Below are 57267 nucleotides of genomic sequence, written 5' to 3' on the forward strand. Positions count from 1 at the left end.
GGTTACATTTCGAACCCGGAAGCTAAGCCTTACAGCGCCGATGGTACTGCAGGGGGGACCCTGTGGGAGAGTAGGACGCCGCCGAACAATTATTGAAAGGGCTGGTCCAGGAACTTCGGTTCCTGGACCAGCCCTTTTTTGTTTTCCGTCACTTCGAGTTCACGTTGCGCCCCGACCATCCCACATATGGGTACTGCAGCAATGCTCAGGGCCGCCGGCGTGGGCGTCGGCGACGAGGTCGTCGTACCTGCCTTCGGGAACGTGGAAGTCGCCGAAGCCGTGGCCCTGGTGGGCGCGTTGCCGGTCTTCGCCGACATAGATCCGGCGACGTACTGTCTGGACGCCTCTGTGGTGGAGGCCGCGCTGACGCCTCGGACCGCCGCCGTCGTCGTCGTGCATCGGTTCGGGCGGCCGGCGGACATGGGCTCTCTGCACCGGATCGGGCAGCGGCACGGGCTGCTCGTGCTGGAGCAGGGCGAGTCCGAGGTGCCGTACGAGGAGATAGCGCGGCGCAGACAGCGGGCGGCCTATCTCGACGGGAAGTTGAGGGGTGTTCGGACCCCCGACGGAGGTGACGGGCACACCTATCAGCAGTATGTGGTGCGGGTGCCGGGGAACGGGCGGCCGGACCGTGACGCGTTCGCCCGCGCCGTGCGGGGCAGGGGAGTCGAGTGCCGGGTGCCGGTGAAGACGCCCGTGCACCGGATGCCCGGATTCCGGCGGTGTGTGTCCCTGCCGGAGACGGAGCGGGCCGTCGACGAGACCCTTGCACTGCCGGTTGAAGCGGCGTTGACCAAGCGGGACATGCAGCGCATCGTGTCCGCCTGCAATGCCCTCGGTGGGCTGCTGCAACCCGCCTACTGAGAGAAGGTCCTTGGTTGGGAGCAGCGGCTTGTTCGGGGTATGATCTATTCCGTTGCCGCGGGGGAAACCTCGAAAAGCGACAGGCCCCTATAGCTCAGTCGGTAGAGCGTCTCCATGGTAAGGAGAAGGTCAACGGTTCGATTCCGTTTGGGGGCTCCAGCACGAAGGCCCCGCCCGAATGGGCGGGGCCTTTCGCATGTCCGGGGCCGGACGCCGGGCCAAGTCCCGGGGCCCGCAGGCTAGTCCGCCTGGGGCTCCGGGACACGCATCGCGAGAATCGCCATGTCGTCGGACGGGGCGTCGGACGCGAAGCGCTCCACCGCGCGCATGATGCGGGCCGCTACCGCGCCGGCCGTCAGGCCCGTGCAGGTCGTGAGGACGTCGGCGAGGCCGTCGTCGCCCAGCATGCGGGTGCCCTCACGGCGTTCGGTGACGCCGTCGGTGACGCAGAGCAGGACGTCGCCCGGGTCGAGGGTGACCGTCTGCTCGTACAGCTCCAGGTCCTCGATGACGCCGAGGAGGGGCTGCGGTTCGGCGGCCGGCTCCACCGTGCCGTCCTGGCGCAGGCGGAGCGGGAGCGGGTGGCCGGCGCAGACCACCTTCAGCTCCGCGCTGCCGTCCTCCTGCGGGCGCATCTCGCCGTACAGCAGGGTGAGGAAGCGGCTGCGGGCGCCCTCGTCGAGGATGGCGGAGTTGAGGCGCTCCAGGACCGCCGGGCCGCTCAGGCCCTCGCGGGCGAGCAGGCGCAGGGCGTGCCGGGCGAGACCCGTGACCGCGGCCGCGTTGGGGCCCGTACCGCAGACGTCGCCGATGGCGAAGCCGTACGCGTCGTCGCTGATGGGGAAGAGGTCGTAGAAGTCGCCGCCGACCTCGTTGCCCTCGCCGGCCGCGCGGTAGATGACCTCGACCTCGACGCCGTCGATGACGGGCAGCTCCGGGGGCAGGAGGCTGCGCTGGAGGGACTGGCTGATGGCCGTGCGCTCCGAGTACAGCCGGGCGTTGTCCAGGGCCAGGGCGGCCCGGCGGGACAGGTCCTCGGCGAGTTCGAGGATCTCCTGGCGGAAGTGGTCGTCGGTGGGCTTGCCCAGGGTGAGCATGCCGATGACGCGGTTGCGGGCGACCAGCGGCAGGACGACGGTCTCGCCGCCGACCGCGGAAGCCGTGGCGAGGGTCGGGCCGATGCCGGTGCTCATCGGCTGGGAGGCGCCGCCGCTGAGGCCGAGGTCGCGCATGGAGGAGCGCAGCGCCGCCTGGTGGGCCATCTCGGCGGGGGCCGTCCACACCCGGGCACCCGGGGTGGGGACCGGGTCGGGCGGGGCGATCTTCGACAGCAGGGACTTGATGCCGTCGATGAGCTCCTCGTCCTCGTGCAGGACGTACGAGAGGTACGGGTCCGAGGCCTGGTCGGCGATCGTGTAGACGGCGCACCAGGTGGCCAGCGTGGGGACCGTCATCTGGGCCATCAGGGCCAGCGTCTGGTCGCGGTCCAGGGTGCCGGCGAGGAGGTCGGAGGCCTCGACGAGGAAGCTGAGCGAGCCGCGGCGCAGCCGCTCCAGCTCGCCGAGGCGCGCCGACTCCACGGCCAGCGCGATGCGGTCGGCCGCGAACTGGAGTCGCAGTGCCTCCTCGTTGGAGTACCGGCCGGGAGCCTCGGCGGCGACGCCGAGGGAGCCGGTGAGGCGGCCCTCGACCTTGAGGGGGACGGTGACGACCGAGCGCATGCCCGTGCTGTTGAGCAGCGGGACCGCGCCGGGGACGGACTCGAGGTCGTCGTGGACGGCGGGCATGCGCGCCGAGCCGTAGCGGCCGGGACCGGCCTCGACGGGGACGCGGGCGAAACGCTGGCGGGCGGAGGGCAGTCCGGTGGAGGCGCGGACCTCCAGCTCCGTCTCGTCGTCGGTCGCCAGGAGCAGGAAGGCGGCGTCGGCGTCGAGCATGTCGCGGGCGCGTTCGACCGTGCGCTGGAGGAGCCCGTCGAGGTCGTCCGGGGCGGGGGAGCCGATGAACACCTCGAAGGGGTCCGCGCTCTGGCCCTCGGAGGACGCGGAGTCGGAGGCCGGCAGGCGCAACGGGGTCTGCAGCACCGCGCGTTCGTGGTCGCGGACGAGGAGGCAGACCGTGGAGGGCTCGCCGTCGGCGTCGCGGACGCGCAGGTGGGAGGCGTAGACGGGGGTGACCCGGCCGTTGGCGCCCCGCATGCCGTAGCTGCCCTCCCAGCGGGAGAGCTGGAGTGCCTCGGCGATACCGGTGCTGGTGCCGGGGGTGTGCGGCCAGGCGGCGAGGTCGGTCAGGGGCTTGCCGGTGACCTGGTCGGCGGCGTAGCCGAAGAGCTCCTCCGCGTCCTCGTTCCACGAGGTGACCGCGCCGGTGCGGTCGATCTGGACGACGGCGACGCGGACCCGGCCGTCGGCGAGCGGCAGGAGGGCGGCCGGGAGGGACGGGCCGGCCGCGCGGGTGCCGACCTGGCGCTCGGGCAGATGGAGGTGGAACCAGACGTTCTTCAGTGTGGGCGTGTACTCCACGCCCCAGCGGTCGGCCAGGGCCGCGCACAGCTGGAGGCCGCGTCCGCCCTCGCGGTCCGGGCTGCCCATGTCGGCGGGGGAGCCCTGGAGGGGGACCTCGCGTTCCGGATAGTGGTCGGCGACCTCGATGCGTACGCCGTCGTCGCTGCGCAGGCACAGGACGTCGGCGGTGGTGCCGGCGTGGACCACGGCATTGGTCACCAGTTCGCTGGTGAGCACCACGGCGTCGTCGACGATGTCGGCATGGCCCCAGCCCTGGAGCGTGTCGCGGACGAAGGACCGGGCGCTCGCCACGGATCGTCCGACGGGCTCGAAGCTGGCGGCCGCGCGCGCGGTGATCACAGAACTCCTCGACCCTCTCTCCCCGTGCACGGCCGCATGGCCGACCGGCTCGTGCCGCTGCTGCGGCAGTCCACCCGTCGGCCCGGAATCCGGGGGCTGCTCCCCCGGGATCAGTCCGGTGGTCATTCCGGCCGCCCCTCCGATGCCCGCTCGTCTCCGTGCCACCGCCCAGACCGGACGGACCGGTTTGGCTGGACAGCCGTATGCAAGGTTACTTACCTTCGCCGTCCATCCGGATGCCGGTCTGCAGTGTTTCGCCCAGAGGGTGTGCGGACGATGTGCGAAGCTGCCGAACTGTTATGGCCTGGTTCGGCCGGGGTGAAACACTGGGCAAGCTGCTTGTGAAGGTCCGGGCAGGTGAATGCGCGCCGAGCCGGATGGGCAGCAGCCCTGGAAGCGGTCCGGCGCGCCGGGTCGGACCGCCGGGCAGTACGGGAAACAAGCGGCAGAAACCGGTCCGCCGAGTGTGGGCGGCCGGGCACAGCGGTATCGGTCGACCCCTGCGGGAGGGACACAGTGGAGTCTGGCGCAGCGACGCGGGCCACGAAGACGCGCGCGAAAGGCGGACAGTCCCTGAGTAACCAGGGCAAATCGCGGGGTGGCGGCGCGCGGAGCGGCAGTACGACGGTGGACACGGCCGCGCTGAACCGGCTGCTCGCGGCGCTGGTGTCCATGCGCGAGGGGAATTTCCGCCGGCGGCTCACGGTGTCCGGCGACGGCGTGATGTCGGAGATCGCGGCGGTCTTCAACGAGGTGGCCGACCGCAATCTGCACCTCACGGGTGAGCTGGCGCGGGTGCGGCGCGTGGTCGGACGTGAGGGAAAACTCACGGAACGGCTGGAGACCGGGGCCTGCGAGGGGTCCTGGGCGGCCGCGATCGACCACTCGAACGCGCTGGTGGACGATCTCGTACGGCCCGTGTCCGAGGTCAGCCGGGTGCTGTCGGCGGTGGCGGACGGTGATCTGTCGCCGCGCATGGAGCTGCGCACGCAGAACGACGAGGGCACCGGGCAGCCGCTGCGCGGTGAGTTCCTGAAGGTCGGCCGGACCGTGAACAACCTGGTCGACCAGTTGTCGACGTTCACGGACGAGGTCACGCGGGTGGCCAGCGAGGTCGGCACCGAGGGCAAGCTGGGCGGTCAGGCCCGGGTGCGGGGCATGTCCGGGTCCTGGAAGGACCTGACGGACTCCGTCAACACGATGGCGTACCGGCTCACCGCCCAGGTGCGGGACATCGCGCTGGTCACGACGGCGGTGGCCAAGGGCGACCTGTCCCGGAAGGTCACGGTGCACGTGGCCGGGGAGATGCTGGAGCTGAAGAACACCGTCAACACGATGGTGGACCAGCTCTCCGCGTTTTCGTCCGAGGTGACGCGCGTCGCCCGCGAGGTGGGCACCGAGGGCGCCCTGGGCGGGCAGGCGCAGGTGCCCGGCGTGGCCGGGGTGTGGAAGGAGCTGACCGACTCCGTCAACACCATGGCCGGGAACCTGACGGCCCAGGTGCGGGAGATCTCCCACGTGACGACGGCGGTGGCCAACGGCGACCTGTCGAAGAAGGTGACGGTCCCGGCCCGGGGCGAGGTCGCGCAGCTCGCCGAGACGATCAACCAGATGACCGAGACGCTGCGGATCTTCGCGGACGAGGTCACGCGCGTGGCCAACGAGACCGGTGGCGAGGGGCAGCTGGGCGGCCAGGCGAACGTGCCGGGCGCGGCCGGTATCTGGAAGGACCTGACGGACTCCGTCAACACCGTCTTCCGGAACCTGACCACCCAGGTGCGGGACATCGCCGCGGTGACGACCGCCGTGGCCAGCGGCGACCTGTCGCAGAAGGTCACGGTGGACGTGGCCGGGGAGATGCTGGAGCTGAAGAACACCGTCAACACGATGGTGGACCAGCTCTCCGCCTTCGGTGCCGAGGTCACGCGGGTGGCCCGTGAGGTCGGCGTCGAGGGCGAGCTGGGCGGGCAGGCGCAGGTGCCGGGGGCGGCGGGGACGTGGAAGGACCTGACGGACTCCGTCAACACCGCGTTCCGCAACCTCACCGGTCAGGTGAGGAACATCGCCCAGGTGACGACGGCGGTGGCCAACGGCGACCTGTCGCAGAAGGTCACCGTGGACGTCTCCGGGGAGATGCTCCAGCTGAAGAACACCGTGAACACCATGGTGGACCAGCTCTCCAGCTTCGCCGACCAGGTCACGCGGATGGCCCGGGACGTGGGCACGGAGGGCCGCCTCGGCGGTCAGGCCCGGGTCGACGGTGTGTCGGGCACCTGGAAGGAGCTGACGGACTCCGTCAACTCCATGGCCGGCAATCTCACCTCCCAGGTGCGCAACATCGCGCAGGTGACGACGGCGGTGGCGCGCGGTGACCTGTCCCAGAAGATCGACGTCGACGCGCGCGGCGAGATCCTGGAGCTGAAGAACACCATCAACACGATGGTCGACCAGCTCTCCAGCTTCGCCGAGCAGGTCACCCGGGTCGCCCGTGAGGTGGGTACGGAGGGCCGCCTCGGCGGTCAGGCGCAGGTGCCCGGCGTCGCCGGTGTGTGGCGTGACCTGACCGACTCGGTGAACGGCATGGCCGGCAACCTCACCGCGCAGGTGCGCAACATCGCGCAGGTCGCGACGGCGGTGGCGCGCGGTGACCTGTCCCAGAAGATCACCGTGGACGCGCGCGGGGAGATTCTGGAGCTGAAGAACACCCTGAACACGATGGTGGACCAGCTGTCGTCGTTCGCCCAGGAGGTCACGCGCGTCGCGCGCGAGGTGGGCACCGAGGGCATCCTCGGCGGTCAGGCCGAGGTGCAGGGCGTCTCCGGCACCTGGAAGGACCTCACGCAGTCCGTGAACGGCATGGCCAACAACCTGACCATGCAGGTCCGCAACATCGCCGAGGTCACGACGGCCGTCGCCAAGGGCGACCTGTCGAAGAAGATCACCGTCGACGCCAAGGGCGAGATCCTCGAGCTGGTCACCACCGTCAACACGATGGTCGACCAGCTGTCGTCCTTCGCCGAGCAGGTCACCCGGGTGGCCCGTGAGGTGGGCACGGAGGGCATCCTGGGCGGCCAGGCGAGCGTGCCCGGTGTCGTGGGCATCTGGAAGGACCTCAACGACAACGTCAACCTGATGGCCAAGAACCTCACCGTTCAGGTGCGGAACATCTCCCAGGTGGCCGCGGCCGTCGCCAACGGTGACCTGACGCGGACGGTGACGATCGAGGCCCGCGGCGAGGTCGCGCAGCTCGCCGACACCTTCAACACCATGGTGCGGACGCTGCGGTCCTTCGCCGACCAGGTGACCAAGGTGGCCCGCGAGGTGGGCACCGACGGCATCCTCGGCGGCCAGGCGCAGGTTCCGGGGGTGGCCGGCACCTGGAAGGACCTCACCGAGTCGGTGAACCAGATGGCCTCCAACCTGACCGGTCAGGTGCGCAACATCGCCATGGTCACCACGGCCATCGCCAAGGGCGACCTGACCAAGAAGATCGACATCGACGCGCGCGGCGAGATCCTGGAGCTGAAGACGACCATCAACACGATGGTCGACCAGCTGTCGTCCTTCGCCGAGGAGGTCACCCGCGTGGCCCGCGAGGTGGGCACCGAGGGCCAGCTCGGCGGTCAGGCACGCGTGCGTGACGTCGACGGCACCTGGCGGGACCTGACCGAGTCCGTGAACGAGATGGCCGGGAACCTCACCCGGCAGGTGCGTGCCATCGCGCGCGTGGCGACCGCGGTGACGCGCGGCGACCTGAACCTGAAGATCGACGTGGACGCCTCGGGCGAGATCTCCGAGCTGCAGGACTACATCAACAAGATGATCGCCAACCTGCGCGACACCACGATCGCCAACAAGGAGCAGGACTGGCTCAAGGGCAACCTGGCCCGGATCTCCGCGCTGATGCAGGGGCGCCGGGACCTCCAGGACGTGGCCTCGCTGATCATGAGCGAGCTGACCCCCGTCGTCTCCGCCCAGCACGGGGCGTTCTTCCTCGCGATGCCCCTGGTCGACGGCCAGGAGCAGGCGGGTGCCGAGGGCGACGCGTACGAGCTGCGCATGCTCGGGTCGTACGGCTACTCGATGGGCTCCATGCCCACCTCGTTCCGGCCGGGGGAGGCGCTGGTCGGCACGGCCGCCGAGGAGAAGCGCACGATCCTGGTGGAGAACGCGCCGAGCGGCTACCTGAAGATCTCCTCCGGGCTCGGGGAGGCCCCGCCCGCGCAGGTGATCGTCCTGCCGGTGCTGTTCGAGGGGCAGGTGCTCGGCGTCATCGAGCTGGCGTCCTTCACCCCGTTCACGCAGATCCAGAAGGACTTCCTCAACCAGATCGCCGAGATGATCGCGACGAGCGTCAACACCATCTCCGTCAACACCAAGACGGAGGTGCTGCTGAGCCAGTCGCAGGAGCTGACCGAGCAACTGCGTGAACGGTCGGAGGAGTTGGAGCAGCGGCAGAAGGCGCTCCAGTCGTCCAACGCCGAACTGGAGGAGAAGGCCGAGCTGCTGGCGCAGCAGAACCGCGACATCGAGGTGAAGAACACCGAGATCGAGGAGGCCCGGCAGGTCCTGGAGGAGCGCGCCGAGCAGCTCGCGGTCTCGATGCGCTACAAGAGCGAGTTCCTGGCCAACATGTCGCACGAGCTGCGTACGCCGCTCAACTCGCTGCTGATCCTGGCCAAGCTGCTCGCCGACAACGCCGACGCGAACCTCACCCCGAAGCAGGTCGAGTTCGCCGAGACGATCCACGGTGCGGGCTCCGACCTGCTCCAGCTGATCAACGACATCCTCGACCTGTCGAAGGTGGAGGCGGGCAAGATGGACGTCTCCCCGACGCGCATCGCGCTCGTCCAGCTCGTCGACTACGTGGAGGCCACCTTCCGGCCGTTGACCGCGGAGAAGGGCCTGGACCTGTCGGTGCGGGTGTCGCCCGAGCTGCCCGCCACGCTGCACACCGACGAGCAGCGGCTGCTCCAGGTGCTGCGCAACCTGCTGTCCAACGCCGTGAAGTTCACCGACTCGGGCGCCGTCGAGCTGGTCATCCGGCCGGCCCGGGACGACATTCCGCAGGCCATCCGGGAGCAGTTGCTGGAAGCCGGTGCGATGTCCGACCCGGACGCGGAGCTGATCGCGTTCTCCGTGAGCGACACCGGCATCGGGATCGCGGCGAGCAAGATGCGGGTGATCTTCGAGGCGTTCAAGCAGGCCGACGGCACCACCAGCCGCAAGTACGGCGGTACGGGCCTCGGGCTGTCGATCTCGAGGGAGATCGCGCAGCTGCTCGGCGGTGAGATCCACGCGCAGAGCGAGCCGGGCCGCGGGTCGACGTTCACGCTCTACCTGCCGCTGCACCCGAGCGAGCTGCCCCCGCACGGCTACCAGCAGCCGCTGCCCTCCGTGGAGGCCGGTGAGCTGTCGGCGTCCTCGGGTGGTGCGGGCGAGCTGTCGGACGCGGAGTTCGAGGCCCCGGCCGAGACGACGTCGTACCAGGACTCGCAGAACGGCCGGGCGGCGCTGTTCCGGCGCCGGCACAAGTCGGCCGCGAAGACCGAGGACCGGCCCGAGCCGCGGGAGCGGCAGCAGGGAGCCGGGCAGGAGCCGGCACCGCATGCGAGCCGGGGCATCCGGTTCGGCGGGCAGAAGGTGCTGATCGTCGACGACGACATCCGCAACGTCTTCGCCCTCACCAGCGTCCTGGAGCAGCACGGCCTGTCCGTGCTGTACGCCGAGAACGGGCGCGAGGGCATCGAGGTCCTGGAGCAGCACGAGGACGTGGCGGTCGTCCTGATGGACATCATGATGCCGGAGATGGACGGATACGCGACGACCACGGCGATCCGTCGGATGCCCCAGTTCGCCGGTCTGCCGATCATCGCGCTGACCGCGAAGGCGATGAAGGGCGACCGGGAGAAGGCGATCGAGTCCGGCGCGTCCGACTACGTGACGAAGCCGGTCGACCCCGACCACCTGCTGACGGTGATGCGGCAGTGGATGCGCGATGAGTGAGCGCGGGAAGCGGCCGGTACGTTCGGACACCGGGCCCGTAGTACGTTCGGGCACGGTGTCCTCGTACGTACGGGCACCTTCCGTGCGGTCCGCTCGGGCGGTGTGCGAACGTGGGGTGTGTGTAAACGGCGGGAACCTTCGGAGTTCACGCGGGGTCGCTGACTCAGCGTGCCCGAAGCCGTGTAGGAGTACGGGATTCGGGGAACCTTCTGGTCCCCCGCCGCGTTTCTGCTACGAGCACAGTGACATCACGGTGACAGGGTGTGGCGACAGGCGGGGTGCGGCTACGATGACCGGCACAAGGACGGACGGCGCAAGGGAGCCGTCCCCCGGGGCGGCACCCGCCGGTGCCGTGCCAAGTCCTGTGGACAGGGGAGGCCCCACGCCGGGGCGAGGAGGGCGGGCCATGGTGCAGAAGGCCAAGATCCTCCTGGTCGATGACCGGCCGGAGAATCTGCTTGCGCTGGAGGCGATCCTCTCGGCGCTCGATCAGACGCTGGTGCGGGCATCGTCCGGGGAGGAAGCGCTCAAAGCACTGCTCACGGACGACTTCGCGGTCATTCTGCTGGACGTCCAGATGCCGGGCATGGACGGTTTCGAGACCGCCGCGCACATCAAGCGACGGGAGCGGACCCGGGACATCCCGATCATCTTCCTCACCGCGATCAACCACGGCCCGCACCACACCTTCCGCGGGTACGCGGCGGGCGCGGTGGACTACATCTCCAAGCCGTTCGACCCCTGGGTGCTGCGCGCCAAGGTCTCGGTCTTCGTCGAGCTGTACATGAAGAACTGCCAGCTGCGCGAGCAGGCGGCGCTGCTGCGGCTCCAGTTGGAGGGCAACGGCAAGGCCGAGGCCGGCGAGACCAAGGAGCCGGCGGGACTGCTCGCCGAGCTGTCGGCACGGCTGGCGGCCGTGGAGGAGCAGGCGGAGGCGCTGTCCAAGCAGCTCGGCGACGAGTCGACGGACGCGGCGGCGGTGGCGACGGCCGCCCACCTGGAGCGCAAGCTCACCGGGCTGCGGCGGGCGCTGGACGCCCTGGAACCGGGCTCGTCCGGAGGCCAGGCCGCCGTCAACTGACGCCGCGCGTGCGCCCAGTGCCGGGCGTCTCGCCGGGGCGGTCCGCGTGGCCGTCCGTGACGCGGCCTGTGAGACGGTCTGTGAGGACTTGTCAGGGACTGTAGTGGAACGGTCAGTTCCGCCCGTGCGCCTGGGCGACACGAACGGGTGAAGCGGTAGGCACACGTGTCGACCGCCGTCTCCCCCGGTAACCTCACACCCATGGCCTCACGTCCCTCCGCAGCCAAGAAGCAGCCCGCGAAGAAGGCGGCCGCTCCCGCGAAGGGTCCCGCCAAGAAGGCCGCCGCGAAGAAGGCCCCCGCGAAAAGGGCCCCCGCCAAGAAGGCCGTGGCGAAGAAGCCCGCGCCCAAACCGGCTCCGAGTCCCACCGGAGGCGTCTACCGACTGGTGCGCGCGCTCTGGCTGGGCCTCGCGCACGGAGTGGGCGCCGTCTTCCGCGGCATAGGGCAGGGCGCCAAGAACCTCGACCCGGCCCACCGCAAGGACGGCGTCGCCCTGCTGCTGCTCGGCGTCGCGCTGATCGTCGCCGCGGGCACCTGGGCCGACCTCAAGGGCCCCGTCGGCGACCTCGTCGAGATCCTCGTGACCGGCGCCTTCGGCCGCCTCGACCTGCTGGTGCCGATCCTGCTCGGCGCCATCGCCGTACGCCTGATCCGGCACCCCGAGAAGCCCGAGGCCAACGGACGGATCGTGATCGGCCTGTCCGCGCTCGTCATCGGCGTGCTCGGCCAGGTGCACATCGCCTGCGGCTCACCGGCCCGCAGCGAGGGCATGCAGGCCATAAGGGACGCCGGCGGCCTCATCGGCTGGGGCGCGGCGACCCCGCTGTCGTACACGATGACCGACGTGCTGGCCGTGCCGCTGCTCGTGCTGCTCACCGTCTTCGGGCTGCTCGTCGTCACGGCCACCCCGGTCAACGCGATCCCGCAGCGGCTGCGGCAGCTCGGGGTGCGGCTCGGCGTGGTCGACGACCCGCAGGCGGACGCGTTCACGGACGACGAACGCTACGACGAGCAGTGGCGCGAGGCGCTGCCCGCCCGGCCCCGCAAGCGCGGGGCACCGGCCGCCGCCGAGCCCTACGACCCCGACGCGGCCGAGCAGGAGGCGCTCGGCCGGCGCCGCGGCAGGCCCCGGCGGTCCGCCGTGCCCCAGCCCGAGATGAACCGTCCGATGGACGCCGTGGACGTCGCCGCGGCCGCCGCCGCCGCGCTCGACGGCGCCGTACTGCACGGGATGCCGCCCTCGCCGCTGGTCGCCGACCTCACCCAGGGCGTGAGCACGGGGGACCGCGAGTCCACGACCCCGACGCCCACGCCCGTGCCCGCCGCGCGGCCGCAGCCGGGGAAGCTCAAGAAGGACGCCGCCGAGGCGCCCGGACGGGAACCGGCGGGCGGCGCGGTCCCCGACCTCACCAAGACGCCGCTGCCCAAGGAACGGGACCTGCCGCCGCGCGCCGAGCAGCTCCAGCTCTCCGGCGACATCACCTACGCGCTGCCCGCCCTCGACCTCCTCACGCGCGGCGGCCCCGGCAAGTCGCGCAGCGCCGCCAACGACGCCATAGTGGCCTCGCTGACCACCGTCTTCACCGAGTTCAAGGTCGACGCCGCCGTCACCGGCTTCACCCGCGGCCCGACGGTCACGCGGTACGAGGTCGAGCTGGGCCCCGCCGTGAAGGTCGAGCGGATCACCGCGCTGACCAAGAACATCGCGTACGCCGTCGCCAGCCCCGACGTGCGGATCATCAGCCCGATCCCCGGCAAGTCCGCGGTCGGCATCGAGATCCCCAACACCGACCGGGAGATGGTCAACCTCGGCGACGTGCTGCGCCTCGCCGAGTCCGCCGAGGACGACGACCCGATGCTGGTGGCCTTCGGCAAGGACGTCGAGGGCGGCTACGTCATGCACTCGCTGGCGAAGATGCCGCACATGCTGGTCGCCGGCGCCACCGGCTCCGGCAAGTCGTCCTGCATCAACTGCCTGATCACCTCGATCATGATGCGGGCGACCCCGGAGGACGTCCGGATGATCCTGGTCGACCCCAAGCGCGTCGAGCTGACCGCGTACGAGGGCATCCCGCACCTGATCACGCCGATCATCACCAACCCCAAGCGGGCCGCCGAGGCGCTCCAGTGGGTCGTGCGCGAGATGGACCTGCGCTACGACGACCTCGCCGCCTACGGCTACCGGCACATCGACGACTTCAACCGCGCGGTGCGCGAGGGCAAGGTCAAGCCGCCCGAGGGCAGCGAGCGCGAACTCCAGCCGTACCCGTACCTGCTGGTGATCGTGGACGAGCTGGCCGACCTGATGATGGTCGCGCCGCGCGACGTCGAGGACGCGATCGTGCGGATCACGCAGCTCGCGCGCGCGGCCGGCATCCACCTGGTGCTCGCCACCCAGCGGCCGTCCGTGGACGTCGTCACCGGTCTGATCAAGGCCAACGTGCCCTCGCGGCTCGCCTTCGCCACCTCCTCGCTCGCCGACTCCCGGGTCATCCTCGACCAGCCCGGCGCCGAGAAGCTGATCGGCAAGGGCGACGGTCTCTTCCTGCCGATGGGCGCGAACAAGCCGACCCGTATGCAGGGCGCGTTCGTGACCGAGGAGGAGGTCGCCGTCGTCGTCCAGCACTGCAAGGACCAGATGGCGCCGGTCTTCCGGGACGACGTCACCGTCGGGACCAAGCAGAAGAAGGAGATCGACGAGGACATCGGCGACGACCTCGACCTGCTGTGCCAGGCGGCCGAGCTGGTCGTCTCCACGCAGTTCGGGTCGACGTCGATGCTCCAGCGCAAGCTGCGCGTCGGCTTCGCCAAGGCCGGGCGGCTGATGGACCTGATGGAGTCGCGGAGCATCGTCGGGCCGAGCGAAGGCTCGAAGGCTCGTGACGTTCTTGTGAAGCCTGACGAGCTGGACGGCGTGCTCGCGCTGATCCGGGGGGAGTCTGAAGGGTAGGGCCGGGTAAGCGAAGGGTTACGCCCGACGGAGGTCACGACGGCCGGGCGGCCGATCGTGACTCACCCGTTAGGGATCATTGAGCAACCGTTTCCCCAGGCCCTACGTCAAGTTGAGGGAAGTGACAAACAGGTAGTCCACCATCGGGGTGCCGGGCCATTCCGATGGCGTAAAGGTCGTACCGCCCGGTTGCCCCACCCGTTTGCACCCCCCCTAGACTGAACGCCCAGCACAGGCGGCTAAACGCTCGAAAGGCGCCCCCGTGTCCAACGGCAACTCCCCCGAAGACGAGCGTCCGATCGAAGACATGTCCCGCGACGCCCCTGCAGACGTTCCCGAGGAAGCCCGCCCCTCGGTGGGCCGCGCCCTGCAGCAGGCCCGGATCGCCGCCGGGCTGACCGTCGACGACATCACCACCGCCACCCGGGTCCGCATCGCCATCGTGCACGCCATCGAGGCGGACGACTTCGCGCCCTGCGGCGGCGACGTCTACGCGCGCGGTCACATCCGCACCCTGGCCAAGGCCGTCGGCCTCGACCCGGCCGAACTGCTCGAGCGGTTCGACGCCGAGCACGGCGGGCGCCCGGAGCCGACCCCCGCCGCGCCCCTGTTCGAGGCGGAACGCATCCGTCCGGAGCGGCGCGGACCCAACTGGACGGCCGCCATGGTCGCCGCGATCGTCGCGGTGATCGGTTTCGTGGGCTTCACCTTCGTCAAGGGCGGTGACGACGGCGGCAACGAGGCGAGCGTCGCCGAGGGGGCCCAGCCGTCGTCCGGCGAGTCCGCCTCGTCGAGCGGCAAGCCCGACAAGCCCGACCCCAAGCCGGAACCGAGCGACAGCGCCATCGCCGCCGCGCCCGCGGACAAGGTGACCGTCAAGGTCAGCGCCACCGAGGGCCGCAGCTGGATCTCCGCCCAGGACCACAACGGCCGGCTGCTCTTCGACGGACTGCTGAAGCAGGGCGACTCCAAGACCTTCCAGGACAACGAGAAGGTCAAGCTCGTCCTCGGTGACGCCGGAGCCATCCAGCTCTACGTCAACGGCAAGAAGATCGAGGACGACTTCCGGCCCGGCGCCGTCGAGCGCCTCACGTACACGAAGGGCGACCCGCAGGTCGGATAGGGGACGCGGGGAACGAGTCGGGACGGGGTTGGCCGGGATCGGCCAACCCCGTCGACATGGGCTGTCGGCGGGACGAAGTAGTCTTGAGCCCATGCCTGAAAGCCGTACCGTCGCACTCGTCACCCTTGGCTGCGCCCGTAACGAGGTGGACTCGGAGGAGCTCGCAGGCCGTCTGGAGGCGGACGGCTGGAAGCTCGTCGACGACGCCGAGGAAGCGGACGTCGCCGTCGTGAACACGTGCGGCTTCGTCGAGGCCGCCAAGAAGGACTCCGTGGACGCCCTCCTGGAGGCCAACGACCTCAAGGGCCACGGAAGAACGCAGGCCGTCGTGGCGGTGGGCTGCATGGCCGAGCGGTACGGCAAGGAACTGGCCGACGCCCTCCCGGAGGCCGACGGCGTCCTCGGCTTCGACGACTACGCCGACATCTCCGACCGCCTGCAGACCATCCTGAACGGCGGCATCCACGCCGCCCACACCCCGCGCGACCGGCGCAAGCTGCTGCCGATCAGCCCCGCCGAGCGGCAGGAGGCCGGGGCCGCGGTCGCCCTGCCGGGACACGGCCCGACCGACCTGCCCGAGGGCGTCGCCCCCGCCTCCGGGCCGCGCGCGCCCCTGCGCCGCCGGCTGGACGGCTCCCCGGTCGCCTCCGTGAAGCTGGCCTCCGGCTGCGACCGGCGCTGCTCCTTCTGCGCCATCCCGTCCTTCCGCGGCTCCTTCATCTCGCGCCGCCCCAGCGACGTGCTGAACGAGACGCGGTGGCTGGCCGAGCAGGGCGTCAAGGAGATCATGCTGGTCTCCGAGAACAACACCTCCTACGGCAAGGACCTCGGCGACATCCGGCTCCTGGAGTCGCTGCTGCCGAACCTCGCCGACGTCGACGGCATCGAGCGGGTGCGGGTCAGCTACCTCCAGCCGGCCGAGATGCGCCCCGGTCTGATCGACGTGCTGACCTCCACCGAGAAGGTCGTGCCCTACTTCGACCTCTCCTTCCAGCACTCCGCGCCGAACGTGCTGCGCGCGATGCGCCGCTTCGGCGACACCGACCGCTTCCTGGAGCTCCTGGACACCATCCGGAGCAAGGCGCCCGAGGCGGGCGTCCGCTCCAACTTCATCGTCGGTTTCCCCGGCGAGTCCGAGGCCGACCTCGCCGAGCTGGAGCGGTTCCTGAACCACGCCCGGCTGGACGCCATCGGCGTCTTCGGGTACTCCGACGAGGAGGGCACCGAGGCGGCCACCTACGGCGACAAGCTGGACGAGGACGTCGTCGCCGAGCGGCTGGCACGTGTCTCCCGCCTGGCGGAGGAACTGGTCTCGCAGCGGGCCGACGAGCGCGTCGGCGCGACCGTGCGGGTACTCGTCGAGTCCGTGGCGTCCGCCGACGACGGGGACGGTGTCCGCGGCCGCGCGGAGCACCAGGCCCCGGAGACCGACGGCCAGGTGCTGCTCACGAGCGGCGAAGGCCTGCGTGTCGGTCGTATGGTCGACGCGAAGGTGGTCGGTACGGAGGGTGTCGACCTGGTGGCCGAACCGCTGCTGGGCTCGCCCGAGTGGAGTGAGGAGGCCGGCAGATGACCGGAGTCCCGGCGTCCGCGGCGGGCGGCTCCTCCAGTGCGCGCAGGACCGGCCCGCGCGGCGCCTCGGGCGCGGCGCAGGAGCCGGGCGAGTGTACGGGCCTGGGGAGCGTCGTGGACCGGGGCACGGCGGAACGGGGCGCGACCGAGGGCGGTGCGGCCGGGCGCGGTGGCAAGATCGCGGCCGCGGCCGTCAACCAGGCGAGCGTCTGGAACGTCGCCAACCTGCTGACGATGCTCCGGCTGCTCCTCGTGCCGGCCTTCGTCGCGCTGATGCTCGGCAACGGCGGGTACGACCCGGCCTGGCGCTCCTTCGCCTGGGCCGCTTTCGCCGTCGCCATGATCACCGACCTCTTCGACGGGCATCTGGCGCGCACCTACAACCTGGTCACCGACTTCGGGAAGATCGCCGACCCCATCGCCGACAAGGCGATCATGGGCGCGGCGCTCATCTGCCTGTCCGCGCTGGGCGACCTGCCGTGGTGGGTGACGGCCGTCATCCTCGGCCGGGAAGTCGGTGTCACCGTCCTGCGTTTCGTGGTCATCCGGTACGGCGTCATCCCCGCGAGCCGGGGCGGCAAGCTCAAGACGCTCACCCAGGGCATCGCCGTCGGCATGTACGTCCTGGCGCTGACGGGGCCCCTGGCCACCCTGAGGTTCTGGGTGATGGCCGCGGCGGTCGTCCTGACGGTGGCGACCGGACTGGACTATGTGAAGCAGGCCATTGTGCTGCGCCGCCGGGGAATCGCCGAACGCAGAGCGGCGTTGAAGGGGACGGAAGCTTGAGTTCCACGGCCGCCGACGTGGTGCGACTACTCACGGTCAGGGGCGAGACCCTCGCGGTCGCCGAGTCGCTGACCGGTGGAATGGTCGCTGCCGCGCTCACGGCGGTCCCGGGAGCGTCCAAGGCCTTCCGGGGCTCCGTCACCGCCTATGCGACGGAACTGAAGCAGGAGCTGCTCGGCGTCGACGGCGGGCTCCTCGCGGCGCGCGGAGCCGTGGACCCGCAGGTCGCCGCCCAGATGGCGGCAGGCGTACGCACGGCGCTGGGTGCCGACTGGGGCATCGCGACGACGGGCGTCGCCGGCCCGGACCCACAGGACGGGCAACCTGTGGGGACTGTCTTCGTGGCCGTGGACGGGCCTTCCGGGGCCGGGCAGGGTTGCACCGATGGCGGAAAAGTGGAGGCGCTGCGGTTGAACGGCGACCGCGCGGAAATTCGTATGGAGAGTGTACGGAGCGTACTCGCGCTTCTTCTGAGGGAGCTTGCGAGCGAACAGACCGGGAATGAGCGGGCACAGGATACGGAACGGAACGGGGGGTTTTGATGTTTGCAGCCCTGAGTGAACACGACATCGCTCCCCGCACGGCCGCGGCGCGAGGCGGTACGGTGGGGCGTGAAGGATGCGGTTACACGGTCCGAGGAGGGAGCCACCGATGATTCTGCTCCGTCGCCTGCTGGGTGACGTGCTGCGTCGGCAGCGCCAACGCCAGGGCCGTACTCTGCGCGAAGTCTCCTCGTCCGCCCGAGTGTCACTCGGCTATCTCTCCGAGGTGGAGCGGGGGCAGAAGGAGGCTTCTTCCGAGCTGCTCTCCGCCATCTGCGACGCGCTGGACGTACGGATGTCCGAGCTCATGCGGGAAGTGAGCGACGAACTCGCCCTCGCCGAGCTGGCCCGGTCCGCTGCGGCGACACCCAGCGAGACCGTACCGGCACCGGTGCGCCCGATGCTGGGTTCCGTCTCGGTGACCGGCGTGCCACCGGAGCGGGTGACCATCAAGGCGCCCGCCGAGGCAGTGGACGTCGTCGCCGCCTGAGCGCCCGAGAACGTGTGCGTGTGAGGCCCCGGCCGGGGTCGCTCCGGGAGACCGGAGGGACGCGGCCGGGGTTTTCGCATGCCCCGGCGCGTCCCCGGGTGCGGGGGCGTCCGCAGGAGCGTGGGCGCCGCCGGCGGGGCGGGCGCCCCGTTTGCCGGTCCGTGGGGGTGCGGTCATCGTGGAAGGAGATGGCCGGGGGGCGAACCGACGGAGGCGTGGATGTACGTCGTGAAGAGCCCGTTGTCCGACGCGGACCTCAAGACCGTCTCGGAGGCGTTGCAGGGCGCCCTCGTCGACCTGGTCGACCTGGCCCTGGTGGCGAAGCAGATCCACTGGAACGTGGTCGGCCCACGCTTCCGCTCCGTACACCTCCAGCTGGACGAACTGGTCGGCACCGCCCGTACCCACTCGGACACCGTGGCGGAACGTGCCTCGGCGCTCGGCGTCTCACCCGACGGGCGGGCCGCGACGGTCGCCGTCGGCAGCGGCATCGACGTGACCCCCGAGGGCTGGGTGGACGACACCACCGCCGTACAGACCATCGTGGACGCGCTGGGCGCGGTGATCGGGCGGATGCGCGAGCGGATCGCGGCGAGCGGTGACCCGGACCCCGTGAGCCAGGACATCTTCATCCAGATCACGGCCGATCTCGAGAAGCAGCACTGGATGTTCCAGGCCGAAAACGGATGACGCGGGATGGCCTCGGCGCGGACGGCTCGCCGGGCGGCCGCGCTGGGCCTCGGCGTGTTGTGGTGGTGGGCCGTGCTGCGCCTGGCGCTGGAGCCCGGTGCCGGGGTGCTCGAAGGGGCGGTCGCGGTCGGCGGCTGGGGGCTGAGCGTGCTGCCGGTGCACTGTGTGCCGCGACGCCGGGCCGCGGGTGCCCTGGGCGCGGGGCGGTGGCGCCGGGCACTGCGTGGGCGTGGGGTGGCGGGGCGAGGACCGGCCCCGAGCCGCCCGGACCGGCGCTGACCTTTCCGCGGGGGTGTGGGTGATGTCCTGCGGCGCTGTGTGCGAGGCGACCTGCCGGTGTCACGGGGGAGCGCTGGCGGGGGCCGCCGGCATGGAGGAGGACCTGCGCGAGGCGGTCGGCCGGATGGACGCTCCGCCCGCCGCCGGCTGAACCGGCCCCCGGCTTCCTCGGCGCTTTCGTCGGCGGCTTCCTCAGCGCGGTGTCCGGGTCCCCGCGACGCCGCCCGGACGCGGTGCGGGCCCGCGCTGGCAGACCGGGCACCAGTACGTGGGGCGCTCGCGGGAGCCGTCGCCCTGGTCGGCCACCCGGACCGATGTGCCGCAGCGCAGACAGGGGCGGGGGGCCCGGCCGTACACGAACAGGTCCTGGCCGCGCAGACCCGTGGTGCGGCGGACCGGGCGGTCGCGGTTGGCGTCCAGGAGCCGCTTCGCGAGCGTGGGCAGCAGCGAGGCCCGGTCGGTGGGCAGCTCGCCGACCGGCAGCCAGGGCGTGACGCCGAGCAGGAAGCACAGCTCGCTCTTGTAGACGTTGCCGATACCGGCGAGATTGCGCTGGTCCAGCAGGGCCTCACCGAGCGGACGGGCCGGGTCCGCGCACAGGTTGTCCAGCGCCCTGGCCGGGTCCCAGTCGGGGCCGAGCAGGTCGGGGCCGAGATGGCCGACGGCGCGCTGCTCGTCGGCGGTGCGCAGGATGTCCAGCACCGGGAGACGGTAGCCGACGGCCGTGCGGTCGGCGGTGCCGAGAATCACCCTGATCTGGTGCGCCGGGCCGCCGCTCCAGCGCTGGCCGGGCGTGAACACCTTCCAGGAACCGTCCATCCGCAGGTGCGAGTGCACCGTCAGGCCGCCCTCGACCCGGGTGAGCAGGTGCTTGCCGCGCGGGGTGACGTCCAGGACGGTGCGGCCGGTGAGGTCGACCGTGGCGTACCGGGGGACGCGGAAGTCGCTGCGGGTCAGCACCTTGCCCGCGAGGGCGTCGTGCAGCCGTCGCGCCGCCTGCCAGACCGTGTCTCCTTCGGGCATGGCTCAAGGGTGACAGGGTCACGCCCTGATGCGCAGACCGCGCGGGGTGGCGATGAACCCCGCTCCCTCCAGGAGGGGGCCGAAGGGGGAGGTCAGGGCCGCCGTGCCGTTGACGCGCTCCACCGTGACCGTGCCGAGGGAACCGGCGCGGGCCGCCTCCGCGAGCGCCTCGGCGGCGGCTCGCAGACGCGGGTCCTCGGTGGGCAGCCGGTCGGGGTCGGAGGGCCACAGCAGGAGGGTCTTGCCGCCGCGCTCCATGTAGAGCGCCGGTTCGCCCTCGACGAGCACCACCAGGGAGCCCGCCTTGCGGCCGGGCTTGTGCGTGGCACCGGCGGGCGGCTCGGGCCAGCCGAGGGCCGCACCGTACGCGTTCGCCGGGTCGGCGGCGGCCAGTACGACCGCCCGCGGACCGGCGGCGCCGTGGCCGCGACGACCGGGGAATCCGGCGTCGTACGGGCCGCGCGGGCCTTGGAAGCCCCCGCGTGCGCCACCTCCGCGCGGGCCGCCGGCACCGGGCTCGGCATAGTCGCGCGGTGAGATGTAGTCCCCTCGGGAGGGGGAACGGCCCAGGCAGTCGGGGTCGGCGAAGACGTCGTCGAAGGGCGCCGGGCCTGCGGGGTCTCCAGGGCTGCCGGGGGCGAAGTCGGCGAAGGGGTCCGGGGCGTCGTCGGGCGCCACGGGGCCGCTGGACGCGGGGGCGCCGAAGGGGTCCAGGGGACCGAGCGGGCCGAGGGTGTCGAGGGAGAAGTCGCCGGGCGCTTCGGCGGAGCCGCCGGGTGCGGGGCGGTCCGCGGAGGCGCCGCGGGTGAACTCTTCCGGTCCCGCCCGGCCGTCCCCGCGCTCGCGGGCGTTCGCCACCGCGCGCAACCGGTCCACGGCGCCCTCCATGGCGAACTGCGCCGCCCCGAGCCCCTCCACCACATAGCCGCGCCGGGCCTGGCCGCTCTCCTCGAACGCGGCCAGGATTCGGTACACCGCGGAGAAGCCGCCCTCGACGCCCTCCGCGGCGACGGCGCCGCGCGTCACCACGCCGTGCCGGTCGAGGAGCGTGCGGGCCAGGGCGTGGGCCCGCACCGTGCCGTCGGCCTCGCGGGCCGGGAGCAGCGACCAGCGGCCCGCGACCGTCGGCGGGCCGGTGCGGGACGCCGGGCGGGCGGCGGCCGTCAGCGATCCGTACCGGCCGCGGGGCACCGCGCGCTTGGCACGGTGGGCCGTGGAGCCCGCGGTGCGCCCGGAGCCCAGCAGGGAGCGCAGGGGCGCCAGCGTGTCGTTCGTCAGCCGTCCGGACCAGGCCAGGTCCCACAGGGCGTCGGCCAGCTGCGGATCGGTGGCCTCCGGGTGGGTGGTGGCGCGGACCTGGTCGGCGATCTGGCGGAAGAACAGGCCGTACCCGCCCGAGAGAGTGCTCAGGACGGACTCGTGCAGGGCGGTCGTCTCCAGGGGATGCGGGGGCGGCAGGAGCAGCGGGGCCGCGTCCGCGAGGTAGAGGGAGACCCAGCCGTCCTTGCCGGGCAGTGAACCCGCTCCGGCCCACACCACCTCACCGGCGGCCGTCAGCTCGTCCAGCATCGCCGGGTTGTAGTTCGCCACGCGGGAGGGGAGGACCAGCTTCTCCAGGGCGGAGGCGGGCACGGAGGCGCCCTGCAACTGCTCGACGGCGCGGACCAGCCCGTCGATCCCGCGCAGCGTGTGTCCCTTGCCGATGTGCTGCCACTGGGGGAGGAACTGGCCGAGCGCGGCCGGCGCCACCGGCTCCAGCTCGTGCCGGAGCGCGGCCAGGGAACGGCGGCGCAGCCTGCGCAGGACGGTCGCGTCGCACCACTCCTGGCCGATGCCGGCGGGATGGAACTCGCCCTGGACGACCCGCCCCGTCCCCGCGAGTCGTTGCAGGGCGCCCTCGGTGACCGCCACGCCCAGACCGAAGCGGCCCGCCGCGGTGACCGAGGTGAAGGGGCCGTGGGTGCGGGCGTGCCGGGCGAGGAGGTCGCCGAGCGGGTCCTTGACCGGCTCGGTGAAGGCCTCCGGCACACCGACGGGCAGCGCCGTGCCCAGCGCGTCGCGCAGCCGGCCCGCGTCCTCGATCGCCGCCCAGTGGTCGGCGCCGGCGATCCGCACCCTGATCGCGCGGCGGGCCGCGGCCAGCTCGGGCGCCCACTGCGGCTCCGCGCCCCGCTCGGCCAGCTCCGCGTCCGTCAGCGGGCCGAGCACCCGCAGCAGGTCGGCGACGCCCTCGGCGTCCTTGATGCGGCGGTCCTCGGTGAGCCACTGCAGCTCGCGCTCCAGCTCGGTGAGCACCTCCGCGTCGAGCAGCTCGCGCAGCTCCGCCTGGCCGAGCAGCTCGGCCAGCAGCCGCGAGTCCAGGGACAGGGCGGCGGCCCGGCGCTCGGCGAGCGGTGAGTCGCCCTCGTACAGGAACTGGGCGACGTAGCCGAAGAGCAGGGAGCGGGCGAACGGGGACGGCTCCGGGGTGGTGACCTCGACCAGGCGGACCTTGCGGGCCTCCAGGTCGCCCATCAGCTCGACCAGTCCGGGCACGTCGAAGACGTCCTGGAGGCACTCGCGGACGGCTTCCAGGACGATCGGGAACGAGCCGTACTCGCTCGCCACCTCCAGCAGCTGCGCGGCGCGCTGGCGCTGCTGCCACAGCGGGGTGCGCTTGCCCGGGCTGCGGCGCGGCAGCAGCAGCGCGCGGGCGGCGCACTCACGGAACCGGGACGCGAACAGCGCCGAGCCGCCCACCTGGTCGGTGACGACCCGGTCGACCTCGCCCTTGTCGAAGACGACGTCCGCCGCGCCCACCGGCGCCTTCTCGGCGTCGTACTCGAGGCCCGGCTTCGCGGGGTCCTGGTCGAGGAAGTCCAGGCCCATCAGGTCGGCGTCCGGCAGCCGCAGCACGATGCCGTCGTCGGCGTGCATGACCTGGGCGTCCATGCCGTACCGCTCCGACAGGCGGGCGCCGAGGGCGAGGGCCCAGGGGGCGTGGACCTGGGCGCCGAAGGGGGAGTGGACCACCACCCGCCAGTCGCCCAGCTCGTCCCGGAAACGCTCGACCACGATGGTGCGGTCGTCGGGGACGTGGCCGCAGGCCTCGCGCTGCTCGTCGAGGTACGACAGCACGTTGTCCGCGGCCCAGGCGTCCAGGCCCGCGGTGACCAGGCGCAGCCGGGCGTCCTCCTTGGACAGGGAGCCGACCTCGCGCAGGAAGGCGCCCAGCGCGCGGCCCAGCTCCAGGGGGCGGCCCAGCTGGTCGCCCTTCCAGAACGGCAGCCTGCCCGGCACGCCCGGCGCCGGGGAGACCAGGACCCGGTCGCGCGTGATGTCCTCGATCCGCCAGGAGCTGGTGCCGAGCGTGAAGACGTCCCCCACGCGGGACTCGTACACCATCTCCTCGTCCAGCTCGCCGACCCGGCCGCCGCCCTTCTTCGGGTCGGCACCCGCCAGGAACACCCCGAAGAGCCCGCGGTCGGGGATCGTGCCCCCGGACGTCACCGCGAGCCGCTGGGCCCCCGGCCGGCCGGTGACCGTACCGGCGATCCGGTCCCACACCACGCGCGGGCGCAGCTCGGCGAAGGCGTCGGAGGGATAGCGGCCCGCGAGCATGTCCAGGACGGCGGTGAAGGCCGACTCCGGCAGCGAGGCGAAGGGCGCGGCGCGGCGGACGGTGGCGAGGAGGTCGTCGACCTGCCAGGTGTCCAGCGCGGTCATCGCCACCAGCTGCTGGGCCAGCACGTCCAGCGGGTTGGCGGGGATCCTCAGGGCCTCGATGGCGCCGCTGCGCATCCGCTCCGTGACCACGGCCGACTGCACCAGGTCGCCGCGGTACTTCGGGAAGACCACGCCCGTGGAGACCGCGCCGACCTGGTGCCCCGCGCGGCCGACGCGTTGGAGGCCGGAGGCCACGGAGGGCGGCGACTCGACCTGGACCACGAGGTCGACGGCGCCCATGTCGATGCCCAGCTCCAGGCTTGAGGTGGCCACCACCGCGGGCAGCCGGCCCGCCTTGAGGTCCTCCTCGACGAGGGCGCGCTGCTCCTTGGAGACCGAGCCGTGGTGGGCGCGGGCGATCACCGGCGGGGCGCCCTGGGCGGCACCCGAGCCGCCCATCAGCTCCGCGGGGGAGTGGTGCTCGTCCAGGGGTTCGCCGGTGGCCCGCTCGTACGCGATCTCGTTGAGCCGGTTGCACAGGCGCTCCGCCAGCCGCCGGGAGTTGGCGAAGACGATCGTGGAGCGGTGCGACTGGACCAGATCGGTGATCCGCTCCTCGACGTGCGGCCAGATGGACGGGCGCTCCGCGCCCTCGTTGCCGTCCGCGACCGGGGAGCCGCCCAGCTCGCCGAGGTCCTCGACCGGGACGACGACGGACAGGTCGAACTCCTTGCCCGACTCCGGCTGGACGATCTCGACCTTGCCGCGCGGGGCGAGGAACCGGGCGACCTCGTCCACGGGACGGACCGTCGCCGACAGGCCGATACGGCGGGCAGGCTTCGGCAGCAGCTCGTCCAGCCGCTCCAGCGTGAGCGCGAGATGAGCGCCGCGCTTGGTGCCCGCGACCGCGTGCACCTCGTCCAGGATCACCGTCTCGATGCCGGTCAGCGCGTCGCGCGTGGCCGACGTCAGCATGAGGAACAGGGACTCCGGGGTGGTGATCAGGATGTCCGGCGGCCGCGTGGACAAGGCGCGGCGCTCGGCGGGCGGGGTGTCGCCGGAGCGGATGCCGACCTTGACCTCGGGCTCGGGCAGGCCGAGGCGGACGGACTCCTGCCGGATGCCGGTCAGCGGGCTGCGGAGGTTGCGCTCGACGTCGACGGCCAGGGCCTTGAGCGGGGAGACGTACAGGACCCGGCAGCGCTTCTTGGGGTCGGCGGGCGGAGGCGTCGAGGTCAGCTGGTCCAGCGCGGCGAGGAAGGCGGCCAGCGTCTTGCCCGAGCCGGTGGGGGCGACCACCAGCACGTCCGAACCCTGCGAGATGGCCTGCCACGCGCCCGCCTGGGCGGAGGTGGGCGCGGAGAAGGCCCCCGTGAACCAGCCGCGGGTCGCGGGTGAGAAGCCGTCCAGGGCTCGGTGTGCGGAGCTGACCATGGATCCATCGTGCACCCGACCACTGACAATCGGCCCGAGCCGAGCGGACCGGCCGGCCCTCGTCGGTGCCGGGCATCGACCGGCCGGACGTAGGACTGCTCGTGCGAACCGGGCGTGCGCGGGTGTCCGAGCCGAGTCGAGCCGAGCCGGGAGCCGGACAGCCAAGGACGGTGGTCGGCAGGTCGTCCGGTGCGGTCGCCGAGCCGTCCGGGCTGCCGCCGGAGGCCGGTACCGGCGCTGTCCGAACCGGGGGCGGGGCGCACGCCTCCCGCGCTCCCCCATGCCCCTGGCTCCCCAAGCCCCGCGGGCGACGGGCGGTGCGGGTGACGCGTGCCGCATGGGCGTACGCCGTGGGCGTGCGCCGGGCGTCCCGAGCCCGGTGGCCGGAGCCGGGCATCCGTGGGCGGCGGTCGCGCCGGTCGTCCGGACCGGTCGGCCCGGTCGGCAGTCCGGGCCGGTCGTCGTGGGGTGTCCGGGCCGGTCGTCGAGCCCGCCCGCCCGGATGGCCGACCCACCCGGGCCGTCGCCGGGGGGCGAGGTGGGGTGGTGCCAGGGTGGCGGAGAATGGGGGCATGGCGGGATCGGGCGAGCGGGCGCGGCACTGGCGGTACGCGGAGCTGCCCGACGTCGATCTGCTCCGCGCCCAGTACATACGGAAGACCTTCGTGCGCCACACGCACGAGCACTTCGTCATCGCCGCCATCGCCGACGGCGTGGAGGTGTTCCACCACGGCGGGAGCGACCAGTATGCCGGGGCCGGCTCGCTCGCCCTGGTCAACCCCGACACCCCGCACACGGGGCGGGCCGGAGTGCCGGAGGGATGGCGGTACGGCGCCGTCTACCCGGCGCCCGAGCTGGTGGCCGGGATCGCGGCGGAGACGACGACGCTGCGCGGGACGCCCGGGTTCGTCCGGCCGGTACTCGACGACCCGTACACCGTCGAGCTGGTGCACCGCGTGCTGCGGGCCGCCGACGACGGGAACGCGCTCGCCGCCGACACCCTGCTGCGGGTGGCCGTGACCCGGCTGCTGCGGCTGAACGGCGGCCCGCTGCCCCGGCGCCAGGTACGTACGGCCGGGGCCAGGACGGCGGCACGCGCGCGTGCCGTGCTGGAGGAGCGGATGACCGACCCGCCGAGCCTTCAGCGGCTCGCCGGGGAGCTGGGGAGCAGCCCGTTCGCGCTGTTGCGGGCCTTCCGCGACGCCTACGGCATGCCGCCCCACACCTGGCTGACGGACGCCCGGGTGCGTCGGGCGAGGCGACTGCTGGACACCGGGACCTCCCCGGCCGAGGCCGCCGTCGCCGTCGGGTTCACCGACCAGCCGCACCTGAACCGGCACTTCGCGCGGATCGTCGGCGTGCCGCCCGGTGCCTACCAGCGCGAGCGCAAGAACGTACAAGACGCGCGGCGAGGGCTGCTCCTACCGTTCGAGGCGTGACAGAACAGACAGCCCTGCCCGATGCTCCCGGCACGGAGGCCGACGCCAAGCCGGACGCCGCCGTCGTACGGGACGCCCTCGGGGTCGGAGTCGCCGTCGGACTGTCCGGGTTCGCCTTCGGGGTGACCTCGGCCGGCGGCGGACTCACCCTGGCCCAGACCTGCGCCCTCAGCCTCCTGGTGTTCACCGGGGCGTCCCAGTTCGCGCTCGTCGGCGCCCTCGCGGCCGGCGGCAACCCGCTCACCGCGGCGGCCGGCGCCTTCTTCCTGGGCGTGCGCAACGCCTTCTACGGGCTGCGCCTGTCGCAGTTGCTGGCCCTCCCGCGCGCGGTACGGCCGTTCGCCGCGCAGTGGGTCATCGACGAGACGACGGCAGTGGCGCTCGCACAGCCCACGCGGCGCGCCGTCCGGATCGGGTTCACCGTCACCGGGCTCACCCTGTACGTCCTGTGGAACCTCACCACGCTGCTCGGCGCACTGGGCGCGGAGGCCATCGGGGACACCGACGCGTGGGGTCTGGACGCGGCAGGTCCGGCGGTCTTCCTCGCGCTGCTCGCGCCGATGCTCAAGAACACCACCGAGCGCGCGGTCGCCGCCCTGGCCGTCCTCCTGGGGCTCGGCCTGCTGCCCGTGCTGCCCGCGGGCGTGCCCGTCCTGGTGGCCGCGCTGGCGGCGCCGCTCGTCCTGTGGGCGCGCGGTCGCCGTGCGGGCGGTGCCGAGGACGGTGCGGTCCGTGGGGCCGCCGAGGGGGAGGGCGAGCGATGAGTGTGTGGATCGCGATCGGCGTGACCGCGGTGGGCTGCTACGCGGTCAAGCTCCTCGGGCTGCTGGTACCCGCGGGCGCCCTGGAACGGCCGCTGGTCCGGCGGCTCGCCGCGCTGCTGCCCGTCGCCCTCCTCGCGGCGCTCACCGCCCAGCAGACCTTCGCCGACGGGCAGACGCTCGTGCTGGACGCGCGGGCCGCCGGGGTCGCCGCGGCCGCCGTCGCGCTGCTGCTGCGCGCGCCGTTCCTGCTCGTCGTCGCGGCGGCCGTGGTGGTCACCGCGGGCGTCCGGGCCGTGGGCGGCTGAGGCGGCAGGTCAGCCGCACGCGCGGTCAGCCGAGGGGACGGCCGTACGCCCGGAGGGTGCACAGCGCCTCCAGCGTCACCCGGGCGCGGACCTCCAGCGCCGGGACGGGTGCCCGCCGGCGTCGGCGCGACGGCCAGCCGCCGTCGTCCTCCTGCCCGGCCGCGAGGAAGTCGAGGGAGCGGGCCATCTCGTCGTCCGTGAACCACGCGCGCGCGAGCGAACGCGGCTCCCTCGCGTAGTCGTGCGGGAAGCGCTGCTCGTCCGGGGCGTGTCCCGGAGGGGCCGGATTCGGGCCGAGATCGCCCGGGTCCAGCACGGCGAGGCGCTGTTCGCGCACCAGACGACCCAGCCGGTCGGCCGCGGCCTCCGCGCGCGGACGGTCCGGAGCGCTGTCCAGGAAGGCCACGGCGGCCTCGACCTCGTACGGGTGCGGGGACGCCAGCGACTCGGCCGCCTGCCAGCAGAAGTCCGTGGCCCGGAACAGCCAGGCGTGCCAGACCTCGTTGCGGTGCAGCAGTCCGACCACCGGGCCGGTGACGAGCAGCTCGCCGGGAGGGTCGGCCGCGACCGGCACCGAGGGCGCGGCCGGGTGCCCGTCCCGGCTCGCACGGGTCACCGGCAGGGCCCCGTCGGGCGTGGACACGGAGGTCAGATAGCGGCAGATCCGCTCGGCCCGCTGCCCGCCGCAGCGGCCGACGGCGTCCAGGACGCGCAGGGCACACGCGGTGTGCAGCGGCTGACTGGCCGGGCCGCGCAGATCGGGCTCCAGCGCGTGGCCGTACCCGCCGTCCTCGTTGCGGTAGGCCTCCAGCGCGGTCTCCACCGGGCCGGGGTCTCCACCGCGGAAGTGGTACGCGAACAACCGCTGCTCCAGTACGCGCGCGGTGAGCCAGACGAAGTGCTCCGCGCGCGCGAGCGGTGCACGCGAGTCCGGGGTGCGCGGAGGCGCGGGCGGAGGGATCGCGGGAAGTGGGGACGCTCCGGTTTCGGCCATGGGAGAGACCGTAGGCCGGAAAGCGGTTCCGGCAGGTGGTCCCGGCTCAGGGCCCACTCTCAGGGACGGGATACTGGAGGCATGCGGTTGACGGTCTTCTGGGAGCGGATGACGGATCACTTCGGTCCGGGGTACGCCGACACCTTCGCGCGCGATCACGTGATGACGGAGCTGGGCGGGCGCACGGTGCACGAGGCGCTGGACGCCGGCTGGGACGCCAAGGACGTGTGGCGGGTGGTCTGCACCGTCATGAACGTGCCGCGGGAACAGCGGTGACGGTTCACCGAGATCGCCGTACCGTGCTCCTCCGTCCGTGGCGTGGGCGAGACTTGATCCGTGGCATCCACTGACGAGACCGGGCAGGCCGCCCGGCACGCATCCCAGGCCGGCACCACGCCGCCCACCGGCCCCCCGGCCGACGCGGCCGTCGCCGGGCCGGGCGCCCGCATGCCGCGCTGGCTGCCGCGCGCCATGGTGCTGGCCCTCGCGCTCATCGCCGCCTTCCAGCTGGGCAGCTGGGCCTTCCACCAGCTCACCGGGCTGCTGATCAACGTCCTCATCGCCTTCTTCCTGGCCCTGGCCATCGAACCCGCGGTGAGCTGGATGGCCGGGCGCGGCATGCGCCGGGGGTTCGCCACCTTCCTCGTCTTCCTCGGTGTCCTGATCGCCGCCGCGGGGTTCGTCACGCTGCTCGGCTCCATGCTCGCCGGGCAGATCGTCAAGATGGTCGAGGACTTCCCGGACTACCTCGACTCCGTCATCAACTGGGTCAACGGCCACTTCCACACCGAACTGCGGCGGGTCGACATCCAGGAGGGCCTGCTCCGCTCCGACTGGCTGCGCAACTACGTGCAGAACAGCGCGACGGGCGTCCTGGACGTGTCGGCCCAGGTCCTGGGCGGCCTCTTCCAGCTGCTGACGGTCGTGCTGTTCTCGTTCTACTTCGCCGCCGACGGCCCCCGGCTGCGGCGCGGACTCTGCTCCGTCCTGCCGCCCGCCCGCCAGGCCGAGGTCCTGCGCGCGTGGGAGATCGCCGTGGACAAGACCGGCGGCTACCTGTACTCACGCGGGCTGATGGCGCTGATCTCCGGCATCGCGCACTACATCCTCCTGGAGATCCTCGAGGTGCCCTACGCGCCCGCGCTCGCCGTGTGGGTGGGCCTGGTGTCGCAGTTCATCCCGACCATCGGCACCTATCTCGCGGGCGCCCTGCCCATGCTGATCGCGTTCACGGTCAACCCCTGGTACGCGCTGTGGGTGCTGGTCTTCGTGGTGATCTACCAGCAGTTCGAGAACTACGTGCTGCAGCCCAAGCTGACGTCCAAGACCGTGGACATCCATCCCGCGGTCGCCTTCGGCTCCGTCATCGCGGGCACCGCCCTGCTCGGCGCCGTCGGCGCGCTGATCGCCATTCCGGCGGTCGCCACGCTGCAGGCGTTCCTCGGGGCGTACGTGAAGCGCTACGCCGTCACGGACGATCCGCGCGTCCACGGGCGCCGGGACCGCCGGGGGGTGTCCGGAACGTCCACGCGCCTACGCAGGCTGTGGACCCGGCGCCCGGAGCAGGGGCGCCCGGAGGGAGAGGGCTCGGAGGGCCCCGGGGACGGCGCCTCCTCCTGAGGCACGGGCGCGCCCTCCCTTACACCGGCGGGAGCAGGGTCAGAGCGAGCCGACACCGGCCGGCACCATCACTTCCATCTGGCTCGCCGGGCCGGGGACGTACGCTCGGAAGTGCCGCGTGGTGCGCTTGACACGAAAATCGAACATCCATTCTTATGGAGGCTCCGGCGGGGCTCGTGACGGGTGATTCGAGTGGGTTCGGGGGGAGATGCACCCGAGTTATCCACAGGCCGGACCCGCATCGGGGCCCATTGTCAGTGGCAGGCATTAGCGTCTTTGACGTGAAGCGATCGAATCAAGCAAACCGGGTGGAACCCATGGCAGGAACCGACCGCGAGAAGGCCCTGGACGCCGCGCTCGCACAGATTGAACGGCAGTTCGGCAAGGGCGCGGTCATGCGCATGGGCGAGCGGCCGAACGAGCCCATCGAGGTCATCCCGACCGGGTCGACCGCGCTCGACGTGGCCCTCGGCGTCGGCGGCCTCCCGCGCGGCCGTGTCGTGGAGGTCTACGGCCCCGAGTCCTCGGGCAAGACGACCCTGACCCTGCACGCGGTGGCGAACGCCCAGAAGGCCGGCGGCCAGGTCGCGTTCGTGGACGCCGAGCACGCCCTCGACCCCGAGTACGCCAAGAAGCTCGGCGTCGACATCGACAACCTGATCCTCTCCCAGCCGGACAACGGCGAGCAGGCCCTGGAGATCGTGGACATGCTGGTCCGCTCCGGCGCCCTCGACCTCATCGTCATCGACTCCGTCGCCGCGCTCGTCCCGCGCGCGGAGATCGAGGGCGAGATGGGCGACAGCCACGTCGGTCTGCAGGCCCGGCTGATGAGCCAGGCCCTGCGGAAGATCACCAGCGCGCTCAACCAGTCCAAGACCACCGCGATCTTCATCAACCAGCTCCGCGAGAAGATCGGCGTGATGTTCGGCTCCCCGGAGACCACGACCGGTGGCCGGGCGCTGAAGTTCTACGCCTCCGTGCGCATCGACATCCGCCGCATCGAGACGCTGAAGGACGGCACGGACGCGGTCGGCAACCGCACCCGCTGCAAGGTCGTCAAGAACAAGGTCGCGCCGCCCTTCAAGCAGGCCGAGTTCGACATCCTGTACGGCCACGGCATCAGCCGCGAGGGCGGTCTGATCGACATGGGCGTGGAGCACGGCTTCGTCCGCAAGGCCGGCGCCTGGTACACGTACGAGGGTGACCAGCTCGGCCAGGGCAAGGAGAACGCGCGCAACTTCCTGAAGGACAACCCGGACCTGGCCAACGAGATCGAGAAGAAGATCAAGGAGAAGCTCGGCGTCGGCGTGCGTCCCGAGGAGCCGGTCACCGAGCCCGTCGCGGACGCCGCCTCCGCCGCCACGGCCGACGCCGCACCGGCGGTGCCCGCACCCACGACCGCCAAGGCCACCAAGTCCAAGGCCGCGGCAGCCAAGAGCTGACCCGTGACCCGACGAACCGACTGGGCCGAGTACACGAGCGGCTCCGCCGGGCCGGGCGACGACGCGTACGGGGCGGCTGCGGCCCCGTACGAGACGGACCCCTCCGCCGTGGGTACCCCCGAGGACGGCACGGCGCGCCACGGTGACGGCGAGGCGCGCCGCGGCGGCGGGCGGGGCCGCGGAGCGGGTGGCACGCGCGGGCGCCGGAGGCGCGAGCGCGCGGAGCCGTCCGCCGGGGACGGAGGTGCCACTTCCTCGTCGAGGGCCGAGAAGGGGGAGCCTCCGCGGGACCCGGTCGAGCAGGCACGGGCGATCTGCCTGCGCCTGCTCACCGGGACCCCGCGCACCCGCAGGCAACTGGCCGATGCCCTGCGCAAGCGGGAGATCCCGGACGAGGCCGCGGAAGAGGTGCTGTCCAGGTTCGAGGAGGTCGGCCTCATCAACGACGGCGCCTTCGCGGAGGCCTGGGTGGAGTCACGGCACCACGGCCGCGGGCTGGCCAGGCGCGCCCTCGCCAGAGAGCTGCGCACCAAGGGCGTCGACGCCACGCTCATCGACGCGGCGGTGTCCCGACTGGACACCGAGCAGGAGGAGGAGACCGCGCGCGACCTGGTCGCCCGCAAGCTGCGCGCCACCCGGGGCCTGGACCGCGACAAGAGGCTGCGCCGCCTCGCGGGCATGCTGGCCCGCAAGGGCTACCCCGAGGGCATGGCCCTGCGGGTGGTCCGCCAGGCGCTGGAGGAGGAGGGCGAGGACACGGAGTACCTCGGCGACGAGGGGTTCTGAGCCGGTGCCCGGCCCGAGGGCACTCGGGGACCGGCCCAGCAGGCGGGCGGACGAGGACCGAGCAGGATCACCGCCGACAAGGCCTTCGACGCGGCCGGGGCCGACCGTCACGATCGTGACGGTCAACGGCACCGACGAGACCCTCGTCGCGCTGAAGGACGGACGTCTTCTCCGCGACGGTGACACGGCCCCCGTGGACCGCCCCGCCGACTACTGGGACCGGGCGGCGGCCACCGGCAGGCCCGCCGCGCGCCAGGCCTGGAAGCCGCCGATCAGATCGGTGGCCCGGTGCAGACCCAGACGGTGCAGGGACTCCGCCGCCAGACTGGAGGCGTAGCCCTCGTCGCACACCACGACCACCCGCACGTCGTGGTCCACCGCTTCGGGGAGGCGGTGGCTGCCCTGCGGGTCCAGACGCCATTCCAGTTCGTTGCGCTCGACCACCAGGGCGCCCGGAATCACACCGTCCCGCTCGCGCAGAGCGGCGTACCGGATGTCGACCAGCAGCGCCGTGCCTGCCTCGGCGGCGTCGTACGCCTCCTCCGGTGCGGTCCGCCGGTATCCGGCGCGTACGCGCTCCAGCAGGGCGTCGATGCCCGTGGGCCCGCTCACTGCCAGTCCTGCGGGCGCTCGACCTGTTCCAGGCGCAGGGTCTGTCCGCTGCGGCTGTAGCGGCGGATCTGCGGCAGGGGCGGGTAGTAGGCGTGCACGGACACGGCGTGGCGGTCGGTCGACTCGTTGAGGACCTCGTGCACGTGGTACCGGCCGAAGGCGCGCCCCTTGCCGACGGTCAGCCGGCGCTCCCGGTCCGCGTCGTCGCTGAGTTCGAGGGTCTTCCAGCCGTCGGTGGGCAGGCGGGCGGCGAGCGCGTTCTCCTTGAGCTCGCCCGCGGCCGTGACGAAGGCGCCCACGGAGTCGGCGTGGTCGTGCCAGCCGGTGCCCGTACCGGGCGGCCAGCCGATCAGCCAGGCCTCGCTGCCGCCCGGCCCGGCCAGCCGCACCCAGGTGCGGCCCTCGGGGTCGAGCGGCAGCGAGGCGATCAGTTCGGCGTCGGCCGCGGCACGCCGTACGAAGTCGAGGAGCTCGGCCTGCGTCGGGGCGGCCGTGGAAGCGGGGGCGGCGGAGGCCGCAGAAAGGGAGGGGAGGGACACGGGTACCGTCCTGGGAGTTCGCGAGGGAGCGCGCGGCGGCACGTCCGAGCGGCGGCGCGCGCGAAGAAGAGGGAAGGCGAGTTCAGCAGGACGGACGACACACGCAGCCCGCATAGCGGACGAGGTCCATATGGACCCTCCGCCACAGGCGCACATAGGTGTCGGTCACGATCCGGAGTAGACCATGACGGTGCCGACCGGTCAACTCAGCGTCACCATGCGGACAGTGCACGTCCCTCCCCCCGGCGACCGGAGGCGGGAGAGGAGGAACCGACGGCGGTCGGTCGGGCGGCGCGGCGGCCCGTTCAACGCGGCCCGGCCGCTGCTCCCGCCCCCTCCTCGGCCTCGCTCGCCGCCCCGGCCGTCGCCCCGCCCAGCGCGCTCTCCGCGGCCGCGTAGAGGTCGGCCGGGCGTACCCCGTTCAGCGCCGTGACCAGGTGGCCGTCGGGCCGCACCAGCAGCACCGTGTGCGCCGCGGCACCGGGATAGCTCTCGGTGACCAGCAACTCGGCACGGTGGGGCAGCGCCGTCACGGCGGCCGCCAGCCGGGGCATGATCCCGGCCGTCACCCAGTGCTTGCGCTCCCACACCCCGGTACCCGGCGCGATCAGCACCACCAGCAGCGCCCCGCACCCCAGCCGGTCGCGCAGCCGTACGAAGGTGCCGTCCTCCGCCGTGACCCGCACATCGGTGACCGGCGTCCCGGGCGGTGTGCCCACGGGCACCTCACCGGCGAGGTTCTCGGGCGCGAGGGGCGAGTCGGCGTACGTCCCCGGCGCGCCCAGCGTCCCTCGTCCGAGGTGACCGTCCGTCAGCAGCGCGTCGTTGCCGCGGGCCGCGCCGGGGACGTAGGACCGCAGTCCGCCGCCGCCGCGCAGCAGCGGGAGCACTTGGTCGGCGGCGCGCAGCCGAGCGGCGATCGCGGACCGCCGCTCCTCCTGGTAGCTGTCCAGCAGCGCCTCGCGCGGCCCGTGGTGGTAGGCCAGGGCCAGTTTCCAGGCGAGGTTGTCGGCGTCGAGCAGCCCCTCCTCGAGGCCCTGCGTGCCCAACGAGCCCAGCAGGTGCGCCGCGTCCCCGGCGAGCAGCACGCGGCCCACCCGCCAGCGGCGGGCGAGGCGGTGGTGGACCGTGTGGACGCCGGTGTCGAGGAGCTCGTACGCCGGGGTCGAGCCCTCGGCCCATCCGGTGAGGGTCTCGCGGACCCGGTTCACCAGCAGTTCGGGCGTGACCAGGTCCTTGCCGGGCGGCAGCAGCCAGTCCAGGCGCCACACGCCGTCCGGCAGGGGGCGGCCGACCACCTCACCGGCCCACGGACCGGTCGTCCGCCACGGCGGCATGCGGTGGAGCAGCGCCTCGTCGGCCCACGGGAGTTCGGTGCGCAGGGCGGCGACGGCGTATCGTTCCACCGCCGTACGGCCGGGGAAGCGGATGTCCTGGAGTTTGCGGACGGTGGAGCGGGGGCCGTCGCAGCCGACCAGGTAACTGCCGCGCCACCAGGTGCCGGCCGGGCCGCGGGTGTGGGCCGTGACGCCGGACTTCTCCTGCTCGATGCCGTCCAGCCGGCTGTCCACGGCGATCCTGACCAGCCGTTCACGCGTGAGCGCCGTGCGCAGGGCGCCGGTCAGCTCGTGCTGGGCGATGTGCAGGGGCGCCGGATCGGCGTCGCCGAACACGACCTCGCGCGTCACCTGCTTGCGCCGCACCGACCGCCATCCGGCCCAACGCGAACCCAGCCCCGTCAGCGGTGTGCCGGTCAGCCGCTCGACGAGCGCGACGGCCTCCTCGCGCAGGACGACGGTGCGCGCGGGTCGCGGTTCGTCCTTGCCCGGCCCCTCGTCGAGGACGACACAGGGCACCTCCTGCCGCGCCAGCGCCAGGGCGAGCGTGAGCCCGACGGGCCCCGCTCCGGTGATGATCACCGGGTCCACGGTGCGGCGCCCCCTGCCCGTGGCGGTGTCCCGGGGGACGTGGGTGAACAGGACATTGGAGCAGGGTGCACGGTCACAGAACGTATGCAACCTATTGCCGCTGCTTGCGTCAAGCGACGGAGGCCGTGGCGATCACGCCACGGCCTCCGTCGATGGTCATACGAGATGACTGTGTGTCAGATGTGTTAGATCTTGCCGACCGTTCCGGCGTCGGCGGTCTCGACGTCGTCCGCACGGAGCACCGCACCGGTCGACTTCTTCCCCCGCCGCAGCCGGCGCTCCAGCCAGCTCGCGAAGCTCGTGAGGGCGAAGTTGAGCGCGATGTAGATCACGGCGACCACGGTGTAGCTGGCGATCACGTTGGCGCCGTAGTAGCCGCTCATCGTGTTGGCCGACGCGAGCAGTTCGGGGAAGGTGAGGATGGCGCCGCCGAGCGCGGTGTCCTTGAGGATCACGACGAGCTGGCTGACGATGGCCGGCAGCATCGCCGTGACTGCCTGCGGCAGCAGGATCAGCCGCATGACCTGGCCCTTGCGCAGCCCGATCGCCATCGCGCCCTCCGCCTGCCCCCTGGGGAGGGCCAGGATGCCGGACCGGACGATCTCGGCGAGGACGGAGGCGTTGTACAGCACCAGGCCGGTGACGACGGCGTAGAGCGGACGGTCGTCCGAGCTGACGTTCGTGTACTCCGCGAACAGCGCGAGACCGAAGATCATCAGGACCAGCACGGGGATGGACCGGAAGAACTCGACCACGACCGCGGCCGGTATCCGGACCCACTTGTGGTCGGAGAGCCGGGCGATGCCCAGTGCCGCGCCGAGCGGCAGGGCGATGACCACCGCGAGGACCGCGGCCTTCAGCGTGTTCTGCAGACCCGGCCAGATGTACGTCGACCACGCTTCGGTGCCGGTGAAGAAGGGCTTCCACAGCGCCCACTCCAGCTGACCCTTGTCGTCGAGGGTGCTGAACACCCACCACAGCACGGCGGCGAGGACGACCAGGAAGACGACCGTGAAGAGGATGTTCCGACGCTTGGCGCGGGGGCCCTGGGCGTCGTAGAGGATCGAGCTCATCGCTTCACCGCAACCTTCTTGCCCACCCAGCCGAGGATCAGGCCGGTCGGCAGCGTCAACACCACGAACACGAGAGCGATGACCGCGGAGATGAGCAGCAGCTGAGCCTCGTTCTCGATCATCTCCTTCATCAGCAGCGCCGTTTCCGCCACACCGATGGCGGCGGCGACCGTGGTGTTCTTGATCAGCGCGATCAGCACGTTCGCCAGCGGAACGACGGACGAGCGGAACGCCTGCGGCAGAACCACCAGCCGGAGCACCTGGCCGAAGCTCAGGCCGAGGGCCCGGGCCGCTTCCGCCTGGCCGACCGGCACCGTGTTGATGCCGGAGCGCAGCGCCTCACACACGAATGACGACGTGTAGAGGATCAGGCCCAGGACGGCGAGCCGGAAGTTGATCGTCTCGAAGTCGTTCCCCCCGCCGAGGGTGACCCCCAAGGTCTGGTTCAGTCCCAGCGACGCGAACAGAATGATCACGGTCAGCGGGATGTTCCGCACGATGTTCACGTACGCGGTTCCGAAAGCGCGCATCAACGGAACCGGGCCGACCCGCATGGCGGCCAGCATGGTGCCCCAGATCAGGGAACCGATGGCCGAGAGCACAGCAAGCTGCACTGTCGTCCAGACGGCACCCGCCAGGTCGTAATCCTGAAGAAAGTCGAACACGATCTCCCGCGCTTCCGCGTGTAGGGATGCCCGCCCCGGCGCGCCGCCCCTGCCGTGGGGCGGCGCACCTCGTCAGGCCCGGCCTCAGCTCTTGATGTCGCCGATCTTCGGCGCCGGCTCGTTCTTGTAGTTGGCCGGGCCGAAGTTGTCCTTGACGGCCTTGTCCCACGTCTTGTCCGCGACCATCTCCTCAAGGGCCTTGTTGATCTTGTCCTTGAGGTCGCTGCCCTTCTTGACGCCGATGCCGTAGTTCTCGTTCGTCAGCTTGAAGCCGCCGAGCTTGAACTTGCCCTTGAACTGCGCCTGGGAGGCGTAACCGGCGAGGATCGAGTCGTCCGTGGTCAGCGCGTCGATGGCACCGTTCTGCAGGCCGGGCAGGCAGGCCGAGTACGTCGGGTACGGCTGCAGCTGCGCCTTGGGGGCCAGCTTGTCCTTGATGTTCTGGGCCGAGGTCGAACCGGTGACCGAGCAGAGCTTCGCGTTGTTCAGGTCCTCCGGCGACTTGATCTTGTCGTCGTCGGCACGGAGCAGCACGTCCTGGTGCGCGAGCAGGTAGGGGCCGGCGAAGTCGACCTTCTCCTGGCGCTGCGGGGTGATCGAGTAGGTGGCGGCGATGAAGTCGACGTCACCGCGCTGCAGCATGGTCTCGCGGTCGGCGCTCTTCGACTCCTTCCACTCGATCTGGTCCTCGGTGTAGCCGAGCTTCTTGGCGACGTACGTGGCGACGTCCACGTCGAAGCCCGCGTAGCCGTCCGGGGTCTTCTGGCCGAGGCCGGGCTGGTCGAACTTGATGCCGATGGTGATCTTCTTGCCGTCACCACCACCGGACGAGCCGCTGTCCTTGTCGTCGCCACCGCACGCGGTGGCGGTCAGGGCGAGGGCGAGCACGGCGGCCGAGGCGGCGGAGACCTTGCGAAGCTTCATGGTGAACATCCTTTGGCTGTGATCGAGCTGCGATCGGACGATCAGAGGATCAGGCGATCAGATGCGGCCGCCGGGGGCGGGCCGCCGGTGCGGCCGGCGCGGGGCGCCGGAGCCGCTCCGAAGTCTCAGTGGTGCAGGATCTTCGACAGGAAGTCCTTGGCACGGTCGCTGCGCGGATTGCTGAAGAACTGGTCCGGCGTCGCCTCTTCGACGATGCGGCCGTCCGCCATGAACACGACGCGATTGGCGGCCGAGCGGGCGAAGCCCATCTCGTGCGTGACCACGATCATGGTCATCCCGTCCTCGGCGAGCTGCTTCATGACCTCCAGGACCTCGTTGATCATCTCGGGGTCGAGGGCCGACGTCGGCTCGTCGAAGAGCATGACCTTCGGGTCCATGGCCAGCGCACGCGCGATGGCGACGCGCTGCTGCTGACCACCGGAGAGCTGTGCGGGGTACTTGTCCGCCTGGGCGCCCACGCCGACCCGGTCGAGCAGGGCGCGGGCCTTCTCCTCGGCCTTCTTGGCGTCGACCTTGCGGACCTTGACCTGGCCCAGCGTCACGTTCTCGAGCACCGTCTTGTGCGCGAAGAGGTTGAACGACTGGAAGACCATGCCGACGTCGGCACGCAGCCTGGCCAGCTCCTTGCCCTCGGCCGGCAGCGGCTTGCCGTCGATCGTGATCGAACCGTCGTCGATGGTCTCCAGACGGTTGATGGTGCGGCACAGGGTGGACTTACCGGACCCCGAGGGTCCGATGACCACGACGACCTCGCCGCGGTGGATCGTCAGGTCGATGTCCTGGAGTACGTGCAACGCGCCGAAGTGCTTGTTGACACTCTTCAGGACGACCAGATCGCCGGTCCCAGCCTTGTCTTCCTTGGCCACCGATACTTCGGTCATCGCTCTCGGGCTCCGTCCTCCTGGGTTTCGCAGGACAGTAGTGACCCGGGACACGCCGCGTCTCTACATCTGAGCGAGATCTGAGCATCACGATCCGATAGCAATCGGACACGAGTCGTAGCACTTATGAGCTGGGCACATATCGGCCGGATAACTTCGAGCGGCCGCACCCCGAAGCCTCTTGACGCCGTCCCCCTCCATCGGCGTCACTGCACAGGGCGCACGCGCGCGTGCCCGTCCCCGACCCGTCCCGATTTCTACCCGTCCCGAGCGTACGGCCGATGAACCGAAGGGAGCCCGGATGAGACTGCTGCTCGTCGAGGACGACAACCACGTGGCCGCCGCCCTGTCCGCGATCCTGGCTCGGCACGGCTTCGACGTCACCCACGCGCGCAGCGGCGAGGAGGCGCTCCAGGCGCTCGTCCCCGAGGTCGACGGCTTCGGCGTCGTCCTGCTCGACCTGGGGCTGCCCGACCAGGACGGCTACGAGGTCTGCGGCAAGATCCGCAAGCGCACCAGCACTCCGGTCATCATGGTCACCGCGCGCTCCGACGTGCGCTCCCGCATCCACGGCCTCAACCTCGGCGCCGACGACTACGTGGTCAAGCCGTACGACACCGGGGAACTGCTCGCCCGGATCCACGCCGTCAGCCGGCGCACCGTGCACGAGGAGGCCACCGGGAGCACGGAGACCGTCGTCCGCCTCGGCGCCGTGCGTATCGAGCTGCCGACACGCCAGGTCAGCGTGGACGGTTCGGTCGTCCAACTCACGCGCAAGGAGTTCGATCTGCTCGCCCTGCTCGCCCAGCGCCCCGGTGTGGTCTTCCGCCGTGAGCAGATCATCAGCGAGGTCTGGCGCACCAGCTGGGAGGGGACCGGGCGCACCCTGGAGGTGCACGTCGCCTCCCTGCGGTCCAAGCTGCACATGCCCGCGCTGATCGAGACCGTCCGCGGCGTCGGCTACCGCCTCGTCGCCCCCACCGCCTAGCGGGGCCGGGTGAGCACACGCCTGCTCCCGCTGCTCATCGTCCTGATGGCGGCCGTACTGCTCGCGCTGGGCGTCCCGCTCGGCGTCAGCGTCGCCCGCGCGGAGCAGCAGAAGGTCGTCATCGACCGCATCGACGACACGGCACGCTTCGCCGCGCTCGCCCAGTTCGTCACCGAGGACGGGACGGGCGGCTCACGCCAGACCGACACGGACGAGCGGCTGGCGACCCTGCAGACCGAGCTGACCAGCTACTACGAGGTCTACGGCATCAAGGCGGGCGTCTTCTACCGCAACCACATCCCGATGGCCAACGCGCCCACCACGTGGTTCCTGCCGCAGACCGGAGAGGTCCGCGACTCCTTCGACGAGGCGCTGCTCAGCCGCCGCAGCCACGACCCCGCGCAGGTGTGGCCCTGGCAGGACGGCAGGCTCGTGGTGGCCTCGCCGGTCATCCGGGACGGAGACGTGGTCGCCGTCGTCGTCACCGAGTCGCCGACCGACTCGATGCGCTCGGGGACCCTGCGCGGCTGGCTGGTCATCGGCGCCGGGGAGGTCGCCGCGATGCTGCTCGCCGTCGGTGCCGCACTGCGGCTGACCGGCTGGGTGCTCAGGCCGGTGCGGGTGCTCGACGCCACCACCCACGACATCGCCACCGGGCGGCTCAAGTCCCGGGTGGCGCCGTCCGGGGGCCCGCCCGAGCTCAGACGCCTGGCCCGGTCGTTCAACGAGATGGCCGACCACGTGGAGGACGTGCTGGAGCAGCAGCGCGCCTTCGTCGCCGACGCCTCGCACCAGCTGCGCAACCCGCTCGCCGCACTCCTGCTGCGCATCGAGCTGCTCGCCCTGGAACTGCCCGAGGGCAACGCGGAGATCGCCTCCGTCCAGACCGAGGGCAAACGCCTCGCCCAGGTCCTGGACGACCTGCTCGACCTGGCGCTGGCCGAGCACAGCCAGGCCGACCTGAAGGTCACCGACATCGGCTCGCTGGCCGCCGAGCGGGTGGCGGCCTGGGCGCCGACGGCCGAGGCCAAGGGCGTACGGCTGGTCGGCGACTGCCCGCCGACCACGGGCTGGGCCGACCCGGTGAGCCTGTCGAGTGCCCTGGACGCGGTCATCGACAACGCGGTGAAGTTCACGCCGCGCGGCGAGACCGTCCGGGTCGGGGTGTCCTCCACGGGGGCCGCCGCCACCGTCGTCGTCACCGACAACGGTCCCGGACTCACCGACGAGGAGCTCGCGCGCGTGGGCGACCGCTTCTGGCGCAGCGGCCGTCACCAGAACGTCAAGGGCTCGGGCCTCGGCCTGTCCATCTGCCGGGCACTGCTCGCGGCGGGCGACGGCTCGATCTCCTTCGGCCACCACGAGCCGCACGGACTGGAGGTCACGGTCACCGTGCCCAGAACCGGCACGGCACCGACGGAGCAGCGGCAGCCGCGGTCCTAGGGCTTGACCGACCGGTAGTAGCGTCGGGCGCCCTCGTGCAGCTCCAGCGGGTCGGTGTATATCGCGGTGCGCAGGTCCACCAGCTGGGCGGAGTGCACGTGCGCGCCGATGCCGTCGCGGCTGTCGAGCACGGTCCGGGTCAGCCACTCGGTGAGCCGCGGATCGACGTCCGCGCGGGTCATCAGCAGGTTGGACACCGCCATCGTCGGCACCACCGCGCCGTTCTGGACCGTGGGGTAGGCCGACTCCGGCATGTTGGTGGTGCGGTAGTAGCGGGTCGCGCCGCCCGACTCGTGCAGCTTGGTCACCAGGTCGGCGCCGATCGGTACGAACCGGAAGGCGGAGCTCTCCGCAATCTTCTTGAGGCCGTCCGTCGGCACGCCGCCGGACCAGAAGAACGCGTCCAGCTCCTCGCCGAGCCGCCCGGGGCCGGTGTCGATCCCGTCCGCCCGGGGCGTGATGTCCGTCTCCGGGTCGATGCCCACGGCCTTCAGCAGCCGGGTCGCGATCAGCCGCACCCCCGAGTTGGGCAGCCCGATGGCCACCCGCTTGCCGCGCAGGTCGGCCACCGACTGGATGTCCGAGTCGATCGGCACGACCAGCTGCACGTAGTCGTCGTAGAGCCGGGTGACCCCGCGCAGTTCCTCGGCACCCGGGTTGCCGGCCAGTTTGTACGTCTCGACCGCGTCGGCCGCGGCGATGGTGAAGTCGGCCTTCCCGGACGCCACCCGCTCGACGTTCTCCTGCGAGCCCGCGCTGGTGATCAGCCGCACGTCCAGGTCCGGCATGTCCTTGCGCAGCTCGGCGCGCAGCAGCTCGCCGTACTTCTGGTAGACGCCCGCGCGGGTGCCCGTGCTGAACGTGATCGTCCCGCTCGGTGGCTTCTCGCCCAGCGGCAGCAGCCACCACAGCAGCAGCCCGAGCACGACGGCACCGGCGACCGCGCCCTGGACGGCCCGGTGCCTGCCGATACGGGAGAGCAGCGTGGACATGGGGGCGATCCTGCCAGGCGGCACCCGCACTGACCAGGGCCGGGCTCACACGGCGGCACCACGGCACCGCGCGGCACCCCGGCACCGGGAGCGCGGACGCCGCCGGCACCGGGGTCAGTCGCCGACCGACGCCTCCGCCTCCGCCGCCCGGGGCGCCCCCTCGGCGGGGCCGGGACGGTCGGGGTTGTCGCGGGGCCGGAAGAGGCGCATCGCCAGCGGCTCGGTGAAGCGCGCGGTGAGGGGGCCGAGGACGACCAGGATGAGGACGTACGCCGTGGCCAGCGGCCCCAGGGACGGCTCGATGCCGGCCGAGACCGCGAGGCCCGCGATGACGATGGAGAACTCGCCGCGCGCCACCAGCGCGCCGCCCGCCCGCCACCGGCCCTTGACGGAGATCCCGGCCCGCCGCGCCGCCCAGTACCCGGTGGCGATCTTCGTCACGGCGGTCAGCAGGGCCAGCGCGAGCGCGGGCAGCAGGACCGGCGGAATGCTGGCCGGGTCCGTGTGCAGGCCGAAGAAGACGAAGAAGACCGCCGCGAACAGGTCCCGCAGCGGGCTCAGCAGCGTGTGCGCGCCCTCCGCGACCTCCCCGGACAGCGCGATGCCCACCAGGAAGGCGCCCACCGCGGCCGACACCTGGAGCTGCTGTGCGACACCGGCGACGAGGATCGTCAGGCCGAGCACCACCAGGAGCAGCTTCTCGGGGTCGTCGCTGGAGACGAAACGGGAGATGAGCCGGCCGTAGCGCACCGCCACGAACAGCACCAGCCCCGCCGCGGCCAGCGCGACCGCCAGGGTGATGCTCCCGGTCATCAGACCGGCACCGGCGACCAGGGCCGTGACGATGGGCAGGTACACCGCCATCGCCAGGTCCTCCAGGACCAGCACACTGAGGATCACCGGCGTCTCGCGGTTGCCGACCCGGCCCAGGTCGCCGAGGACCTTCGCGATCACACCGGACGACGAGATCCACGTCACGCCGGCCAGCACCACGGCGGCCACCGGACCCCAGCCCATCAGCAGCGCGGCCACCGCGCCCGGCACCGCGTTGAGCGCGCAGTCGACGAGGCCGGCCGGATAGTGGGACTTGAGGTTGGTGACCAGGTCGCTCGCCGTGTACTCCAGGCCCAGCATCAGCAGCAGGAGGATGACGCCGATCTCGGCGCCGGTCGCGACGAACTCCTCGCTCGCGCCGAGCGGGAGCAGGCCGCCCTCGCCGAAGGCCAGACCGGCCAGCAGGTACAGCGGGATGGGGGACAGGCGGTAACGGCCGGCGAACCGGCCGAGGAGCCCGAGCCCCAGGATGATGGAACCGAACTCGATCAGCAGAACCGCGGAGTGCACCGGCTCACTCCTGCCCGAGTATCGCCGCGGCGGCGTCGACGCCCTCACGGGTGCCGATGACGATCAAGGTGTCACCACCCACGAGCCGGAAGTCCGGGGCCGGCGAGGGAATCGCCTCGGCCCGCCGCAGCACCGCCACGATCGAGGCTCCCGTGTCGGTCCGCATCCGGGTGTCGCCCAGCAGCCGTCCGTTCCAGCGGGAGGTGGCGGCCACCTCGACCCGCTCGGCGACCAGCCCCAGATCGGTGGTGTAGAGCAGGCTCGCGCTGTGGTGGGAGGGCTTCAGCGCGTCGATCAGCGCGCCCGCCTCGGGGCCGCTCAGCCGCAGCGAGTGGGCACAGGAATCGGGGTCGTCGGACCGGTACACGTTCACCGTGCGGGCGCCGTCGCGGTGGGCCACCACCGACAGGTGGCGGTGTTCGCGGGTCACCAGGTCGTACTGGACCCCGATACCCGGGAGCGGCGTCGCCCTCAGGCGTGGAGCTGACACGTGCTTTCCCCTCATTCGTCCTGCGCTGGCTGCCGCGTCGCTCGCTGCCCTTCGCTGCGTCTGCGCACGTGGGTGCCGTGCTCGCGACCTCGCCATGCTGCCATCCGCACGTACGGTGGCGATATGGGTGTCGTGACGGATATACGCAGCCGGTCGCGGTCGGCGAAGCTAGCCGCGGGGGTGTCGTGCGAGCGGGCCGGGAGGAGCGGAAAGAGCAACGTGTCGCTGTTCTGGCGGATCTTCTCGCTCAACGCCGCCGGCCTGGTCGTCGCCACCGCACTGCTGCTGGGACCGGTCACCGTGTCGACCCCCGTGCTGGCCGGGGAGGCCCTCGTCCTGCTGGCGGGCCTCGCGGCCCTGCTGATCGGCAACGCGGTCGTCCTGCGCATCGGACTCACCCCGCTGCACCGGCTGGGCCGGGCCATGTCCACCGCCGACCTGCTGGTGCCCGGGACCCGGCCCACGGTCTCCGGACCGGCCGAGGCGGCGCAGCTGATCGCGACGTACAACACGATGCTGGACCGGCTCCAGGCCGAACGCGCCGCCGGTGCCGGCCGGGCGCTGGAGGCCCAGGAACGCGAACGGCACCGCATCGCGCGCGAACTCCACGACGAGGTCGGCCAGACCCTCACCGCCGTCCTCCTCCAGCTCAAGCGCGTCGCCGACCGCGTCCCCGGGGACCTGCGCGACGAGGTGACCCTGGCCCAGGAGGCCACCCGGGCCGGGCTCGACGAGATCCGCCGCATCGCGCGCCGCCTGCGCCCCGGCGTCCTGGAGGAACTCGGCCTGGCCAGCGCCCTGCGCTCGCTCGCCGCCGAGTTCACCCACCACGGACTGACCGTCCAGCACCAGATCCCCGGTGACCTGCCCCCGCTCGCCCCGGAGGTCGAACTCGTGCTCTACCGGGTCGCCCAGGAAGGCCTGACGAACACCGCCCGCCACGCCTTGGCCGCCCGCGCCGCGCTCACGCTGCGCCCGCTGCCGCCGTCCGAGGGCGGCGGTGTCGAACTGCTCGTCCGCGACGACGGCACCGGCCTCGGCACGGCCGCCGAGGGCGCCGGCATCCGCGGGATGCGGGAGCGGGCCCTGCTGATAGGAGCCGACATCCACTTCCAGCCCGCCCCCGGAGGGGGCACCGACGTACGCCTGCGCGTCCCCGCGCCGCCCGGGGACCGTTCCGCAGACCGAACCGGAGACAGCCCCTGATGTCCCAACGGCCCCCGATCCGCGTCCTGCTCGCCGACGACCACACCCTCGTACGCCGCGGAGTCCGCCTCATCCTGGACGGCGAACCCGATCTGACGGTGGTCGCCGAGGCCGGTGACGGTGCCGAAGCGGTCGCGGCCGCGCGGGCCACCGAGGTCGACCTGGCCGTCCTGGACGTCGCCATGCCCCGCATGACCGGCCTCCAGGCGGCCCGCGAACTCTCCCGCCGCCTGCCCGAGCTGCGCATCCTGATCCTGACCATGTACGACAACGAGCAGTACTTCTTCGAGGCCCTCAAGGCGGGCGCCTGCGGATACGTCCTCAAGTCCGTCGCCGACCGCGACCTGGTCGAGGCGTGCCGGGCCGCGGTGCGCGACGAGCCCTTCATCTACCCCGGCGCCGAACGGGCCCTCGTCCGCTCCTATCTCGAACGCGTGCAGGGCGGCGGCGGCCTGCCCGAGCGGCCGATCACCGAGCGCGAGGAGGAGATCCTCAAGCTCGTCGCCGAGGGCCACACCTCCAAGGAGATCGGCGAGCTGCTGTTCATCAGCGCCAAGACCGTCGAACGCCACCGCGCGAACCTCCTGCAGAAGCTCGGCGTCCGCGACCGGCTGGAACTCACCCGGTACGCGATCCGCGCGGGGCTCATCGAGCCGTGAGCCCCGCACCCGGCGCCCGCACCGGCGGTCAGCAGCCGATCGGCGCGGAACCGACGGCCACGTCGTCGAACCACAGGGTGTCGTCACCCGTCGCGTAGCTCTCCCAGCCCAGTCGCAGCGAGGTCGGCCGGGGCGCGCTGCCGTGGGCGAGCCACTGCTGGTCGACGTCCTGCGTCGGCACCCCGTCGGCGTGCAGGCCCGGGACCTGCTCGTCGCCGAGCCAGGTGTCCAGGTGGCCGGCCGAGGTGTCGACCGCGAACCGCAGGCACTGCCAGCCGTCCTTCGGCAGCGGCCTGCTCAGCGCGACCCCGGCCGGGCTCTGCGCGGGCAGGGTGGCGTCGTCGCTCTCCCGGTTCCACTGCAGCGCGCCGTTCTGGCCGCCCACGCGCAGCGCCCGGCCGCCCTGCGCCGAGTCCGGCATCGACACGAAGGTGACGTGCGAGGTGGGCAGCGCGGTGGTGTGCCGGACCCACATGCGCACGTACAGCACGGGGCCGACCGACGACAGGTCCGCGGCATGGGCGACGAAGGCGTGGTTGCAGTAGCCGGCCCGGCCGTCCACGCGCAGCGACCTGCCGCCCGCGTGCGACACCGCCGAGTCGACGGCGACCGTGCCCGTGCCCTGGCAGTCGGGCGCGGTGAACCGCCAGTCGCCGGACGGCTCGGGGCCGGCCTGGTCCTCGAAGCCCGAGCAGATCACGGCGTCCCCGCACTCCGCGGAGGGCGGCGGAGTGGTGGGGGGAGGCGTGGTCGGCGGTGGCGTGCTGGGCGGTGGCGTGCTGGTCGGCGGTGTCCCGCCGTCGCCGCCGCAGGAGGAGCCGTTGAGCGCGAAGTCGTCCGGCGCGGGGTCGGCGGACCGCCAGGTCCCCTGCACTCCGAACTCGGCGGTGCCGCCGGTGGACAGCGCGCCGTTCCAGTCCGCGTTGACGGCGACGACGGACGCGCCGGTCTGCGTGACGGCCGCGTTCCACGCCGACGTCACCTGCTGATCGCCGGTGTAGGTCCAGGTCAGACGCCAGTCGTTCACCGCGGGGCCGAGATTGGTGACCCGCACCCGGGCGGTGTAGCCGCCCGCCCACGCGTCGACGGTGTAGTCGACCCGGCAGGCGGCCGCCGCCGCACCGCTCGCGGGCATGGCCACCAGGACCGACACCACCAGCGCCACGGCGGCCAACGCCGCGGTCCAGGGCCGGCGCAGTAATCGGAGAACTCGGGTGCGCACAGGGTGCCTCCAGTGCGGGAGAGGGGACGCGTGAGCGCCACACCACATATGGGAGCGCTCCCACAACAGGAGAGCGGGTCTGACGGTGTACTGTCAATATGTGCGCGGCACTGGGCGCGATCGTGACCGCCTACTCTTGTTGCCATGAGCAGCATCGACCGGAGCCAGGCAGTGGGCGGCACGCGCACCTACGAAGTACGCACCTACGGGTGCCAGATGAACGTCCACGACTCCGAGCGATTGTCCGGTCTGCTGGAAGACGCGGGCTACGTCCGCGCCCCCGAGGGCGCCGACGGCGACGCGGACGTCGTCGTCTTCAACACCTGCGCCGTACGGGAGAACGCCGACAACAAGCTGTACGGCAACCTCGGCCACCTCGCCCCCAAGAAGGCGAGCCGCCCCGGCATGCAGATCGCGGTCGGCGGCTGCCTGGCGCAGAAGGACCGCGACACCATCGTGAAGCGGGCCCCCTGGGTGGACGTCGTCTTCGGCACCCACAACATCGGCAAGCTCCCGGTGCTGCTGGAGCGCGCCCGCGTGCAAGAGGAGGCGCAGGTCGAGATCGCCGAGTCCCTGGAGGCGTTCCCGTCCACGCTGCCCACCCGGCGCGAGAGCGCGTACGCGGCCTGGGTGTCCATCTCGGTCGGCTGCAACAACACCTGCACCTTCTGCATCGTCCCGGCGCTGCGCGGCAAGGAGAAGGACCGCCGGCCCGGCGACATCCTCGCCGAGGTCGAGGCCCTGGTCGCCGAGGGCGTCAGCGAGATCACCCTGCTCGGGCAGAACGTCAACGCCTACGGCTCCGACATCGGCGACCGCGAGGCGTTCAGCAAGCTGCTGCGCGCCTGCGGGAACATCGACGGTCTGGAGCGCGTCCGCTTCACCTCCCCGCACCCGCGCGACTTCACCGACGACGTCATCGCCGCCATGGCCGAGACGCCGAACGTGATGCCGCAGTTGCACATGCCGCTCCAGTCCGGATCCGACCCGGTGCTCAAGGCGATGCGCCGCTCCTACCGCCAGGAGCGCTACCTCGGCATCATCGAGAAGGTGCGGGCCGCCATCCCGCACGCCGCGATCACCACCGACATCATCGTGGGCTTCCCGGGCGAGACCGAGGAGGACTTCGAGCAGACCCTGCACGTGGTGCGCGAGGCCCGGTTCGCCCAGGCCTTCACCTTCCAGTACTCCAAGCGGCCCGGGACCCCGGCCGCCGAGATGGACGGCCAGATCCCCAAGGCGGTCGTCCAGGAGCGCTACGAGCGCCTGGTCGCCCTCCAGGAGGAGATCTCCTGGGAGGAGAACAAGAAGCAGGTCGGCCGCACCCTGGAGCTGATGGTCGCCGAGGGCGAGGGCCGCAAGGACGGCGCCACCCACCGCCTCTCCGGCCGCGCCCCCGACAACCGCCTGGTGCACTTCACCAAGCCCGACCAGGAGGTCCGCCCCGGCGACGTGGTGACGGTCGAGGTCACCTACGCCGCCCCGCACCACCTCCTCGCCGAGGGCACGGTGCTCGACGTGCGCCGCACGCGCGCGGGCGACGCCTGGGAGAAGCGCAATACGGCGGAGCAGGCCAAGCCGGCCGGTGTGCTCCTCGGCCTGCCGAAGATCGGCGTCCCCGAGCCCCAGCCGGCCGTGGCGAGCGGCTGCGGCTGCGACTGACCGCGGGGGCTGCCGCAGGGGGCGGCGGTACGGGGATACGCTGCCGATCATGCTTGTCGCCGCCGCCGTCTGCCCCTGTCCGCCGCTCCTCGTACCGGAGGTCGCGGCGGGTGCCGCGCCCGAGCTGGACGCCGCGCGCGTCGCGTGCAGGGACGCGCTGGGCGTGCTCGCCGCGTCCCGGCCCGACCGGCTTGTGGTCGTCGGGCCCGCCGACTCCGCCGGGCCCGAGGTCTACCCGCAGGGCGCGCGGGGCTCCTTCCGCGGCTTCGGCGTGGACCTGGACGTGTACCTGGGCGCCGACAGCGGCGACGCGGACGGGACCGAGCTGCCCTACGGGTTCGCCGTGGGCGCCTGGCTGCTCGGGCGGACCGACTGGACCGGTGTCCCCGTCGACGGCATCGGTGTGGGGGACGCGCTGTCCGCCGAGCGCTGCGCCGCCCTCGGCCGGGACATCGCCGCGCGGGCCGGGCGGACGGCGCTGCTGGTGCTGGGCGACGCCAGCGCGTGCCGCTCACTGAAGGCGCCCGGCTACCTCGACGAGCGGGCGGCGCCCTTCGACGCGGAGGTGGGCCGCGCCCTGGGAGCGGCGGAACCGGCCGCGCTCGCCGCGCTGGACGTCGTACTGGCCCGCGAGCTCAAGGTGTCCGGCCGGGCGCCCTGGCAGGTCCTCGCGGGCGCGGCCGGGGACACGGACCTCGTCGGCACCCTGCTGTACGAGGACGCGCCCTACGGGGTCGGGTACGTCGCGGCCGCCTGGTCATGACGACCAGGCGGCAACCCGCCCGCGGGCGGCCACGGATCCGGTTCCCCGGGCCGCCCTGAGCCGGTCCGAGCCGGTCTGCTGTGCAGTCCGCGGACGGCCCGGAGCCGATCCACCGTTCCGGCTCCGAGGCCGTCCCACGACGAGGCCGTCCCACGACGGTGTGCGCCCGGTCAGGACGCCGGGGGCGGTCCCGCCGGAGGGGGGCCGCCGGGCGTGTCGCCGTCTCCTTCCCTGCCCTTGTCGTCCTTGTGCGCGAGGCGGTCCATGGCGCCCTTGGCCTTGCCCGTGCCCGTCTGGATCCGGTCGCTGTACTTGCCCTTGGTCCGCTCGTCGACGGTCCGCGCCATCTTGTCGAGACCGTGGTCGATCTTGTCGCCGTGCTGCTGCGCGAGGTCGGAGACCTTGCCCTTCGCCGGTTCGAGTCTGGCCTTCAAGTTGTCCAGGAGACCCATGGTTCGCCTTCCCTCACGGGGCAGTCAGGTGCGGGCGCCCTTGTCGGCCTCGTTGTCGACGGCCTCCCCGGCGGACTGCTGCTTGGGGATGCCGACGCTCTCCGAGTCGCCGGACTCGGCGGCGGCCCCGTCGGCTTCGTCGGTCACCGCCGTGTTCCGGGGGCCCGCCTCGGCCGTCTCCACGGCCTCGGTCGCCTTCACCTCCGCCGCGCCCTCGGTGTCCGGGGTGCCGGTCCGCGTCTCCGCGGCCGACGTCTCCTCGGTGTTCTTCGACCTCCGAAAAAGCCGTGCAAAAACGCCCATATCAACTCCATACGTTACTCGTGCGGGCGAAATCCCGCGGCATCCGGTGCGTCCGTTTGCGTGGCCGGGGCCATGACCCGGTGGTCCGGGGAGCGGGAACCTCGCAACGGGCAACGACCCCGGACGCGGACCGTCACGTAACTCGTTCGAGGGCGAGGTGAGAGGTTTGCGAGACTGGTGCGGTGAGCAGCGCACCCCCCGCCCCCCGCGTCATCGCCGTAGTCGGACCCACCGCGGCCGGAAAGTCCGATCTGGGCGTCTTCCTGGCCGAGCGACTCGGCGGTGAGGTCGTCAACGCCGACTCCATGCAGCTCTACCGTGGGATGGACATCGGCACCGCCAAGCTGACGCCCGAGGAACGCGGTGGCGTACCGCACCACCTGCTGGACATCTGGGACGTGACGGTCACCGCGTCCGTCGCCGAGTACCAGCGTCTCGCGCGGGAGCGGATCGACGCGCTGCTCGGCGAGGGGCGCTGGCCGGTCCTGGTCGGCGGTTCCGGTCTCTACGTCCGCGGAGCCGTCGACAACCTGGAGTTCCCCGGCACCGACCCCGAGATCAGGGCCCGCCTGGAGGGGGAACTCGAACTGCGCGGCTCCGGTGCGCTGCACGCCCGACTGGCCGCCGCCGACCCGGAGGCGGCGCGGGCCATCCTGCCCAGCAACGGGCGCCGGATCGTGCGCGCCCTCGAGGTGATCGAGATCACCGGCAGGCCCTTCACCGCCAACCTCCCCGGTCACGACTCCGTCTACGACACCGTGCAGATCGGCGTCGACGTGGCGCGCCCCGAACTGGACGAGCGCATCGCCCTGCGCGTCGACCGGATGTGGGAGGCCGGTCTGGTCGACGAGGTCCGGGCGCTGGAGGCGCGGGGGTTGCGCGAGGGGCGTACGGCGTCGCGCGCGCTCGGCTACCAGCAGGTCCTCACGGCGCTCGCCGGTGAGTGCACGCTCGACGAGGCGCGCGCCGAGACCGTCCGTGCCACCAAGCGCTTCGCGCGCCGTCAGGATTCGTGGTTCAGGCGCGACCCGCGGGTGCATTGGCTGAGTGGGGGTGTGGCGGATCGCACGGAACTTCCGCAGCTCGCCCTGTCGTTGGTCGAACGACCGGTTACAGCCTGATCACGTGATGGCATCGGGACGCCCCGGCCGTCATCCGGGCCTTCGGAGGCGTGCCATCATCGAGCTTCGATCGACCGAGTGAGTCCTAGTTGGGAGGGCGCGTGGCGATGGAGGCCGGCCCTCGCGACACCGCACGGAGCACCGAGCACGGCACCGCCGACCCCGGCGGACCGGAGCCCGACGGCGGCGCCCTGAGCCCCGACGGCCCCGACGAGACGCCGGAGGGCGTCGCAGCCGACGGTCCCGCGCCCGACGAGATGTACGGGGACGAGGTCGAGGTCGAGCTGCGTCCCCAGCGGCGCCTGCGGATCTGGCAGCTCGCCCCCATCGTGTGCCTGGCCGCACTCGGCTCCCTGATGTTCGCCTTCCCGCTCGCCTTCGACTTCGGCGACAGCGGCGCCGTGATCGCGATGCTGGGCCTGCTGATCTGCTCCTGCGCGGCCGGCTGGGGCATGATGGCCGCCCGCCGGGTCGGATACACCTGGCCCGGCCTTCCCCAGCGCGGGTCGGGACGCCGTGCCGACTGGCGGACGATCCTCGTGTACGCCCTGGCGGTCGCCGCGGTCGTCGTCCTGGCCGTGTGGCGGGTCGCCCGCCTGCGGGGCTGACGGCGCCCTGCGCCCGGGGGCGTCCTCCGCCCCTCGTCGTCGTGCCGCGCCCACCCCGTACGATCGAGGAATGAGCACGCGGATCGCCTTCCTCAAGGGTCACGGCACCGAGAACGACTTCGTGATCGTTCCCGACCCGGAGAACACCGTCGACCTGCCGCCCGCCGCCGTCGCCGCCCTGTGCGACCGCCGCGCGGGGCTCGGCGGGGACGGACTGCTGCACGTGGTGCGGTCCGCGGCGCACCCCGAGGCCCGGGGCATGGCCGCCGAGGCGGAGTGGTTCATGGACTACCGCAACGGCGACGGCTCGGTCGCCGAGATGTGCGGCAACGGCGTGCGGGTCTTCGCGCGCTACCTCCAGCACGCCGGGTACGTCGGAGAAGGCGACCTCGCCGTGGCGACGCGCGGGGGAGTGAAGCGCGTGCACATCGCCAAGTCCGCCTCCGGGGGCGGCTCCGCCGCGGGCGACATCACGGTCGGCATGGGCCGCGCCCTGCTGCCCGAGGGAGACGTCGAGGTGAGCGTGGGCGAGCGCACCTGGCCCGCGCGGAACGTGAACATGGGCAACCCGCACGCGGTCGCCTTCGTCGCCGACCTCGCCCACGCCGGCGACCTGTACGCCCCGCCGTCCCACGCGCCCGCCGGCGCCTACCCGGACGGGGTCAACGTCGAGTTCGTGGTCGACCGGGGCCCCCGCCACGTCGCCATGCGCGTCCACGAGCGCGGCTCCGGTGAGACCCGCTCCTGCGGCACCGGCGCCTGTGCCGTCGCCGTCGCCGCCGCCCGCCGGGACGGTGCCGACCCGGCGGTCACCGGCACCCCGGCCACGTACACCGTCGACGTGCCCGGCGGCACCCTGGTGATCACCGAGCGTCCGGACGGCGAGATCGAGATGACCGGGGCCGCGGTGATCGTCGCGGAGGGCGAGTTCGACTCCGCCTGGCTGGAGGGGGTACGCGCCTGAACGAGGACCCGGTGACCATGGCCGAGGTGAACCACAGCCCGGTCCATGACACTCAGTACGAAAACGTAAACCCTCGGACCATCGCTCGAATGGGTGATCCGTTTCACGCTCGGCGAGAGGCGGTCGGCCGCACGTGATGGGCTCGATAGCATCAAGCACCGGCCCGGACGGGGGAACGACAGCATCCCCTGAGCCGTGTCCGCCCTGGGATTCCCCGTCCGCCGGTCCGCGCAGCCGGAGGTGCCCATGAATGCGGAGGCCGTGAACCCAGCGACCCCGGGCCCCGTGCCGCCCGCGGCCACCGGTGCCGTCACGCCGGCGCCCCGCAGGAAGGCCCGCCCCCGGATCGACCTGCGCCGGCTGGGCCGCGCCGCCCTGCTCGGTTCCGCCACCCGCAGCCGGGGCCTCCCCGACGCCATCGGCCACGTCGTCGAGGCCCACCGCGCCCACCACCCCGACGCCGACCTCGACCCGCTGCGCCGCGCCTACGTCCTGGCCGAGTCCTCGCACCGCGGCCAGATGCGCAAGAGCGGCGAGCCATACATCACCCACCCCCTCGCCGTCACCCTGATCCTCGCCGAACTCGGCGCGGAGACCACCACCCTGACCGCCTCGCTCCTGCACGACACCGTCGAGGACACCGAGGTGACCCTCGACCAGGTCGGCGAGGAGTTCGGCGCCGAGGTCCGCTACCTCGTCGACGGCGTCACCAAGCTGGAGAAGGTCGACTACGGCGCCGCCGCCGAACCCGAGACCTTCCGCAAGATGCTCCTCGCCACCGGCAACGACGTCCGCGTGATGTCGATCAAACTCGCCGACCGGCTGCACAACATGCGCACCCTCGGCGTCATGCGCCGCGAGAAGCAGGAACGCATCGCCAAGGTCACCCGCGATGTCCTCATCCCGCTCGCCGAACGGCTCGGCGTCCAGGCGCTCAAGTCCGAGCTGGAGGACCTCGTCTTCGCGGTCATGCACCCCGAGGAGTGCGCGCACACGCGGGAGCTGGTCCAGGAGAACGCCGCCCGCGCGGACGACCCGCTCACCGCGGTCGCCGACGAGGTGCGCGAGGTGCTGCGCGAGGCCGACATCCCGGCCGAAGTCCTCATCCGCCCGCGCCACTTCGTCTCCGTGCACCGCGTCTCCCGCAAGCGCGGCACACTCCGCGGCGCGGACTTCGGCCGCCTCCTGGTACTCGTCCAGGAGGACGCCGACTGCTACGCAGTCCTCGGTGAACTCCACACCTGTATGACGCCCGTCGTCTCGGAGTTCAAGGACTTCATCGCCGTCCCCAAGTTCAACCTCTACCAGTCGCTGCACACGGCGGTCGCCCGCGCGGAGGACGGCCAGGTCGTCGAAGTCCTCATCCGCACCCACCAGATGCACAAGGTCGCCGAAGCCGGTGTGGTCGCGCTCGGCAACCCGTACGCCCAGCCGTCCGAGGAGCAGAGCCCGGGCGACGGCGAGCGCGCCGACCCGACCCGGCCCGGCTGGCTGTCCCGGCTGCTCGACTGGCAGCGCGGCGCCCCCGACCCCGACACCTTCTGGTCCACCCTCCGCGCGGACCTCGCCCAGGACCGCGAGATCACCGTCTTCCGCCCCGACGGCGGCACCCTCGGCCTCCCCGAGGGCGCGACCTGCGTCGACGCCGCCTACGCCCAGTACGGCGAGGACGCGCACGCGACCATCGGCGCCCGGGTCAACGGCCGCCTGGCGACCATGAGCACGGTGCTGCGGGACGGCGACACCGTGCAGCTCCTGATGGGACAGGACCCCGCATCCGAGCCCTCCAGGGACTGGCTGGAGCACGCCCACACCCCCGCCGCGCGGATCGCCATCCAGCGGCGGCTCGCGGCCCATCCGGAACCGGCGCCCGAGGTCGAGGAGCCGGCCCGCGGCCCCGCCGCACCGGAGGCCCACCCCGATGCCCCACGCCCGCCCTCGGGTGCCGCACCCGCGCGCCCCGCCTCCGCCGACGTCCTCGTCGACCCTCCGGGCGCCAGCGTGCGGCTTGCGGGCTGCTGCACCCCCGTACCGCCGGACGAGATCACCGGCTTCGCCGTGCGCGGGGGAGTGGTGACCGTGCACCGCGCCCAGTGCGCCGTGGTGGCGCGTATGAAGGGCGCCGGGCGCGCGGAGGTAGGTGTGCGCTGGGGCGAGAGCACCGGATGCCGGGTGACCCTCCTCGCCGAATCGTTCGGCCGCCCGCACCTCCTGGCCGACCTCACCGAGGCCATGGCCCTCGAAGGCGCCGAGATCGTCTCCGCGACCGTCGAGCCACCCGACCGCCAGCGGGTCCGGCACAGCTACACCGTGGTGCTCCCGGACGCCGCCCGGCTGCCCGCCCTCATGCGGGCCATGCGCGACGTGGCCGGCGTGTACGACGTCAGCCGCGCCCAGCCGCAGCCGGCCGGCGCCTGAACCGGCACGCCGCGCGGGAACCCGTTCGGGTGTCCCGGGCGCGCGTCGTCGCCGCGGGGCAGGCGCGCGCTGATAGCCGTGAGGGATGCTGCACACGCCTCACCCCCCGACTCCGCGACCCCGCACCCGCTCCCGGCGCCGGCTCAGGGCCGCGGCGCTGCTCGCCTCCGCCGTCTCCGTCTGCCTGGTCGCCGCGAGCGCCCCGCCGACTCCGCTGGGTGTCGGCGACCGCCTCTTCCCGCATCTGGGCAACCCCGGCTACGACGTGACGGCGTACGACCTCTCCTTCACCTACACCGGCGACAACGGCAAGCCCCTGAAGGCCGTCACCACCATCGACGCCCGGACCACCGCCGACCTGGACCGGCTCAACCTCGACTTCGCCCACGGCAAGGTCGACTCCGTCGAGGTCGACGGCGAGCCCGCCGCCTTCGCCACCGCCGGTGAGGACCTGGTCGTGACGCCCGAGGACGCGCTCGACGAGGGCGAGCGGACGCGGATCACCGTGCGGCACAGCAGCGATCCCGTGTATTCCGAGGACCGCCAGGGCGGCTGGGTGCGCACCGCCGACGGCCTCGCCATGGCCAACCAGGCGGACGTCGCCCACCTGGTGTTCCCCTGCAACGACCACCCCTCCGACAAGGCACGGTTCACGTTCCACATCACCGCGCCCGACGGGCTCACGGCCGTCGCGAACGGCCTGCCGACGGGCGTGGACCGCACCGGCGGCTCGACCACCTGGACCTACCGCAGCGGGCACCCCATGGCCACCGAGCTGGCCCAGGTCTCCATCGGCCGCTCCACGGTGCTGCACCGCGCGGGGCCGCACGGACTGCCCGTCCGGAACGTCGTGCCGACGAAGCACCGCGCGGCGCTCGAACCGTGGCTGGAGAAGACCCCGGACCAGATCGCGTGGATGGAGCGGAAGGTCGGGCGCTACCCCTTCGAGACGTACGGCCTGCTCATGGCCGACGCCACCACCGGCTTCGAGCTCGAGACCCAGACGCTCTCCCTCTTCGAACGGGAGCTGTTCACCGAGCCCGCCTACCCCAAGTGGTACGTCGAGTCGATCATGGTGCACGAGCTGGCCCACCAGTGGTTCGGCAACAGCGTCAGCCCCGGCACCTGGTCCGACCTGTGGCTCAACGAGGGACACGCCACCTGGTACGAGGCGCTGTACGCCGAGGAGACCGCGGACAAGCCCATGGCGGCGCGCATGAAGGCCGCCTACGGGGCCTCCGACCGCTGGCGCACCGCGGGCGGACCGCCCGCCGCCCCCAAGCCGCCG

47 protein-coding genes, 1 tRNA gene and 1 rRNA gene (1 of these 49 only partly in view) are annotated in these 57267 nt (G+C 72.2%); 31 read left to right on the forward strand and 18 right to left on the reverse strand.

The features are described from left to right. The 3 genes from rrf to ACZ56V_RS30870 all read left to right on the forward strand — a co-directional run. A 5S ribosomal RNA gene (gene rrf / locus ACZ56V_RS30860) occupies nt 1-87 on the forward strand; the annotation flags it as partial. Nucleotides 88-201: 114 nt separating this feature from the next. Beyond that, nucleotides 202-864, forward strand: coding sequence for a DegT/DnrJ/EryC1/StrS family aminotransferase (locus tag ACZ56V_RS30865; protein ID WP_356362836.1), 663 nt, complete (start codon nt 202-204; stop codon nt 862-864). Between the two features lie 83 nt (nt 865-947). Then, nucleotides 948-1023 (forward strand) — tRNA-Thr (locus ACZ56V_RS30870). Between the two features lie 80 nt (nt 1024-1103). On the opposite strand, the gene ACZ56V_RS30875 is transcribed toward ACZ56V_RS30870, so the two are convergent. Then, the gene (locus ACZ56V_RS30875; protein ID WP_398915274.1) at nt 1104-3854 is read right to left on the reverse strand and encodes a SpoIIE family protein phosphatase; all 2751 of its coding nucleotides are present in this window, start codon (nt 3852-3854) and stop codon (nt 1104-1106) included. A gap of 390 nt (nt 3855-4244) precedes the next feature. On the opposite strand from ACZ56V_RS30875, the gene ACZ56V_RS30880 reads away from it, so the two are divergent. The 10 genes from ACZ56V_RS30880 to ACZ56V_RS30925 all read left to right on the forward strand — a co-directional run bounded on the left by ACZ56V_RS30880 (nt 4245) and on the right by ACZ56V_RS30925 (nt 19249). Beyond that, on the forward strand, nt 4245-9734 hold the full coding sequence (locus ACZ56V_RS30880) for a HAMP domain-containing protein (RefSeq protein WP_468946856.1): 5490 nt from the start codon (nt 4245-4247) through the stop codon (nt 9732-9734). A 406-nt stretch (nt 9735-10140) separates the two neighbouring features. Continuing rightward, a complete protein-coding gene (locus ACZ56V_RS30885; protein ID WP_356362614.1) occupies nt 10141-10815 on the forward strand; it encodes a response regulator in 675 nt (224 codons plus the stop codon). 201 nt (nt 10816-11016) lie between these two features. Then, the gene (locus ACZ56V_RS30890; protein WP_468946859.1) at nt 11017-13767 is read left to right on the forward strand and encodes a DNA translocase FtsK; all 2751 of its coding nucleotides are present in this window, start codon (nt 11017-11019) and stop codon (nt 13765-13767) included. A 262-nt stretch (nt 13768-14029) separates the two neighbouring features. Continuing rightward, complete coding sequence (locus ACZ56V_RS30895; RefSeq protein ID WP_356362618.1) at nt 14030-14890, forward strand: helix-turn-helix domain-containing protein; 861 nt, start codon at nt 14030-14032, stop codon at nt 14888-14890. 91 nt (nt 14891-14981) lie between these two features. After that, nucleotides 14982-16463 (forward strand): 30S ribosomal protein S12 methylthiotransferase RimO, encoded by a 1482-nt coding sequence (gene rimO / locus ACZ56V_RS30900; protein WP_356362620.1) that lies wholly within the window; start codon nt 14982-14984, stop codon nt 16461-16463. Beyond that, entirely contained in the window at nt 16460-17248 is a 789-nt protein-coding gene (pgsA, locus tag ACZ56V_RS30905; protein ID WP_468946864.1) for a CDP-diacylglycerol--glycerol-3-phosphate 3-phosphatidyltransferase, read from the forward strand. The genes rimO and pgsA overlap by 4 nt, the downstream gene beginning before the upstream one ends. Beyond that, a complete protein-coding gene (locus ACZ56V_RS30910; RefSeq protein ID WP_356362624.1) occupies nt 17245-17790 on the forward strand; it encodes a CinA family protein in 546 nt (181 codons plus the stop codon). The genes pgsA and ACZ56V_RS30910 overlap by 4 nt, the downstream gene beginning before the upstream one ends. 109 nt (nt 17791-17899) lie before the next feature. Beyond that, complete coding sequence (locus ACZ56V_RS30915; protein ID WP_003973269.1) at nt 17900-18280, forward strand: helix-turn-helix domain-containing protein; 381 nt, start codon at nt 17900-17902, stop codon at nt 18278-18280. Nucleotides 18281-18499: 219 nt separating this feature from the next. Beyond that, on the forward strand, nt 18500-18970 hold the full coding sequence (locus ACZ56V_RS30920; protein ID WP_104631034.1) for a Dps family protein: 471 nt from the start codon (nt 18500-18502) through the stop codon (nt 18968-18970). A 6-nt stretch (nt 18971-18976) separates the two neighbouring features. Continuing rightward, on the forward strand, nt 18977-19249 hold the full coding sequence (locus ACZ56V_RS30925; RefSeq protein ID WP_468946868.1) for a hypothetical protein: 273 nt from the start codon (nt 18977-18979) through the stop codon (nt 19247-19249). A 192-nt stretch (nt 19250-19441) separates the two neighbouring features. Here ACZ56V_RS30925 and ACZ56V_RS30930 read toward each other — a convergent pair whose 3' ends face one another. Together ACZ56V_RS30930 and ACZ56V_RS30935 are read right to left on the reverse strand one after the other, a co-directional pair. Continuing rightward, nucleotides 19442-20272 (reverse strand): DNA-formamidopyrimidine glycosylase family protein, encoded by an 831-nt coding sequence (locus ACZ56V_RS30930; protein ID WP_468946871.1) that lies wholly within the window; start codon nt 20270-20272, stop codon nt 19442-19444. 18 nt (nt 20273-20290) lie between these two features. After that, nucleotides 20291-25351, reverse strand: a complete 5061-nt coding sequence (locus ACZ56V_RS30935) for an ATP-dependent helicase (protein WP_468946874.1) — start codon at nt 25349-25351, stop codon at nt 20291-20293. 572 nt (nt 25352-25923) lie between these two features. Here ACZ56V_RS30935 and ACZ56V_RS30940 point away from each other — a divergent pair. Genes ACZ56V_RS30940 through ACZ56V_RS30950 form a run of 3 tightly spaced genes read left to right on the forward strand, consistent with a single transcriptional unit; the run spans nt 25924 to nt 27859 of the window. Continuing rightward, nucleotides 25924-26790 carry an AraC family transcriptional regulator gene (locus tag ACZ56V_RS30940; RefSeq protein WP_467383461.1) on the forward strand — a complete coding sequence of 289 codons (867 nt, stop codon included), beginning with the start codon at nt 25924-25926 and terminating at the stop codon, nt 26788-26790. Next, on the forward strand, nt 26787-27554 hold the full coding sequence (locus tag ACZ56V_RS30945) for an AzlC family ABC transporter permease (protein WP_468946877.1): 768 nt from the start codon (nt 26787-26789) through the stop codon (nt 27552-27554). Before ACZ56V_RS30940 ends, ACZ56V_RS30945 begins: the two co-directional genes overlap by 4 nt. Further along, nucleotides 27551-27859, forward strand: a complete 309-nt coding sequence (locus ACZ56V_RS30950; RefSeq protein ID WP_104631040.1) for an AzlD domain-containing protein — start codon at nt 27551-27553, stop codon at nt 27857-27859. Before ACZ56V_RS30945 ends, ACZ56V_RS30950 begins: the two co-directional genes overlap by 4 nt. A gap of 25 nt (nt 27860-27884) precedes the next feature. Here the strand turns inward: ACZ56V_RS30950 and ACZ56V_RS30955 are convergent, their stop codons facing one another. Beyond that, the gene (locus tag ACZ56V_RS30955) at nt 27885-28853 is read right to left on the reverse strand and encodes a prenyltransferase/squalene oxidase repeat-containing protein (protein WP_468946881.1); all 969 of its coding nucleotides are present in this window, start codon (nt 28851-28853) and stop codon (nt 27885-27887) included. Between the two features lie 81 nt (nt 28854-28934). Here ACZ56V_RS30955 and ACZ56V_RS30960 point away from each other — a divergent pair, with 81 nt between their 5' ends. The 4 genes from ACZ56V_RS30960 (at nt 28935) to recX (ending at nt 32701) form a co-directional block, all read left to right on the forward strand. After that, nucleotides 28935-29129, forward strand: coding sequence for a DUF3046 domain-containing protein (locus tag ACZ56V_RS30960; protein ID WP_003973258.1), 195 nt, complete (start codon nt 28935-28937; stop codon nt 29127-29129). Nucleotides 29130-29189: 60 nt separating this feature from the next. Continuing rightward, a complete protein-coding gene (locus tag ACZ56V_RS30965; protein WP_467383455.1) occupies nt 29190-30473 on the forward strand; it encodes an AI-2E family transporter in 1284 nt (427 codons plus the stop codon). A gap of 317 nt (nt 30474-30790) precedes the next feature. Next, nucleotides 30791-31915, forward strand: a complete 1125-nt coding sequence (gene recA, locus ACZ56V_RS30970; RefSeq protein ID WP_468946884.1) for a recombinase RecA — start codon at nt 30791-30793, stop codon at nt 31913-31915. A gap of 3 nt (nt 31916-31918) precedes the next feature. Further along, nucleotides 31919-32701 (forward strand): recombination regulator RecX, encoded by a 783-nt coding sequence (recX, locus tag ACZ56V_RS30975; protein WP_467383453.1) that lies wholly within the window; start codon nt 31919-31921, stop codon nt 32699-32701. Nucleotides 32702-32911: 210 nt separating this feature from the next. On the opposite strand, the gene ACZ56V_RS30980 is transcribed toward recX, so the two are convergent. The 8 genes from ACZ56V_RS30980 to ACZ56V_RS31015 form a co-directional block, all read right to left on the reverse strand. Then, complete coding sequence (locus ACZ56V_RS30980; protein WP_468946887.1) at nt 32912-33313, reverse strand: rhodanese-like domain-containing protein; 402 nt, start codon at nt 33311-33313, stop codon at nt 32912-32914. Then, nucleotides 33310-33852, reverse strand: coding sequence for a cupin domain-containing protein (locus tag ACZ56V_RS30985; protein WP_467383449.1), 543 nt, complete (start codon nt 33850-33852; stop codon nt 33310-33312). The genes ACZ56V_RS30980 and ACZ56V_RS30985 overlap by 4 nt, the downstream gene beginning before the upstream one ends. Before the next feature lie 82 nt (nt 33853-33934). Next, nucleotides 33935-34084 carry a putative leader peptide gene (locus tag ACZ56V_RS30990; RefSeq protein ID WP_356362646.1) on the reverse strand — a complete coding sequence of 50 codons (150 nt, stop codon included), beginning with the start codon at nt 34082-34084 and terminating at the stop codon, nt 33935-33937. A 73-nt stretch (nt 34085-34157) separates the two neighbouring features. Further along, entirely contained in the window at nt 34158-35780 is a 1623-nt protein-coding gene (locus tag ACZ56V_RS30995) for an FAD-dependent monooxygenase (protein ID WP_468946891.1), read from the reverse strand. Between the two features lie 185 nt (nt 35781-35965). Then, a complete protein-coding gene (locus ACZ56V_RS31000; RefSeq protein ID WP_398915240.1) occupies nt 35966-36853 on the reverse strand; it encodes an amino acid ABC transporter permease in 888 nt (295 codons plus the stop codon). Further along, entirely contained in the window at nt 36850-37518 is a 669-nt protein-coding gene (locus ACZ56V_RS31005; protein ID WP_356362652.1) for an amino acid ABC transporter permease, read from the reverse strand. The genes ACZ56V_RS31000 and ACZ56V_RS31005 overlap by 4 nt, the downstream gene beginning before the upstream one ends. 84 nt (nt 37519-37602) lie before the next feature. Beyond that, entirely contained in the window at nt 37603-38442 is an 840-nt protein-coding gene (locus ACZ56V_RS31010; RefSeq protein ID WP_356362654.1) for a glutamate ABC transporter substrate-binding protein, read from the reverse strand. 125 nt (nt 38443-38567) lie between these two features. Continuing rightward, the gene (locus ACZ56V_RS31015) at nt 38568-39344 is read right to left on the reverse strand and encodes an amino acid ABC transporter ATP-binding protein (protein ID WP_356362655.1); all 777 of its coding nucleotides are present in this window, start codon (nt 39342-39344) and stop codon (nt 38568-38570) included. A gap of 301 nt (nt 39345-39645) precedes the next feature. On the opposite strand from ACZ56V_RS31015, the gene ACZ56V_RS31020 reads away from it, so the two are divergent. Then, nucleotides 39646-40332, forward strand: coding sequence for a response regulator transcription factor (locus tag ACZ56V_RS31020; RefSeq protein ID WP_052840170.1), 687 nt, complete (start codon nt 39646-39648; stop codon nt 40330-40332). A gap of 9 nt (nt 40333-40341) precedes the next feature. Continuing rightward, complete coding sequence (locus ACZ56V_RS31025; protein ID WP_468946897.1) at nt 40342-41775, forward strand: HAMP domain-containing sensor histidine kinase; 1434 nt, start codon at nt 40342-40344, stop codon at nt 41773-41775. Here the strand turns inward: ACZ56V_RS31025 and ACZ56V_RS31030 are convergent. The 3 genes from ACZ56V_RS31030 to ACZ56V_RS31040 all read right to left on the reverse strand — a co-directional run bounded on the left by ACZ56V_RS31030 (nt 41772) and on the right by ACZ56V_RS31040 (nt 44601). Continuing rightward, nucleotides 41772-42767, reverse strand: a complete 996-nt coding sequence (locus ACZ56V_RS31030) for a TAXI family TRAP transporter solute-binding subunit (RefSeq protein ID WP_398915235.1) — start codon at nt 42765-42767, stop codon at nt 41772-41774. The two genes, ACZ56V_RS31025 and ACZ56V_RS31030, sit on opposite strands and share 4 nt — an antisense overlap. A gap of 114 nt (nt 42768-42881) precedes the next feature. Continuing rightward, nucleotides 42882-44111, reverse strand: a complete 1230-nt coding sequence (locus ACZ56V_RS31035) for a cation:proton antiporter (RefSeq protein ID WP_398915234.1) — start codon at nt 44109-44111, stop codon at nt 42882-42884. Nucleotides 44112-44115: 4 nt separating this feature from the next. Next, nucleotides 44116-44601 (reverse strand): cation:proton antiporter regulatory subunit, encoded by a 486-nt coding sequence (locus ACZ56V_RS31040; RefSeq protein ID WP_052840162.1) that lies wholly within the window; start codon nt 44599-44601, stop codon nt 44116-44118. Nucleotides 44602-44724: 123 nt separating this feature from the next. Here ACZ56V_RS31040 and ACZ56V_RS31045 point away from each other — a divergent pair, with 123 nt between their 5' ends. Together ACZ56V_RS31045 and ACZ56V_RS31050 are read left to right on the forward strand one after the other, a co-directional pair. Continuing rightward, nucleotides 44725-45807 (forward strand): HAMP domain-containing sensor histidine kinase, encoded by a 1083-nt coding sequence (locus ACZ56V_RS31045; protein WP_398915231.1) that lies wholly within the window; start codon nt 44725-44727, stop codon nt 45805-45807. Beyond that, entirely contained in the window at nt 45807-46466 is a 660-nt protein-coding gene (locus ACZ56V_RS31050) for a response regulator transcription factor (RefSeq protein ID WP_356362669.1), read from the forward strand. Before ACZ56V_RS31045 ends, ACZ56V_RS31050 begins: the two co-directional genes overlap by 1 nt. 28 nt (nt 46467-46494) lie before the next feature. Here ACZ56V_RS31050 and ACZ56V_RS31055 read toward each other — a convergent pair whose 3' ends face one another. Then, nucleotides 46495-47688, reverse strand: a complete 1194-nt coding sequence (locus tag ACZ56V_RS31055) for a cellulose-binding domain-containing protein (RefSeq protein WP_468946902.1) — start codon at nt 47686-47688, stop codon at nt 46495-46497. Between the two features lie 144 nt (nt 47689-47832). On the opposite strand from ACZ56V_RS31055, the gene miaB reads away from it, so the two are divergent. Continuing rightward, nucleotides 47833-49350: a tRNA (N6-isopentenyl adenosine(37)-C2)-methylthiotransferase MiaB gene (gene miaB / locus ACZ56V_RS31060; protein ID WP_398915227.1), complete on the forward strand. Its 1518-nt coding sequence runs from the start codon at nt 47833-47835 to the stop codon at nt 49348-49350. 49 nt (nt 49351-49399) lie between these two features. Then, nucleotides 49400-50113: a class III extradiol dioxygenase subunit B-like domain-containing protein gene (locus ACZ56V_RS31065; RefSeq protein WP_468946906.1), complete on the forward strand. Its 714-nt coding sequence runs from the start codon at nt 49400-49402 to the stop codon at nt 50111-50113. Between the two features lie 170 nt (nt 50114-50283). Here ACZ56V_RS31065 and ACZ56V_RS31070 read toward each other — a convergent pair whose 3' ends face one another. Together ACZ56V_RS31070 and ACZ56V_RS31075 are read right to left on the reverse strand one after the other, a co-directional pair. Continuing rightward, a complete protein-coding gene (locus ACZ56V_RS31070) occupies nt 50284-50565 on the reverse strand; it encodes an antitoxin (RefSeq protein WP_398915223.1) in 282 nt (93 codons plus the stop codon). Nucleotides 50566-50589: 24 nt separating this feature from the next. Next, nucleotides 50590-50868 carry a hypothetical protein gene (locus ACZ56V_RS31075; protein WP_398915221.1) on the reverse strand — a complete coding sequence of 93 codons (279 nt, stop codon included), beginning with the start codon at nt 50866-50868 and terminating at the stop codon, nt 50590-50592. Between the two features lie 182 nt (nt 50869-51050). Between ACZ56V_RS31075 and miaA the strand changes: the two genes are divergently transcribed. The 5 genes from miaA to ACZ56V_RS31100 all read left to right on the forward strand — a co-directional run. Further along, on the forward strand, nt 51051-51989 hold the full coding sequence (gene miaA, locus ACZ56V_RS31080) for a tRNA (adenosine(37)-N6)-dimethylallyltransferase MiaA (protein WP_468946910.1): 939 nt from the start codon (nt 51051-51053) through the stop codon (nt 51987-51989). A 107-nt stretch (nt 51990-52096) separates the two neighbouring features. Further along, the gene (locus ACZ56V_RS31085; protein WP_198601317.1) at nt 52097-52597 is read left to right on the forward strand and encodes a hypothetical protein; all 501 of its coding nucleotides are present in this window, start codon (nt 52097-52099) and stop codon (nt 52595-52597) included. 70 nt (nt 52598-52667) lie between these two features. Further along, a complete protein-coding gene (gene dapF / locus ACZ56V_RS31090) occupies nt 52668-53561 on the forward strand; it encodes a diaminopimelate epimerase (protein ID WP_468946912.1) in 894 nt (297 codons plus the stop codon). Nucleotides 53562-53807: 246 nt separating this feature from the next. After that, nucleotides 53808-55979, forward strand: a complete 2172-nt coding sequence (locus tag ACZ56V_RS31095) for a RelA/SpoT family protein (RefSeq protein WP_468946915.1) — start codon at nt 53808-53810, stop codon at nt 55977-55979. A gap of 85 nt (nt 55980-56064) precedes the next feature. After that, nucleotides 56065-57267, forward strand: the 5' portion of a protein-coding gene (locus ACZ56V_RS31100; RefSeq protein ID WP_468946918.1) for a M1 family metallopeptidase. It continues 324 nt past the right edge of the window; 1203 of the gene's 1527 nt are visible here — the first part of the coding sequence; the start codon lies at nt 56065-56067; its stop codon lies off the right edge, out of view.

It is taken from the genome of Streptomyces sp. NPDC034099 (genome assembly GCF_055575415.1).

Coding starts and splice junctions, on each gene's coding strand:
- ACZ56V_RS31045 (WP_398915231.1), top strand. CDS start 44,725: ATGGGTGTCGTGACGGATATACGCAGCCGGTCGCGGTCGGCGAAGCTA.
- ACZ56V_RS30935 (WP_468946874.1), bottom strand. CDS start 25,351: ATGGTCAGCTCCGCACACCGAGCCCTGGACGGCTTCTCACCCGCGACC.
- ACZ56V_RS31065 (WP_468946906.1), top strand. CDS start 49,400: ATGCTTGTCGCCGCCGCCGTCTGCCCCTGTCCGCCGCTCCTCGTACCG.
- ACZ56V_RS30920 (WP_104631034.1), top strand. CDS start 18,500: ATGTACGTCGTGAAGAGCCCGTTGTCCGACGCGGACCTCAAGACCGTC.
- dapF (WP_468946912.1), top strand. CDS start 52,668: ATGAGCACGCGGATCGCCTTCCTCAAGGGTCACGGCACCGAGAACGAC.
- ACZ56V_RS30940 (WP_467383461.1), top strand. CDS start 25,924: ATGGCGGGATCGGGCGAGCGGGCGCGGCACTGGCGGTACGCGGAGCTG.
- ACZ56V_RS31095 (WP_468946915.1), top strand. CDS start 53,808: ATGAATGCGGAGGCCGTGAACCCAGCGACCCCGGGCCCCGTGCCGCCC.
- ACZ56V_RS30890 (WP_468946859.1), top strand. CDS start 11,017: ATGGCCTCACGTCCCTCCGCAGCCAAGAAGCAGCCCGCGAAGAAGGCG.
- ACZ56V_RS30950 (WP_104631040.1), top strand. CDS start 27,551: ATGAGTGTGTGGATCGCGATCGGCGTGACCGCGGTGGGCTGCTACGCG.
- ACZ56V_RS31020 (WP_052840170.1), top strand. CDS start 39,646: ATGAGACTGCTGCTCGTCGAGGACGACAACCACGTGGCCGCCGCCCTG.
- ACZ56V_RS30960 (WP_003973258.1), top strand. CDS start 28,935: ATGCGGTTGACGGTCTTCTGGGAGCGGATGACGGATCACTTCGGTCCG.
- ACZ56V_RS30925 (WP_468946868.1), top strand. CDS start 18,977: ATGGCCTCGGCGCGGACGGCTCGCCGGGCGGCCGCGCTGGGCCTCGGC.
- ACZ56V_RS31000 (WP_398915240.1), bottom strand. CDS start 36,853: ATGAGCTCGATCCTCTACGACGCCCAGGGCCCCCGCGCCAAGCGTCGG.
- ACZ56V_RS30865 (WP_356362836.1), top strand. CDS start 202: ATGCTCAGGGCCGCCGGCGTGGGCGTCGGCGACGAGGTCGTCGTACCT.
- ACZ56V_RS31015 (WP_356362655.1), bottom strand. CDS start 39,344: ATGACCGAAGTATCGGTGGCCAAGGAAGACAAGGCTGGGACCGGCGAT.
- ACZ56V_RS30875 (WP_398915274.1), bottom strand. CDS start 3,854: ATGACCACCGGACTGATCCCGGGGGAGCAGCCCCCGGATTCCGGGCCG.
- ACZ56V_RS31010 (WP_356362654.1), bottom strand. CDS start 38,442: ATGAAGCTTCGCAAGGTCTCCGCCGCCTCGGCCGCCGTGCTCGCCCTC.
- ACZ56V_RS31075 (WP_398915221.1), bottom strand. CDS start 50,868: ATGGGCGTTTTTGCACGGCTTTTTCGGAGGTCGAAGAACACCGAGGAG.
- ACZ56V_RS31030 (WP_398915235.1), bottom strand. CDS start 42,767: ATGTCCACGCTGCTCTCCCGTATCGGCAGGCACCGGGCCGTCCAGGGC.
- pgsA (WP_468946864.1), top strand. CDS start 16,460: ATGACCGGAGTCCCGGCGTCCGCGGCGGGCGGCTCCTCCAGTGCGCGC.
- ACZ56V_RS30955 (WP_468946881.1), bottom strand. CDS start 28,853: ATGGCCGAAACCGGAGCGTCCCCACTTCCCGCGATCCCTCCGCCCGCG.
- ACZ56V_RS30915 (WP_003973269.1), top strand. CDS start 17,900: ATGATTCTGCTCCGTCGCCTGCTGGGTGACGTGCTGCGTCGGCAGCGC.
- ACZ56V_RS31085 (WP_198601317.1), top strand. CDS start 52,097: ATGGAGGCCGGCCCTCGCGACACCGCACGGAGCACCGAGCACGGCACC.
- ACZ56V_RS31070 (WP_398915223.1), bottom strand. CDS start 50,565: ATGGGTCTCCTGGACAACTTGAAGGCCAGACTCGAACCGGCGAAGGGC.
- recA (WP_468946884.1), top strand. CDS start 30,791: ATGGCAGGAACCGACCGCGAGAAGGCCCTGGACGCCGCGCTCGCACAG.
- miaB (WP_398915227.1), top strand. CDS start 47,833: ATGAGCAGCATCGACCGGAGCCAGGCAGTGGGCGGCACGCGCACCTAC.
- rimO (WP_356362620.1), top strand. CDS start 14,982: ATGCCTGAAAGCCGTACCGTCGCACTCGTCACCCTTGGCTGCGCCCGT.
- ACZ56V_RS31050 (WP_356362669.1), top strand. CDS start 45,807: ATGTCCCAACGGCCCCCGATCCGCGTCCTGCTCGCCGACGACCACACC.
- ACZ56V_RS30885 (WP_356362614.1), top strand. CDS start 10,141: ATGGTGCAGAAGGCCAAGATCCTCCTGGTCGATGACCGGCCGGAGAAT.
- ACZ56V_RS30930 (WP_468946871.1), bottom strand. CDS start 20,272: ATGCCCGAAGGAGACACGGTCTGGCAGGCGGCGCGACGGCTGCACGAC.